Annotated in this window: 46 protein-coding genes and 7 pseudogenes (1 of these 53 running past the window's edge); 32 read left to right on the top strand and 21 right to left on the bottom strand. The window is 71.9% G+C overall.

The features are described 5' to 3' along the window. Window positions 1-138 precede the first annotated feature (138 nt). The 7 genes and pseudogenes from ACZ60Q_RS24860 to ACZ60Q_RS24830 all read left to right on the top strand — a co-directional run bounded on the left by ACZ60Q_RS24860 (window position 139) and on the right by ACZ60Q_RS24830 (window position 7,101). Window positions 139-1,476 (top strand): hemolysin family protein, encoded by a 1,338-nt coding sequence (locus ACZ60Q_RS24860; protein WP_469638620.1) that lies wholly within the window; start codon window positions 139-141, stop codon window positions 1,474-1,476. Further along, entirely contained in the window at window positions 1,473-2,492 is a 1,020-nt protein-coding gene (locus tag ACZ60Q_RS24855) for a hemolysin family protein (RefSeq protein ID WP_469638617.1), read from the top strand. Before ACZ60Q_RS24860 ends, ACZ60Q_RS24855 begins: the two co-directional genes overlap by 4 nt. A 77-nt stretch (window positions 2,493-2,569) precedes the next feature. Then, on the top strand, window positions 2,570-3,457 hold the full coding sequence (locus tag ACZ60Q_RS24850; protein WP_469638615.1) for an SGNH/GDSL hydrolase family protein: 888 nt from the start codon (window positions 2,570-2,572) through the stop codon (window positions 3,455-3,457). An 88-nt stretch (window positions 3,458-3,545) separates the two neighbouring features. Next, window positions 3,546-4,988 carry an adenylosuccinate lyase gene (purB, locus tag ACZ60Q_RS24845; protein WP_469638612.1) on the top strand — a complete coding sequence of 481 codons (1,443 nt, stop codon included), beginning with the start codon at window positions 3,546-3,548 and terminating at the stop codon, window positions 4,986-4,988. 19 nt (window positions 4,989-5,007) lie between these two features. After that, window positions 5,008-5,547: pseudogene (gene mug, locus ACZ60Q_RS24840) on the top strand (G/U mismatch-specific DNA glycosylase); the annotation flags it as partial. Between the two features lie 199 nt (window positions 5,548-5,746). Beyond that, a pseudogene (locus ACZ60Q_RS24835) lies at window positions 5,747-5,842 on the top strand (DNA-binding response regulator); the annotation flags it as partial. A 101-nt stretch (window positions 5,843-5,943) separates the two neighbouring features. After that, window positions 5,944-7,101 (top strand): ROK family transcriptional regulator, encoded by a 1,158-nt coding sequence (locus tag ACZ60Q_RS24830; protein WP_469638609.1) that lies wholly within the window; start codon window positions 5,944-5,946, stop codon window positions 7,099-7,101. A 181-nt stretch (window positions 7,102-7,282) separates the two neighbouring features. On the opposite strand, the gene ACZ60Q_RS24825 is transcribed toward ACZ60Q_RS24830, so the two are convergent. Beyond that, window positions 7,283-8,053, bottom strand: a complete 771-nt coding sequence (locus ACZ60Q_RS24825) for a GntR family transcriptional regulator (protein WP_469638606.1) — start codon at window positions 8,051-8,053, stop codon at window positions 7,283-7,285. A 283-nt stretch (window positions 8,054-8,336) separates the two neighbouring features. Beyond that, window positions 8,337-9,221: an RNA polymerase sigma factor SigJ gene (sigJ, locus tag ACZ60Q_RS24820; RefSeq protein ID WP_469638604.1), complete on the bottom strand. Its 885-nt coding sequence runs from the start codon at window positions 9,219-9,221 to the stop codon at window positions 8,337-8,339. Between the two features lie 122 nt (window positions 9,222-9,343). Here sigJ and ACZ60Q_RS24815 point away from each other — a divergent pair, with 122 nt between their 5' ends. Then, window positions 9,344-10,174: an alpha/beta fold hydrolase gene (locus ACZ60Q_RS24815; protein WP_469638601.1), complete on the top strand. Its 831-nt coding sequence runs from the start codon at window positions 9,344-9,346 to the stop codon at window positions 10,172-10,174. Window positions 10,175-10,249: 75 nt separating this feature from the next. Here ACZ60Q_RS24815 and ACZ60Q_RS24810 read toward each other — a convergent pair. Continuing rightward, window positions 10,250-11,092: pseudogene (locus ACZ60Q_RS24810) on the bottom strand (DMT family transporter); the annotation flags it as partial. Between the two features lie 47 nt (window positions 11,093-11,139). Between ACZ60Q_RS24810 and pdxR the strand changes: the two are divergent. The 5 genes from pdxR to ACZ60Q_RS24785 all read left to right on the top strand — a co-directional run bounded on the left by pdxR (window position 11,140) and on the right by ACZ60Q_RS24785 (window position 20,217). Continuing rightward, complete coding sequence (gene pdxR / locus ACZ60Q_RS24805) at window positions 11,140-12,597, top strand: MocR-like pyridoxine biosynthesis transcription factor PdxR (RefSeq protein ID WP_469638598.1); 1,458 nt, start codon at window positions 11,140-11,142, stop codon at window positions 12,595-12,597. A 128-nt stretch (window positions 12,598-12,725) separates the two neighbouring features. Continuing rightward, on the top strand, window positions 12,726-14,309 hold the full coding sequence (locus tag ACZ60Q_RS24800; protein WP_469638595.1) for an alkaline phosphatase D family protein: 1,584 nt from the start codon (window positions 12,726-12,728) through the stop codon (window positions 14,307-14,309). A gap of 135 nt (window positions 14,310-14,444) precedes the next feature. Next, window positions 14,445-15,824, top strand: coding sequence for an SWIM zinc finger family protein (locus ACZ60Q_RS24795; RefSeq protein WP_469638592.1), 1,380 nt, complete (start codon window positions 14,445-14,447; stop codon window positions 15,822-15,824). Further along, the gene (locus ACZ60Q_RS24790) at window positions 15,821-18,679 is read left to right on the top strand and encodes a DUF7825 domain-containing protein (RefSeq protein ID WP_469638590.1); all 2,859 of its coding nucleotides are present in this window, start codon (window positions 15,821-15,823) and stop codon (window positions 18,677-18,679) included. The genes ACZ60Q_RS24795 and ACZ60Q_RS24790 overlap by 4 nt, the downstream gene beginning before the upstream one ends. 101 nt (window positions 18,680-18,780) lie before the next feature. After that, the gene (locus ACZ60Q_RS24785; RefSeq protein WP_469638890.1) at window positions 18,781-20,217 is read left to right on the top strand and encodes a GNAT family N-acetyltransferase; all 1,437 of its coding nucleotides are present in this window, start codon (window positions 18,781-18,783) and stop codon (window positions 20,215-20,217) included. On the opposite strand, the gene ACZ60Q_RS24780 is transcribed toward ACZ60Q_RS24785, so the two are convergent. Continuing rightward, complete coding sequence (locus ACZ60Q_RS24780) at window positions 20,135-21,364, bottom strand: trans-sulfuration enzyme family protein (RefSeq protein WP_469638587.1); 1,230 nt, start codon at window positions 21,362-21,364, stop codon at window positions 20,135-20,137. The genes ACZ60Q_RS24785 and ACZ60Q_RS24780 overlap by 83 nt on opposite strands. 59 nt (window positions 21,365-21,423) lie before the next feature. Here ACZ60Q_RS24780 and ACZ60Q_RS24775 point away from each other — a divergent pair, with 59 nt between their 5' ends. The 3 genes from ACZ60Q_RS24775 to ACZ60Q_RS24765 all read left to right on the top strand — a co-directional run bounded on the left by ACZ60Q_RS24775 (window position 21,424) and on the right by ACZ60Q_RS24765 (window position 24,644). Continuing rightward, entirely contained in the window at window positions 21,424-21,903 is a 480-nt protein-coding gene (locus ACZ60Q_RS24775) for an Lrp/AsnC family transcriptional regulator (RefSeq protein WP_469638584.1), read from the top strand. Between the two features lie 124 nt (window positions 21,904-22,027). Next, complete coding sequence (locus tag ACZ60Q_RS24770; protein WP_469638581.1) at window positions 22,028-23,716, top strand: DUF885 domain-containing protein; 1,689 nt, start codon at window positions 22,028-22,030, stop codon at window positions 23,714-23,716. Between the two features lie 46 nt (window positions 23,717-23,762). Continuing rightward, a complete protein-coding gene (locus ACZ60Q_RS24765) occupies window positions 23,763-24,644 on the top strand; it encodes an ATP-grasp domain-containing protein (protein WP_469638578.1) in 882 nt (293 codons plus the stop codon). A 20-nt stretch (window positions 24,645-24,664) separates the two neighbouring features. Here the strand turns inward: ACZ60Q_RS24765 and ACZ60Q_RS24760 are convergent. The 4 genes and pseudogenes from ACZ60Q_RS24760 to ACZ60Q_RS24745 all read right to left on the bottom strand — a co-directional run. After that, window positions 24,665-24,835: pseudogene (locus tag ACZ60Q_RS24760) on the bottom strand (rhodanese-like domain-containing protein); the annotation flags it as partial. Between the two features lie 90 nt (window positions 24,836-24,925). Next, window positions 24,926-28,000 (bottom strand): AAA family ATPase, encoded by a 3,075-nt coding sequence (locus tag ACZ60Q_RS24755; RefSeq protein ID WP_469638574.1) that lies wholly within the window; start codon window positions 27,998-28,000, stop codon window positions 24,926-24,928. After that, entirely contained in the window at window positions 27,997-29,166 is a 1,170-nt protein-coding gene (locus ACZ60Q_RS24750; RefSeq protein WP_469638570.1) for an exonuclease SbcCD subunit D, read from the bottom strand. Before ACZ60Q_RS24750 ends, ACZ60Q_RS24755 begins: the two co-directional genes overlap by 4 nt. Before the next feature lie 276 nt (window positions 29,167-29,442). Continuing rightward, window positions 29,443-30,069 carry a YigZ family protein gene (locus tag ACZ60Q_RS24745; protein WP_469638567.1) on the bottom strand — a complete coding sequence of 209 codons (627 nt, stop codon included), beginning with the start codon at window positions 30,067-30,069 and terminating at the stop codon, window positions 29,443-29,445. Between the two features lie 75 nt (window positions 30,070-30,144). On the opposite strand from ACZ60Q_RS24745, the gene ACZ60Q_RS24740 reads away from it, so the two are divergent. Beyond that, on the top strand, window positions 30,145-30,576 hold the full coding sequence (locus tag ACZ60Q_RS24740) for a CoA-binding protein (RefSeq protein ID WP_469638563.1): 432 nt from the start codon (window positions 30,145-30,147) through the stop codon (window positions 30,574-30,576). Between the two features lie 58 nt (window positions 30,577-30,634). After that, window positions 30,635-31,429, top strand: a complete 795-nt coding sequence (locus tag ACZ60Q_RS24735; RefSeq protein WP_469638887.1) for an AAC(3) family N-acetyltransferase — start codon at window positions 30,635-30,637, stop codon at window positions 31,427-31,429. Between the two features lie 98 nt (window positions 31,430-31,527). On the opposite strand, the gene ACZ60Q_RS24730 is transcribed toward ACZ60Q_RS24735, so the two are convergent. The 3 genes and pseudogenes from ACZ60Q_RS24730 to ACZ60Q_RS24720 form a co-directional block, all read right to left on the bottom strand. Then, complete coding sequence (locus ACZ60Q_RS24730) at window positions 31,528-32,082, bottom strand: YbaK/EbsC family protein (RefSeq protein ID WP_469638561.1); 555 nt, start codon at window positions 32,080-32,082, stop codon at window positions 31,528-31,530. A gap of 44 nt (window positions 32,083-32,126) precedes the next feature. Next, window positions 32,127-32,699 carry a helix-turn-helix domain-containing protein gene (locus ACZ60Q_RS24725; RefSeq protein WP_469638558.1) on the bottom strand — a complete coding sequence of 191 codons (573 nt, stop codon included), beginning with the start codon at window positions 32,697-32,699 and terminating at the stop codon, window positions 32,127-32,129. Window positions 32,700-32,856: 157 nt separating this feature from the next. Further along, window positions 32,857-33,210 (bottom strand): annotated as a pseudogene (locus tag ACZ60Q_RS24720) (DapH/DapD/GlmU-related protein); the annotation flags it as partial. Between the two features lie 27 nt (window positions 33,211-33,237). Between ACZ60Q_RS24720 and ACZ60Q_RS24715 the strand changes: the two are divergent. Continuing rightward, window positions 33,238-34,812: a recombinase family protein gene (locus ACZ60Q_RS24715; RefSeq protein ID WP_469638555.1), complete on the top strand. Its 1,575-nt coding sequence runs from the start codon at window positions 33,238-33,240 to the stop codon at window positions 34,810-34,812. A gap of 1,192 nt (window positions 34,813-36,004) precedes the next feature. Beyond that, window positions 36,005-36,592 carry a recombinase family protein gene (locus ACZ60Q_RS24710; protein WP_469638553.1) on the top strand — a complete coding sequence of 196 codons (588 nt, stop codon included), beginning with the start codon at window positions 36,005-36,007 and terminating at the stop codon, window positions 36,590-36,592. Between the two features lie 100 nt (window positions 36,593-36,692). On the opposite strand, the pseudogene ACZ60Q_RS24705 reads toward ACZ60Q_RS24710, so the two are convergent. Beyond that, a pseudogene (locus ACZ60Q_RS24705) lies at window positions 36,693-37,094 on the bottom strand (LbetaH domain-containing protein); the annotation flags it as partial. Between the two features lie 177 nt (window positions 37,095-37,271). Here ACZ60Q_RS24705 and ACZ60Q_RS24700 point away from each other — a divergent pair. Further along, entirely contained in the window at window positions 37,272-37,802 is a 531-nt protein-coding gene (locus ACZ60Q_RS24700) for a gamma carbonic anhydrase family protein (RefSeq protein WP_164617718.1), read from the top strand. Window positions 37,803-37,888: 86 nt separating this feature from the next. Here the strand turns inward: ACZ60Q_RS24700 and ACZ60Q_RS24695 are convergent, their stop codons facing one another. After that, a complete protein-coding gene (locus ACZ60Q_RS24695; protein ID WP_469638883.1) occupies window positions 37,889-38,326 on the bottom strand; it encodes a DUF4442 domain-containing protein in 438 nt (145 codons plus the stop codon). 121 nt (window positions 38,327-38,447) lie between these two features. Between ACZ60Q_RS24695 and ACZ60Q_RS24690 the strand changes: the two genes are divergently transcribed. Further along, window positions 38,448-39,530 (top strand): DUF8017 domain-containing protein, encoded by a 1,083-nt coding sequence (locus ACZ60Q_RS24690; protein ID WP_469638547.1) that lies wholly within the window; start codon window positions 38,448-38,450, stop codon window positions 39,528-39,530. 31 nt (window positions 39,531-39,561) lie between these two features. Here the strand turns inward: ACZ60Q_RS24690 and ACZ60Q_RS24685 are convergent, their stop codons facing one another. The 4 genes and pseudogenes from ACZ60Q_RS24685 to ACZ60Q_RS24670 all read right to left on the bottom strand — a co-directional run. Then, complete coding sequence (locus ACZ60Q_RS24685) at window positions 39,562-40,407, bottom strand: spermidine synthase (RefSeq protein ID WP_469638544.1); 846 nt, start codon at window positions 40,405-40,407, stop codon at window positions 39,562-39,564. An 82-nt stretch (window positions 40,408-40,489) separates the two neighbouring features. Beyond that, window positions 40,490-41,665 (bottom strand): elongation factor Tu, encoded by a 1,176-nt coding sequence (gene tuf / locus ACZ60Q_RS24680; RefSeq protein ID WP_469638541.1) that lies wholly within the window; start codon window positions 41,663-41,665, stop codon window positions 40,490-40,492. 95 nt (window positions 41,666-41,760) lie between these two features. Next, window positions 41,761-41,910, bottom strand: a complete 150-nt coding sequence (locus tag ACZ60Q_RS24675) for a hypothetical protein (protein ID WP_469638538.1) — start codon at window positions 41,908-41,910, stop codon at window positions 41,761-41,763. Between the two features lie 75 nt (window positions 41,911-41,985). Then, window positions 41,986-42,213: pseudogene (locus tag ACZ60Q_RS24670) on the bottom strand (DNA alkylation repair protein); the annotation flags it as partial. Between the two features lie 106 nt (window positions 42,214-42,319). Between ACZ60Q_RS24670 and ACZ60Q_RS24665 the strand changes: the two are divergent. Together ACZ60Q_RS24665 and ACZ60Q_RS24660 are read left to right on the top strand one after the other, a co-directional pair. Further along, on the top strand, window positions 42,320-43,042 hold the full coding sequence (locus ACZ60Q_RS24665; protein WP_469638535.1) for a TVP38/TMEM64 family protein: 723 nt from the start codon (window positions 42,320-42,322) through the stop codon (window positions 43,040-43,042). A 190-nt stretch (window positions 43,043-43,232) separates the two neighbouring features. Further along, on the top strand, window positions 43,233-44,114 hold the full coding sequence (locus ACZ60Q_RS24660; RefSeq protein WP_469638532.1) for an undecaprenyl-diphosphate phosphatase: 882 nt from the start codon (window positions 43,233-43,235) through the stop codon (window positions 44,112-44,114). Between the two features lie 165 nt (window positions 44,115-44,279). Here ACZ60Q_RS24660 and ACZ60Q_RS24655 read toward each other — a convergent pair whose 3' ends face one another. Together ACZ60Q_RS24655 and ACZ60Q_RS24650 are read right to left on the bottom strand one after the other, a co-directional pair. After that, complete coding sequence (locus ACZ60Q_RS24655; RefSeq protein ID WP_469638529.1) at window positions 44,280-44,852, bottom strand: P-loop nucleotide/nucleoside kinase family protein; 573 nt, start codon at window positions 44,850-44,852, stop codon at window positions 44,280-44,282. Window positions 44,853-44,912: 60 nt separating this feature from the next. Beyond that, entirely contained in the window at window positions 44,913-45,062 is a 150-nt protein-coding gene (locus ACZ60Q_RS24650; RefSeq protein ID WP_469638525.1) for a hypothetical protein, read from the bottom strand. A 142-nt stretch (window positions 45,063-45,204) separates the two neighbouring features. Between ACZ60Q_RS24650 and ACZ60Q_RS24645 the strand changes: the two genes are divergently transcribed. From ACZ60Q_RS24645 to ACZ60Q_RS24630, 4 genes are read left to right on the top strand one after another with little or no spacing between them, the layout of a single operon-like run. Then, window positions 45,205-45,945, top strand: coding sequence for a class I SAM-dependent methyltransferase (locus ACZ60Q_RS24645; protein WP_469638521.1), 741 nt, complete (start codon window positions 45,205-45,207; stop codon window positions 45,943-45,945). Then, complete coding sequence (locus tag ACZ60Q_RS24640) at window positions 45,942-47,102, top strand: pyridoxal-phosphate dependent enzyme (RefSeq protein WP_469638514.1); 1,161 nt, start codon at window positions 45,942-45,944, stop codon at window positions 47,100-47,102. The genes ACZ60Q_RS24645 and ACZ60Q_RS24640 overlap by 4 nt, the downstream gene beginning before the upstream one ends. Further along, window positions 47,099-48,322 carry an ATP-grasp domain-containing protein gene (locus ACZ60Q_RS24635; protein ID WP_469638511.1) on the top strand — a complete coding sequence of 408 codons (1,224 nt, stop codon included), beginning with the start codon at window positions 47,099-47,101 and terminating at the stop codon, window positions 48,320-48,322. Before ACZ60Q_RS24640 ends, ACZ60Q_RS24635 begins: the two co-directional genes overlap by 4 nt. 10 nt (window positions 48,323-48,332) lie before the next feature. Further along, on the top strand, window positions 48,333-49,640 hold the full coding sequence (locus ACZ60Q_RS24630) for an MFS transporter (RefSeq protein WP_469638508.1): 1,308 nt from the start codon (window positions 48,333-48,335) through the stop codon (window positions 49,638-49,640). A gap of 46 nt (window positions 49,641-49,686) precedes the next feature. Here the strand turns inward: ACZ60Q_RS24630 and ACZ60Q_RS24625 are convergent, their stop codons facing one another. Then, the gene (locus tag ACZ60Q_RS24625; RefSeq protein WP_469638880.1) at window positions 49,687-50,310 is read right to left on the bottom strand and encodes a sigma-70 family RNA polymerase sigma factor; all 624 of its coding nucleotides are present in this window, start codon (window positions 50,308-50,310) and stop codon (window positions 49,687-49,689) included. Between the two features lie 297 nt (window positions 50,311-50,607). Further along, the gene (locus ACZ60Q_RS24620) at window positions 50,608-51,279 is read right to left on the bottom strand and encodes a hypothetical protein (protein ID WP_469638506.1); all 672 of its coding nucleotides are present in this window, start codon (window positions 51,277-51,279) and stop codon (window positions 50,608-50,610) included. A 237-nt stretch (window positions 51,280-51,516) separates the two neighbouring features. On the opposite strand from ACZ60Q_RS24620, the gene ACZ60Q_RS24615 reads away from it, so the two are divergent. From ACZ60Q_RS24615 to lnt, 4 genes are all read left to right on the top strand, one after another. After that, complete coding sequence (locus ACZ60Q_RS24615; protein WP_469638504.1) at window positions 51,517-52,584, top strand: ferric reductase-like transmembrane domain-containing protein; 1,068 nt, start codon at window positions 51,517-51,519, stop codon at window positions 52,582-52,584. A 103-nt stretch (window positions 52,585-52,687) separates the two neighbouring features. Further along, on the top strand, window positions 52,688-53,557 hold the full coding sequence (locus ACZ60Q_RS24610) for a universal stress protein (RefSeq protein WP_469638501.1): 870 nt from the start codon (window positions 52,688-52,690) through the stop codon (window positions 53,555-53,557). A gap of 136 nt (window positions 53,558-53,693) precedes the next feature. Next, entirely contained in the window at window positions 53,694-54,206 is a 513-nt protein-coding gene (locus ACZ60Q_RS24605) for a nuclear transport factor 2 family protein (protein ID WP_469638498.1), read from the top strand. A 181-nt stretch (window positions 54,207-54,387) separates the two neighbouring features. Then, window positions 54,388-56,098, top strand: partial view of an apolipoprotein N-acyltransferase gene (gene lnt / locus ACZ60Q_RS24600; protein ID WP_469638495.1) — the 5' portion only. It continues 77 nt past the right edge of the window; only the first 1,711 of its 1,788 coding nucleotides appear in the window; the start codon lies at window positions 54,388-54,390; its stop codon lies off the right edge, out of view.

Raw genomic sequence — 56,098 nt, 5'->3', positions numbered from 1 at the left:
CCCTACGATGACATGTCCTCCGCCGCCCCCTGCCGCACGGTGTGCGCGTCCCTCCATGGGCGAGCCTCCCCGTAGCCGACACCGCCGACACCGCGCGGTCCCCCCGCCCCTGCCCGATCATGGGACGGAGGTGAACCGATGATCGAAGTGCTTCTGCTGCTCGTCGCCCTGCTGCTCAGCGTCGCCTGCGGCGCGTTCGTCGCGGCGGAGTTCTCCCTGACCACGGTGGAGCGCGGCGAGCTCGAACGGGCTGTCGAGCGGGGCGACCGTGGCGCCGCGAGCGCGCTCAAGGCCGTCCGAAGCCTCACCTTCCAGCTCTCGGGGGCCCAGCTCGGCATCACCGTCACCAACCTGGTGATCGGCATGCTCTCCGAACCGTCCATCGCCAAGCTCATCCGCGGCCCCGCCGAGGCGGCGGGGCTGCCTCCCGCCGCCGCGTCCACCCTGGCGCTCGTCCTCGGTACGGCGCTGTCCACGATGGTCCTGATGGTGGTCGGCGAACTGGTCCCGAAGAACTGGGCGATCTCCTCCCCACTGGCCGTGGCCAAGGCGGTGGCCACACCGCAACGGGGGTTCACCGCGTTGTTCCGGCCCTTCATCAGCCACCTCAACAACACGGCCAACAGGATCGTGCGCCGCTTCGGTCTGGAACCGACCGAAGAGCTGGCCTCCGCCCGCAGTCCGCAGGAGCTGGTGGCGCTGGCCCGGCACTCCGCGAAGGAAGGCGCGCTGGAGGCGGACACGGCCGAACTGTTCGTCCGCACGCTGAACCTCTCGGGGCTGACCGCGGAGAACGTGATGACACCGCGGGTCCAGGTGACCGCGCTGGAACTGCACGCGACGGCCGAGGACGTCGCCAATGCCACCCGGGCGACCGGTCTGTCCCGCTTCCCCGTCTACCGGGGCAGCCTGGACACCGTGGTCGGCGTGGCCCACATCAAGGACGTGCTGGCGATCCCCGCCGACCGGCGGGCCCGCACCCGGATCTCGGAACTGCTGCGCGAACCCCTGCTCGTACCGGAGACGCTCACCGTGGACCGGCTGCTGGACCGGTTGTCCGGAAGGCTCGCCATGGCCGTGGTGATCGACGAGTACGGCGGGACGGCCGGGGTCGCGACGCTGGAGGACATCGTGGAGGAAGTCGTCGGCGAGGTCCGGGACGAGCACGATCCGCACGAGACGCCGGACCTCGCCGCCGCCGGTGAGGACGCCGACGGGCGGACCCTGTGGTCGGCCGACGGGGCGGCGCGCACCGACCAGCTCCGCAGGATCGGCCTGCGGGTGCCCGACGGGCCCTACGAGACCCTCGCGGGGCTGATCGCCGCCGAGATCGGACGGATCCCGACGGTGGACGACAGCGTCGAGCTGGAGGGATGGCGGATCGACGTGGTCGACGCCTCGGGCCGCCGTGCCGCGCGGGCCCTGCTGCACGCCCCGCCGCCGGGGTCCGAGGACCGGACGGGGGACGGGCGGTGATCGTTCTCCAGCTCTTCATCGGCCTGCTGACCCTGGTGGCCAACGCCTTCTTCGTGGGCGCGGAGTTCGCCCTGATCTCCGTGCGCCGCAGCCAGATCGAACCGGAGGCCGAGGCCGGGAACCGGCGGGCCCGCAGTGTCGTCTGGGGCCTGGAGCACGTCTCCGCGCTGCTCGCCGCCGCCCAGCTCGGCATCACGCTCTGCACCCTGGTGCTGGGCATCGTCGCCGAACCGGCCATCGCGCATCTGCTGGAACCGGCCTTCGACGCGGTGGGGGTGCCGCACGGGCTGGTCCACCCGCTGTCGTTCGTCATCGCGCTGGGCGTGGCGACCTATCTGCACATGCTCCTGGGCGAGATGGTGCCGAAGAACATCGCGCTGGCCGAACCGGCGCGGAGCGCCCTGCTGCTGGGCCCCCCGCTGGTGGCGATGGCCCGCGCCCTGCGGCCGGTGATCTTCACGATCAACGCGTTCGCCAACACCCTGCTCAAGCTGTTGCGGGTGGAGACGAGGGACGAGGTCTCCGCGACGTTCTCGGACGACGAACTGGCCCGGCTGGTCCAGGACGCCGGGGACGCCGGGCTGGTCGACGACCGCTCCGCGCAGCGCCTCCGCCACGCCCTGGAGCTGGGCCGTCGGCCGGTACGGGACGTGGTCATGCCCGTCGACCGGGTGCTGTACGCGAGGGTCGGCACCACTCCGGAGGAGTTGGAGCGGCTCTCGTCCGAGTCCGGGTTCTCCCGCTTCCCGGTGATGGACACCGAGCAGCGCATCCTCGGCTACCTCCATGTGAAGGACGCCCTGGACGCGACGCCCCGGGACGTTCCCTTCCCGGTGACGGCGATGCGGCCGATCGCCCGTGTCCGGGCGGCGACTCCACTGGACGACGTGCTCACCGCCCTGCGGCGCAGCCGGACCCATCTGGCGGCCGTTCTCGACGAGGACGACCGGCTGGCCGGCTTGGTCACGATGGAGGACGTGCTCCGCGAACTCGTCGGACGGCAGCAGTCCCGCTGATCCGCCGGCGCACCGACCTGCGGCCGGGCCCGCTCGGCCGGCCGGGCCTCGGGCCGTCGCGGTACGATCACCGGGCCATGGAAATGAATGCCTCCTACACCAGTCTCGTCGCGGTCGGCGACTCGTTCACCGAGGGCATGTCGGACCTGCTCGCCGACGGCACGTACCGGGGCTGGGCCGACGTCCTCGCCTCCCGGCTGGCGGCCGGGGTCCCCGGCGACCGTCCGCCCGGTCTCCGTCCGCCCGGTTTCCGGTACGCCAACCTCGCCGTACGCGGGAAGCTCATCGGCCAGATCGTCGACGAGCAGGTGGACGCGGCGGCCGCGCTCCAGGCCGATGTGGTGACGCTCGTCGGCGGACTCAACGACACGTTGCGCCCGAAGTGCGACATGGGCATGGTCAAGGGGCGGCTGGAAGAGGCCGTGGGGCGCCTGGCACCCTCCTGCGGGCAACTCGTCCTGATGCGCAGCCCTGCCCGCGACGGACCGGTGCTGGAGCGGTTCCGGCCCCGCATGGAGGAGTTGTTCACCCTGATCGACGACCTGGCCGCCCGCCACGGGGCCGCGGTGGTCGATCTCTACAGCGCACCGTCGCTCAGCGACCCCCGTATGTGGGACGTGGACCGGCTGCACCTGACCGCCGAGGGCCACCGGCGTGTCGCCGAGGCGGTCTGGCAGACGCTGGGGCTTCCGGCTGAGCTCGACTGGTGGACGCCGGTCCCCGCGACCGCGCCGCCGCGTTGGGCATCGCGGCGGACCGAGGACATCCGCTTCGCCCGCAGGCACCTGGCCCCGTGGATCGGGCGGCGACTGACCGGTCGCTCCTCCGGCGACGGACGCTTCGGAGCGCAGTTCGACGCCGCGACGGGCAAGGCCTTCTGGATCACGCCCGTGGACGCCGAGCAGCCCGGTCCGGTGACGGGATGGCATCGGGACGTCTCCCCCGGCTCCCCCGACTCACGCTGAGCGCCGCCGAAGCCGACCGGGCTTCGTAGCAAACCACAGACAAGGGCGCGTCGCCGACCTGCATGAACCGCCAGTAGAATCCCTTTACGTGACTGCTGTGTCTGCGAAGCCTCGCATCCCCAATGTCCTGGCCGGCCGCTACGCCTCTGCGGAGCTGGCCGTCCTCTGGTCCCCCGAGCAGAAGGTGAAGCTGGAGCGTCAGCTGTGGCTGGCGGTGCTGCGCGCCCAGAAGGACCTCGGGATCGAGGTGCCCGATGCGGCGCCGGCCGACTACGAGCGCGTGCTGGACCAGGTGGACCTGGCCTCGATCGCCGAGCGCGAGAAGATCACCCGACATGATGTGAAGGCCCGGATCGAGGAGTTCAACGCCCTCGCCGGTCATGAGCAGGTCCACAAGGGCATGACCTCCCGGGACCTGACGGAGAACGTCGAGCAGCTTCAGATCCGTCTTTCGCTGGAGCTGATGCGCGACCGCACCGTGGCCGTACTGGCCCGGCTCGGCAAGCTCGCCGCGGAGTACCGTGAGCTCGTCATCGCCGGACGCTCGCACAATGTCGCCGCGCAGGCGACGACGCTGGGCAAGCGCTTCGCGACCGCGGCCGACGAGATGCTGGTCGCCCACGGCCGCCTGGAGGACCTCCTCTCCCGCTACCCGCTGCGGGGCATCAAGGGCCCGGTCGGCACGGCGCAGGACATGCTGGACCTGCTCGGCGGTGACGCGGGTAAGCTCGCCGACCTGGAGCAGCGCGTCGCCGGACATCTCGGCTTCGCCGAGGCGTTCACCTCTGTCGGTCAGGTCTACCCCCGATCGCTCGACTACGACGTGGTCACCGCTCTGGTGCAGCTCGCCGCGGCGCCCTCCTCGGTGGCGAAGACCATCCGGCTGATGGCCGGCCACGAGCTGGTGACCGAGGGCTTCAAGCCCGGCCAGGTCGGCTCGTCCGCGATGCCGCACAAGATGAACACGCGCTCCTGCGAGCGGGTGAACGGCCTGATGGTGATCCTGCGCGGCTACGCCTCGATGACCGGCGAGCTGGCGGGTGACCAGTGGAACGAGGGCGATGTGTCCTGTTCCGTGGTCCGCCGGGTGGCGCTCCCGGACGCGTTCTTCGCGTTCGACGGCCTCCTGGAGACCTTCCTGACGGTGCTGGACGAGTTCGGCGCGTTCCCCGCGGTCGTGGCGCGCGAGCTGGACCGCTACCTTCCGTTCCTGGCCACCACCAAGGTCCTGATGGGCGCCGTACGGGCCGGAGTGGGCCGCGAGGTGGCGCACGAGGCGATCAAGGAGAACGCGGTCGCCTCCGCCCTCGCGATGCGGGAGCAGGGCGCCGAGCGCAACGAGCTGCTCGACAAGCTCGCCGCGGACGAGCGGATCCCGCTGGACCGCGCGCAGTTGGACGACCTGATGGCCGACAAGCTCTCGTTCACGGGCGCCGCCGGCGACCAGGTTTCGTCGCTGGTCGCCCGGATCGAGGAGATCACCAAGCAACACCCCGAGGCCGCGGGCTACACCCCCGGCTCGATCCTCTGACCGGCACCGCCCTCACCGGATGACCCCCGAAGAGCTGAGCGCCGCCCGTGACCGCATCGTCCCCGATGTGGCCGCGGGCGGTCTGCGTGTGCTCTTCTGCGGCATCAACCCGAGCCTGATGACCGCGGCGACGGGCCACCATTTCGCGCACCCCGGGAACCGGTTCTGGCCGGTCCTGCACCGCTCGGGTTTCACGCCCCGGCAACTGCGTCCTTCGGAGCAGGCCGAGTTGCCCGGTCTCGGACTCGGCATCACCAACGTGGTGGCGCGGGCCACAGCCCGGGCGGACGAGCTGGGCGCGGACGAGTTCCGGGAGGGTGGGGCCACTCTGACGGCGAAGGTCGAACTGCTCGCTCCCCAGTGGCTCGCGGTGGTCGGCGTCACCGCCTACCGGACGGCCTTCGGGGAGCCCCGCGCCCGGATCGGTCCCCAGGACCGCACGGTCGGCGGCGCCCATGTGTGGGCTCTTCCCAACCCCAGCGGCCTCAACGCCCGCTGGACGGTCCAGAGTATGGCCGAGGAGTACGCCCGCCTCCGGGACGCCGTCCTCACCCGGCCCCCGGCGAGCAGCGCCATCGGCGCGAGGTGGATCCCCCCGCCGAAGGCGGCACGCAGCGCACCTGGATGCCCCAGGCCAAGCACGTACTCCCCCAGCAGGAGTTGACCGACCAGGAACGTCGTGAAGCTGGTCACCAGCCCGACGATCAGCACCGACCCACCGATCGCGGTCATCTTCGCCGCACAGAGGGCCGAGGGCGAGCCCTGTCAGCTCGGTCCTGGCGAAGTCCCGGGCCGGAGATCGTACCCAGGCGGTCATCGCCGCACACGAGTCCGGTTTCGTCGCTCCGGGATGACCGAGGTTGCGGCTCGATACCGGCTTCCCTCGCTGGTCGCAGGGCTCTCGGCCAGCGAGTACGATCCCGGCAGACATGCGCACGAGCTGGGAGGACATACCGTGGGCCGGCTGACCGGTGGGGACCCGTCGCTGCTGCGACGGATCAATTCCGCGGTAGTGCTGCACTCCTTGAGAGGGGCCGGCGCGCTGACGCTGACGGACCTGACACGGATCACGGGGCTGTCCCGGCCGACGGTCGAAGGGGTCGTCGAGGGGCTGTTCGAAGCGGGTCTCGTGGTCGAGGCGCCGCCCGACGCGGGTGCGGCACGGCGCCAGGGGCGCCCTGCGCGGAGGTTCCGTTTCCGGGCCGAGGCGGGGCATCTTCTCGGGGTGGAGATCGGTCCGCACCGGGTGTCGGCGCTCATCTCGGGGCTCGACGGCCGGATCATCGGGGCGGGCTCCCGCGCTGTGTCGGAGACCGCCGGAGCGGACGACCGGCTCGACCAGGTACGGGCCGTCATCGCGGACGTACTGCGACGCACCGGGGTGGCCCGGAGCAATCTGCGTGCGGTCGGTGTGGGCAGTCCCGGGATCGTGGAGGCCGACGGCACCGTGCGGCTGGGTACGGCGTTGCCGGACTGGACCGGCCTCGCGCTCGGGGAGCGGCTCCGCCGTTCGTTCCGCTGCCCGGTGCTCGTCGAGAACGACGCCAACGCCGCCGCGGTGGCCGAGCACTGGAAGGGCGCGGCCATCGAGTCCGACGACGTGGTCTTCGTGCTGGCGGGGCTGAGCCCCGGGGCGGGTTCCTTGATCGGCGGGCGGCTGCACCGGGGGTTCGGCGGGGCCGCCGGGGAGATCGGCGCTCTGCACCTGCTGGGCAGGGACGTGGCGCCGGAGCATCTGCTGTCGACGACGGACACGCCGTTGGACCCGTTGGACGAGCTTGCGGTGGCCGCGGTGTTCGCCAAGGCCCGGGAGGGCGATGCGGGGGCTCAGGCGGCGGTCGAGCGGTTCCTCCAGCGGCTGGTGCACGATGTGGCGGCGCTGGTGCTGGCGCTCGACCCGGAGCTGGTCGTGGTCGGTGGCTGGGCCGCCGGGCTGGATGGGGTCCTGGAACCCCTGCGCAGAGAGCTGGCCCGCTACTGCCTGCGCCCGCCCCGGGTGACCCTGTCGCTGCTCGGAGAGGCCGCCGTAGCGACAGGGGCGTTGCGGCTCGCCCTGGACCACGTCGAGGAGCAGTTGTTCGCCGTCGAGGGAACCGTGACGGCCCGCCGCTGACCGAGGGTGAGGGCCGGGGCACCGACTACGTGCGCGTGGGCGGATCAACTGACCACGTGCGTGGGCGGATCACGGGCGCTGTCCCCGGAGCCGGTCGGGCGGCAAACGCGCGCGCCCGCCGATTCCCGGGGACTGGAGTCCCTGAGATGCGGCGGGCGTGGGGCCGAGCGGGTCGGAGGCGTCAGGAGGCCTGGCGCTCCGGCTGTTCGTCGTGGCTGATCTCCAGCGCCCCGGAGTCCCCGAAGGTGAGCCGGCAGGTGTCCGCGCGGTAGGTGGCGACGGATACGGCCGCCGTACCGGCCGCGGTGCAGTAGCGGGTGGTGACGACGAGGACGGGGGCGCCGGGGAGCCGGTCCAGTTCCTTGGCGTCGTCCGCGCGCGCCGAGCCGAGCTCCACGGAGCGGTCCTGGCCCTGCAGGCCGAGCCGGTGCAGCTCGCGCAGCACGCTCCGGGCGCGGACCGCGCCGGACGGGGCCTCGATGGCGGAGAGGTCGGGCACCGAGGAGGCGGGGATGTAGAGGAGTTCCGCCGCCACCGCCTGCCCCTGGGTGTCGCGGATACGGCGTACCACATGCACCGGTTCGGCGGGGTTCGTTCCGAGCATGGAGGCCACCGCCGCCGGGGCCTTGTCGATGGTGCTGTCGACCGGCTGCCAGGCCTCGCCGCTGACGGCGCCCGGCCGCTCGTGCTGGGCGGTGGAGACGGCGATGCCCACGCGCGGCGGGGCGACGGTCGTCCCGACACCACGGCGGCGCTGTAGTCTGCCTTCGAGTTCGAGCTGCTCCAGCGCCTGCCGGAGCGTGGCTCGCGCGACACCGAACCGTGCCGCGAGGTCCCGCTCGTTGGGCAGGATCTCCCCCACCGCAAAGTCCGAGTCGAGTGCCTGACTGAGCACGGTTCTGAGGTGCCAGTACTTCGGCTCCTGTACCGATTCCAGCTGCGTGGTCCCCACCCTGTCCTCCGCAAATCGCCCAGCGTCTTTTTCGCGACGTTATTTATTAAAGGTTCTTGTCTTAACTGGAGACCCTAGGACGGCATACCCCCTTGGTCAAGACCAATACTCATTCCGTAACGGAACTAACGGGGCTCTGGCGCAGAGCGTTCACACGACGTTCTTCGTGCCGTGAGACGAGCGCAGCACGGAGCCCTGCCATCACGCCGATGACAGGGCTCCGACCAGGCCTGCGGCGGACGCGTGAGGCGCTGGGGACCGAGGCGGCCAGTGGTGCTTTTGGCTAGAGGACGGGCAGCCCGGAAAGCTTGTCCGGATTACGAATGATATAGGCGCATTGAATGACACGTTGGCTGACTTCGATCTGGAAGACGGTGTCGGCCTTCCCTCCGACGAAGTAGACGGCGGCGGGCCCTCCGTTGAGCTCCATGACGCGGATCTCCCCGTCCGGGGCCAGCTCCCCGGCCACCGCGAAGAGGAAGCGGCCGACCTTGTCGGCGGTCTCGATGATCCGCCGCGGCGCCTTCGCCTTGCCACCGCTGTCGCTGACCAGCCGGACGTCCGGGGCCAGCAGCACGAGCAGCTGCTCGATGCCGCCCCCGGAGGCCGCGGCCAGGAAGCGTTCGGTGAGATCACGGCGCTCGGCCGGGTCCACGTCGTAGCGCGGCTTGCGCTCCTCCACATGCCGCCTGGCACGGCCGGCGAGCTGTCGGGCGGCTTCCTCGGTGCGGTCCAGGGCGGTGGCGATCTCGGCGTACGGGAACCCGAAGGCCTCCCGGAGCACGAACACCGCACGCTCCAGCGGCGAGAGCGATTCGAGGACGACCAGCACGGCGAGCGATACGGAGTCGGCGAGGACGGCGCGCTCCGCGGTGTCAGGCATGGCGGGGCCGAATTCCGTCACCATCGGCTCCGGCAGCCAGGGCCCCGTATAGGACTCCCGGCGTGACCGCAGATGCCGGAGCCGGTCGATGGCCAGCCGGGTGGTGATCCGCACCAGGAAGGCCCGCGGCTCCCGAATGTCCTCGTGCGCCGCCGCCGACCACCTCAGCCACGCCTCCTGGACCACGTCCTCGGCGTCGGCGACGCGGCCGAGCATGCGATAGGCGACACCGGTGAGAACGGGCCGGTGTTCTTCGAAGAGCTCGGTCGCGACGTCGACGGTCATCGAACCATCCCAGCCCACCGGCCATCCGCTGTCCAGCGGGAATCGCCGCAACCCTTGAACTGCGAGCTACCCGAGGGTAATTGTTGTTGACGAAGTGTCTACCCGCACCAGGGAGCAGCAGCATGACCACCACGGCATCCTTCACCGTCGCAACGGCCGACGGCCCCCGACCGGTCTCGGTCGCGTACGAACGGACCGGCTCGGGCGAACCGTTGCTGCTCCTGCACGGCGTCGGGCATCATCTGCGGGCCTGGGACCCGGTGACACGGATCCTGGCCGCCGAGCGCGAGGTGATAGCCGTGGACCTGCCCGGCTTCGGCACCTCGCCCGCGCTGCCGGACGGAGTTCCCTACGATCTCGCGACCGTCGGCCGGGTGCTCGGAGCCTTCTGCGCCGAACTCGGCCTGGACCGCCCCCATGTGGCCGGGAACTCGCTCGGCGGCCTGCTCGCCCTGGAACTGGGGCGCACCGAGCTGGTGCGGTCGGTGACCGCGCTGTCCCCGGCGGGCTTCTGGACCGAGGCGGAACGGCGCTACGCCTTCGCCACCCTGCGGACAATGCGCCGGAGCGCGCTGGCCCTGCCGGTGTGGCTGATCGAGCGCCTGTCGCGCAGCGCGGCCGGCCGGGCTGCCCTCACCGGCACCATCTACGCCCGGCCCGGCAGGCGTTCACCGGAGGCGGTCGTCGCCGAGACGCTCGCCCTGCGCGGAGCGACCGGCTTCCACCGGACGCTGGAGTCCGGCAGGGGCCTGCACTTCGGCGACGATGTGAAGGGCGTCCCCATCTCCGTCGCCTGGGGCACCCGCGACCGGATACTGCTCCGCAGGCAGGGGGTCCGCGCCAAGCGGGTGATCCCCGACGCCCGGCTCGTGCGGCTGCCCGGCTGCGGGCACGTCCCGATGAGCGACGACCCGGCGCTCGTGACCCGCGTCATCCTGGACACCAGCCGCTGAGCCGGCCCGTCGGGGCATAGGCGCCCCGACGGCCCCGCGCCGGCCGAGGACGCCGGAACCGTACGCCACACCGGCGCCGACCAGCAGGCTCCCCACACCCTGCGCGAGACCGTATGTCCCGACTCCGACGAGAGGCGCGGTCAGGGCGGCGGAGACCGGGATCAGGCCGGAGAAGAGCGTGGCGCGTTCGGCTCCGATGCGCTGTATCCCGCTGTACCAGCAGACGAATCCGATCACGGTGACGACGACGGCCTGCCACAGCAGGGCCGTCGCCTCGCCGCCCGTCGGGACGCGCAGGAACGACCCGCCGTCCATCAGCAGACCGAGCAGCGCCGACTCGACGGCCGCGACGCCACAGACCGTCGCGGTGAGCAGCTTCGGGCCGAGCGGGCGCAGCACGGAGACGGCGAGGACCGCGAAGCCGACCTCGCCCGCGAGCGCGCCCACCGAGAACAGCACGCCCGCCAGGTCGGTGCGGCCCCAGCCCTGAACGGTGAACGCCCCGACGGCGACGAGTCCGGCCGCGTACAGCGTGACGCGGGACGGCCGGCGGCCGTCCAACAGCGGGACGAGCACGCCGACCACGATCGGCGCACAGCCCACGAAGACGCCCGGAACAGCTGGTTCCGCAGACTGTTCGGCCGCCAGGACCGCCAGGTTGAATCCGACCATGCCCACGGCGGCGAGCAACCCGATCCGCCCCCACTGGCGGCGGGTGAGACCGCGCAGCCGCGCAGTCGTGGAGTCGGGATCACGCCGCAGGAACGGGATGAGCAGGAGTGCGGCGAGACCGTAGCGGAGGGCCTGGCCACCCGCGAACGGGTAGTCGCCGAGGACACTGTTGGCCGTGAAGGATGCCCCCACCAGCACGCACGCGAGGGCCGCGAGGAGGGCCCCGCGCAGAGAGGTTGCGTTCATGGGGTCGACGCTAGGGTCGGCGGCGGACCGGATTAAGGTCCACTCGTATGACGTTTTCGGGGACCAGTTCGCATCGTCCGTCGGCGGAACCCCGCTCTCCGGCGTGGGAGTTGCTGCTGCCCGCCGCCGCCGCGCCGGCGCGCGGACGGGGGCGCGCACTCCGGTCCGCGCTGCGGGAAGCGGTCCGCTCCGGCCGCCTCGCGGCCGGCACGAGGCTGCCCTCCAGCCGTGAGCTCGCCGCCGATCTGGGGGTGTCGCGCGGGCTGGTCACCGAGGCGTACGAGCAGCTCACCGCGGAGAGTTATCTGCGCAGCGGGCAGGGCGCGGGTACCTGGGTGAGCGAGGGCGTACGGGCGGCGCAGCGTCCCGTACGCGACCGCGCGCCGTGCGCGGTGGGCGCGCTGGTGGACTTCCGGCCCGGCACCCCCGATCTGTCCCTCTTCCCGCGCAGCGCGTGGAGCGCCGCCCAGCGGACGGTGTTCGGCCGGCTGCCGCACGGCTCGCTGGGCTACCCCGATCCGCGCGGGCTGCCGGAACTGCGTGAGGCCCTGGCCGGACTGCTCGTCCGGCGCCGGGGCGTGGTGGCCGATCCGGAGCGGCTTGTGGTCTGCTCGGGTGTGGCCCAGGCGACGACCCTGCTCGGCTTCGTGCTCCGGGACGAGGGCGTGACCTCGGTCGGGGTGGAGGATCCGGGCAGTCCGGAACACGCCTCGCTGTTCGCGGCGACCGGTCTGGGCACGGTCCCGCTGCCCCTCGACGGCGACGGCCTCGCCCTCGCCCCCTTGGGGCGCTCCGGCGTACGCGCGGTGGTGACCACGCCCGCGCACCAGTTCCCCACCGGAATCGGATACTCCGCGCAGCGCCGCGGCGAACTGCTCGACTGGGCGCGGAACGCGGACGCCGTGATCATGGAGGATGATTACGACGGAGACTTCCGCTACGACCGGGCACCGGTGGGCGCCTTGCAGGGGCTGGACCCCGAGCGGGTCGTGTACTCCGGTTCCGTGAGCAAGTCGCTGGCTCCCGGCCTGCGGCTCGGCTGGCTGATCGCCCCCGCCGCGCTCACCGAGCGGATCATCGCCCGCAAACGAACGATGGATCTGGGCAACCCGGTGATCGACCAGGCCGTCCTGGCGGACTTCATCGTGCGCGGCGGCTACGACCGGCAGTTGCGGCGCTGCCAGCGGGCCTACCGGGAACGCCGGGACGCCCTGGTGTCCGCGCTCGACGAGCACTTCCCCGGCGCGACGGTCAGTGGCATCGCGGCGGGCCTGCACATCATCGCCCGGCTGCCCGCGCGGTACGGTCCCGAGGACGTCTTCCTGGAGCGGGCGGCCGAAGCGGGCATCGCCCTGCGGCCGCTGCGCGACTGCGGAACGGCCGACTCCGAGGACGGCACCCTGCCCCTCGTCCTGGGCTACGCCCATCTCGCCCCCGGCGACATCGCTCGGGGGGTCGCCGCGCTGGCGGCCACGTGGCGTTCCGGCCGGTCCGTCCCCGGCTGACAAGCGCCGTTCACCCGGGGTTGGGGCTCCGGCCGCCGCGAGGCACTAGGCATGGGCGAAGACCGGCGCCGGTCCACGGCCTTCTCGCGAACGGCGCACCGCCCGTCCACCTCCCTGGAGGCGCTTCCATGTCCTACCGTCCGCGGATTCCCTCGCCCGGCCGCCGCGCTGTCCTGCGCGGCTCGCTGATCGCACCGGCGGCCCTCGCCCTCTCCCCCACGGCCGCTTCGGCGGCGCCCGCGCTGCACCTGGCGGGGCGGCCCGAAGCGTCCTGGGGTGTGCAGGTGGGCAGCGTCACCGCCTCCTCCGCGCTCCTGTGGGTGCGCTCGGACCGGCCGGCCCGGATGCTGGTGGAGACCTCGGCGACCGAGTCGTTCCGGCGGGTCCGCAGGTGGTATGGGCCGTCGATCGGTCCCGGAACGGACTTCACCGGCACCACACCGCTGTACGGCCTGCCCGCGGGCGAGCAGGTGCACTACCGGGTGACGCTCGCCGATCCGGCCGATCCCCGCCGTACCGGCAAACCGGTGTACGGGACGTTCCGTACCGCTCCGGAGCGGCGACGCTCCGGGGTGCGTTTCCTGTGGTCCGGCGACATCGCGGGGCAGGGCTGGGGCATCAATCCGGACATCGGCGGCTACCGCGTGTACGAGGAGATGCGCCGCCTGGACCCGGACTTCTTCCTGTGCAGCGGCGACAGCATCTACGCGGACGGTCCGCTGGAGGCGAGCGTAACGCTGCCGGACGGCCGGATCTGGCGCAATGTCATGACCGAGGAGAAGGCGAAGGTCGCCGAGACGCTGGACGAGTACCGGGGGAACTTCCGCTACAACCTGCTCGACCGGAACGTCCGCCGCTTCAACGCGCAGGTGCCGTCCGTCGTGCAGTGGGACGACCACGAGGTGCGCAACAACTGGTATCCGGGCCAGATCCTCGACGACGCGCGCTACACCGAGAAGAACGTGGACATCCTCGCGGCGCGCTCGGTGCGCGCCTTCCACGAGTACGTGCCGCTCGCGCCCTCGTACGGTTCCGGGCGGCCTTCTCGGATGTACCGGGTCGTGCGCCATGGGCCGCTGCTCGACGTGTTCGTGCTCGATATGCGTTCGCACCGCAACGCCAACTCCCCGGGCCGGCAGGCGGACGACACGACGGGCATCCTCGGCGCCGAGCAGGCGCGGTGGCTGAAGCGCTCGCTGGCCGCCTCCCGGGCGGAGTGGAAGGTGATCGCCGCCGACATGCCGCTCGGCCTCGTGGTCCCGGACGGCGCGACGGACTTCGAGGCGGTGGCGCAGGGTGATCACGGGGCCCCGCTCGGGCGGGAACTCCAGATCGCCGAGCTCCTCCGGTTCGTCAAGCACCGCAGGATCACCGGCACCGTGTGGCTGACGGCCGACGTGCACTACACCTCGGCCCAGCACTACGCGCCGGAGCGGGCGGCGTTCAAGGACTTCGCCCCGTTCTGGGAGTTCGTGTCGGGCCCGCTGGCGGCGGGCGGCTTCCCGGCCAACGCGCTGGACACCACCTTCGGCCCGGACCGGGTCTTCGTCCGGGCACCCGACCGGGCCAATGTCTCGCCGATGGAGTCCCCGCAGTATTTCGGCGAGGTGCAGATCGACGGCGACAGTGCGGAGCTGACGGTGCGGCTGCGGGCCGAGGGCGGGTCGGTGCTGTTCACCAAGGTGCTCCGGCCGGGCCGCGTCGGGCAGTGAACGGCTGCTTCGGCGGGGCCGTTGGACAGAACAACTTGAGGACAGCCCAGCAGGACGTCAGTCAGTGGTAGAGCCACGACCACCGGAACCCACGTACCACTATCAATGTCAGTGGTGGGTCCTACGCTTTTTCTCATGACCCGATCCGTTCAGGCCTTGGCCTACGCACGCCCGTCCGCCCTGGAGTCCTGGCAGGCGGGGCCGTCCCTCGGTCTGGAGACCGCGGGGGGCCTCACCCCGCGCGGGGCACAGGCGCACCCGCGGTTCTTCGCGGGTTTCCTCTCCGCTCCGCGGACAGCGGCACGCGGGCTGCTGGCGGTGGCGGACGTCGCCGCCGCCCGCTACTACCAGCGTTCGCTGTCCGCCTCCCTGGATCCGGTGGTGACGGGCAACGGCGACCGGCTGCGCTTCGAGTCGTTCTCCGGTTGCTGTGGGGTGTACGCACGCCTCGACGTGCTCCAGGAAGGTCTGGACGGCCGGGAGACCGGCCACGGAACGACGAACGTGGACGTGAACGCTCCGCTGCGGGAGGCACTTTCGCGGATCACGGCGGATGATCTGCTGCATCTGCGGGTGGGTCCCAAGGAGATGGCGGTGACCACGCTCGACGGCCCGGTGGTGGAGAAGAAGGTGCCGCTGCCCGACCGGTGGCTGCGCGGTTTCGCGGAGGCGCAGGTCGCCTCGGCCGGATTCGATCTGCGGGCCGAGCTGAGCGCGGCGCAGGCGGTGGCGTTCCTGCGCTCGCTGCCCCGCTCCCCGTCCTCGGGCCGTGCGGCACGTGGCGCCCGGTGGGTGGTGGCGTCGGGCGGGACCCTGCGCCCGACAACCCGCCCCGTCCCGGGCGCGGTGTGCCTGCCGGGCCCGGAGCGGCTGGTGGCGTTGCAGCGGGTGCTGCGCGACGCGACGGCCCTGCGGGTGTACGGGCCGGTGGCCGACGGCGCGGTGGCGGCGAGTGCCTGGGAGGTGGTGCTGCCGGGGATGCGGCTCACGCTGACGCTCTCCCCCGACTCCGCGCGGGGGTTCTCGGGCGAGGGCGGCGTCCTGGAGGCGCTGGCCACGGATGACGCGGCGGCCGATGCCGAGCTGGTGTCCGTGCTGCTCGCCTGGGAGCCCCGGATCGAACCGGCTTCGCTGGCCGAGCGGTCGGGGCTGTCCGTGGAGCGGGTGCGGGCCGCGCTCATCCGGCTCGGCACAGCGGGCCGCGTCGGCTACGACCTGGCGGACGCCGCGTACTTCCACCGGGAGTTGCCGTACGACGCGGACCGGGCGGAGCGGCACAATCCGCGTCTCGTGGCCGCCCGCGGGCTGGCCGGTGCGGGCGCGGTGTCCCTCGACGGTTCACGGGCGACGGTCGCCTCCGGGGACCGCCGCTACCAGGTGCGCGAGAGCGGTTCCGAGGTCAGTTGCACCTGCCAGTGGTGGGCGGACTACCGAGGGCGCCGAGGGCCCTGCAAACACGCACTCGCCGTGCGTATGGTCCGCCGCGGGGCGACGGTCGCCGGAGGCACGCGATGAACGAGCTGCTCATCGCCGTGCGTGCGGGGCTTCACCACGATGTGCCGCCGCTGGTGCTCGGTCTGGACCGGCCCGGACGCCGTGCCGCGCTCGCGGAGTTGAAGGAGCTGCGCAAGGAGGTGCGCGGCTGGGACTGGCAGCGGCGGGACAGGATCCGCAAGGCGCTGCTGGTGGCCGGCGCGGGCTGTCACACCGGGGCGGCGGGGTGCGCCGCCTGGATCGGGGGCCGTGATCTGCGCGACTGGACGCGCTCCCCGTATCCGTTGATCCTCGCCTCGCTGAAGGACCGCGATCCGGCCTGGCTGGGTGATCTCGCCCAGCGGCTGGCGGAGCGATCGGTTCTCTCCGAAGTGGAGTACGCCTTCGTCAGCGAGCTGGCGCGGGTCGCCCAGGTACCGGTTCCGGTCACGGACAACCTGGTGGCGGGCTGGACGGAGCTGGTCGGTGCGGCGCGCCGGCGCGGCCGGACCCGGCTTTCGCTGACCGACGTCCTGCGGGACGACCCGCACACCTCGGTGCTGGCGCCCCGGTTGTTCGAGATGCCGGAGCTGCCGCCGCAGGTCGACTGGTACGACGCGCCGGACTCGCAGGACCACTGGCCCGGCGCGCTGTGCGCACTTGCCGACGACGGGGTGCTGGACCGGCCGCATCTGGTGGAGCGGTGCGTGACCCGGCTGATGCGCGGCGGCAGCTCCATCGACCAGCGGTTCTTCCTGGCCGTTCTCCTGCGGCTGGGGACGACGGAGGAAGAGGAGCACCGGCGTCTGCGGGACTGGACGGCGATGGCGGCGGACGGGATCGCTCCGGTCGCCTCGCACGCCCAGCAGGTGCTCGGGCGGCTCGACGCGCGGGGCGTGTTGTCCACCCGGGAGCTGGCGGACGTGTCGGGCGCCGTGCTCTTCCGCCGGGAGAAGAAGCTGGTACGCGCCCAGCTGACCCTGCTGGGAAAGGTGCTGCGCCGGGACGCCTCGACGGCGGGCGAGCTTCTTCCGGCGGTCGCCGAGGCGTTCGCCCACGAGGGCATCGACGTCCAGGAGCGGGCCCTGAAGCTGGTCGAGCGGTATCTCCCCGCCGTCGCCGACCCGCGGGTACGGGAGCGGTTGGCCTCCGCCGCCGCGCAGTTGGGCCCCTTGCACCGGGAGACGGTCGCCGCCCTGTTCGGCGATCTCGTGGCGGAGGAAGCGGCCGAGGTGTACGAGGAGTTCCTGCCGGCCGCGCCGGTGCTGCGGCGTCAGGAGCCCGCGCCGGGGACGGTGGCCGAGCTCGTCGAGGAGGTGGCCGCCCGGGTGCGGGCGCATGCGTCGGACCACTGGATCCCGTCGTCGGCCGTCATGGACCCCTCGGGTGGGGTCACCGGCTTCGAGCGGGCGCTCGACGGCCTCGTCCGACTGGCACGGACCGACCGGGAGGCGCTGGTGGGGGCCCTGCGGGAGGCGCTGGCCGGTCTGCACTTCGTCGAGCACGGCCTGTCTCCGCACATGATCGATCCACGGTCCATCTCGACCTCGCACGGGCTCTGCGTCGTGGCGGCCTCACTGCTGGGCCTGGTGTCCGAGCGGGACAGGGTCGCGTGGCGGGCGAAGACGACCGTGAAGGGTGCGGACGCCTGTGCCCATGCCGCATTGAACGGGGTGCTGCTCGACCGGGTGTGGGAGGCCGCGGAGGCGATAGCGGTCGGGCGGGCGCCGTTCCTGCTGGCCACGCCGACCTGGCACACCGGGGCGATCGAGGCGGCCGAGCTCGTCGAACGGCTGCGGACCTACCGGGAGCTGGGCGCCCGTCCCGGCCCCGCCGACTTCGCCCAGGCCCTGCTGCGGGTCCGCCGCCGCGGCGGCCCCGAGGGGGCGGACGCCGCCGCTGCGGCCGAGGCGCTGGGCACCGGCGAGGGGGACCGGCTGGCCGCCTGGATCCGTGCCGATGAGCCGGTGGCCCCGGTGCTGCGGCATCCGGCGACCGCCGTCTCCCGCCCGTCGGCGCGCAATTGGTGGCAGCGGACGACGACCGGGGCCCGTCAGGTGCTCTTGGCGACCCGGGAGCGGCTGGTGATCCAGCACGAGTTCCCGGAGGCCTTCCACTGGCTGGGCCGGGCGCAACTCCCCCATGCACGGGAGTGCTACCACTGGGGGCCGGAGCGTTCGTCGCACTGGACGGCAACCCTGCCCGAGGACCCGGAGACGCTGGCCGCCTGGCTGATGTCGGACCTGCTGTTCGCCGCCGACCAGGGGCAGCGGGGAGCCGTCGGGTTCCTGCCGGTACTGGCGGAGAGTGCGGGCGAGGTGGGCGGAGCGACGCATCTCGCGCTGGCCTACGGTCTCGGCGCACGGCACCCGGAGGACCGGACGGCGGCGGTGGACGCCCTGCTCGTCCTGGCCGCGGGGGGCCGCCTGGACGGTGCGTCGCTCGGGCGGGAGCTGGCGATCCTGGTCGACCGCGACCTGGTGAAGGTGAACCGCACGGCCGAGGCGCTCGGCACGGCGGCCGCCACCGGCGCGTATCGGACGGTGCTGAACGTGCTGGCCGCGATGCTGCCCGGTCTCCTGGCGTACGACAGGACGCCCCGGGCGCTCGGCGATCTGCTGTCCGTGGCGGCCGAGTGCGCCGAACGCTGCGGTACGGGCGGGATCCCGTCGATAGCGGGGCTCGCGGCCACGGCGGGGCGCAAGGGCTCCTCCCAGACGGTCCGCCAGGCCGCCCGGCTGCTCGCGAGGTTCCCTGCCGTGGCGGAGGGTTCCGCCCCCGCAGCCCCCGCAGCCCCCGCAGCCCCCGCAGCCCCCGCAGCCCCCGCAGCCCCCGAGAGTACCGATGCCCTCGCGCCGGACCGGAAGGATCGAGGAACGGCCGATCTCGGAATCTGACCGAAAACGACGATAGACGACCAGATCGACACGTAACCCATCAGTCACAAGGCGTTCGTTATCAGGCAACACCGTTCGTTCACAGTGAGGATATGACTGATGTGACCTCCGCGAAGAGCGCCCGCCGTCCGCACCACTGGCGGCGGGACCTGATCGAACTGGCCGCCCTGTTCACCGCCGTGGCCGTGGCCGACGCCATCGCCAACCTGATCGGACACCAGCCGGACGGGCCCTACCTGCTCGTGGCGTCGGCGGTGGCGCTGGTGGCCACCGCGGCGTTCCACACCTGGTGGGCGCGACGGCACAGTCACGCTCCCCCGTCCGGTGAGGGGGGCTCCGCGCGGGGCGGAGCGGGCGCGGCGACGAACGGGGCGCGGGACCGGGCCGCGGGCGGGGGCAGTGGTACCGGCCGGATCGTCGGTGCCGAGGAGACCACGCTGTGGCGGATGCGGACGACCGTGCGCGACACCCCGGGCAGTCTGGCAGCGCTGTGCGTGGCCCTGGCCGGGCTCCGGGTGGACATCCTCACCCTGGGGACCCACCCGCTCGCACGGGGGACCGTCGACGAGTTCCTACTGCGGGCGCCGGCCTCGCTCCAGGCGCGGGAGCTGTCCCGGGAGATCGCGGCCGCCGGCGGCGCGTCCACGTGGATCGAGCGGGCGGACGCCCACGATCTGGTCGACATCCCGACCCGGGTGCTGTCGCTGGCCACCCGGACGGCACTCGACACGGCCGAGTTGCCGTTCGCCCTGCGGCAGTTGCTCGGCCGGTGCACCATCCACTCGCTGCCCGCCGTCTCCGTCACCGGTCGCCCGACCGGGGAGAGCGCCCCGGTCGAGGGCGGGCTGGAGGAGACGATGATGCGGCTGCGGGACCCGGCGGGCGGGGCGATCTGTGTCGAGCGGCCCCATCTGCCGTTCACACCGACCGAGTTCGCGCGGGCGCGTGCCCTGGTCGAGCTGGATGCCCGGCTCGGCCCGCGGGTGCCGCGCGACGAGGACGTCCTCACGCTGCCCGAGGGCAACGAGATCACCGTGCGCCGCGCGGGCGGCGCTGATCTCACCGCCGCCCGCGCCATGCACGACCGCTGCTCGCAGCGCACTCTGGGTCTGCGCTACCACGGTCCGGTCGCGGACGCGGACCGCTATCTCGACCATCTGCTGAGCCCCCGCTTCGGTCGCACCCTGGCGGTGTGGACGGCCTCCGGCAAGCTGGTGGCGCTGGGCCACCTCCTCCGGGACGGCGACGAGACCGAGGTCGCCCTCCTCGTCGAGGACGACTGGCAGCGCCGAGGCATCGGCTCCGAGTTGCTCGGCCGCCTGGTGGCTCTCGCCATGGAGGCGGGCTGCGACAGCGTGTACGCCGTGACGCAGTCCCACAACACCGGCATGGTGGCGGCGATGCGCGCGTTGGAGGTGCCCCTCGACTACCGGATCGAGGAGGGCACGCTCGTCATCACCGCCCGGCTGACGACCGACCGGCTGACGACTGAAGGGTCCGCCCGGCCGTCCGCGCCGACGGAAGGTGTCCGTCACTGAGTGCCTGGCACAGGTCCGCCCACAGGTCCTCGACGTCCTCCAGGCCGACCGACATCCGCAGCAGCCGGTCGCCGACACCGGACGCCCGCCGGTCCCCCTCCGCCACGATGCGGTGGCTGATGGAGGCCGGGTGCTGGATCAGCGAGTCCACGCTGCCGAGGCTGACGGCAGGCGTGATGAGCCGCACCTCGGAGATCACCCGGTGCGGGTCCCCGTACACCTCGAAGGAGATCATCGCGCCGCCGATCCGCGGGTAGTGCACCCGCGCGACGCGCGGGTCGGCGGTGAGCCTGCGGACGAGTTCGGCCGCGCTCGCCGAGGCCGCCCGTACGCGTACCGGAAGCGTGGAAAGGCCGCGCAGCAGGAGGTAGCCGGCCAGCGGGTGCAGCACTCCGCCGGTGGCGAACCGGACCTGGCGCAGCGTGGCGGCGAACTCCTCGTCGCAGGCGACGACGCCGCCCATGACGTCCCCGTGGCCGCCGAGGTACTTGGTGGCGCTGTGCAGGACGATCCGTGCGCCGTGTTCGACGGGGCGCTGCAGGACCGGGGTGGCGAAGGTGTTGTCGACCAGCAGCGGGACGGTTCCGCAGGCGTGGGCGACGGCCCGGATGTCGATCTCGGCCAGCGTCGGATTGGCCGGCGTCTCGACCATCACGAGCCCGGTGTCCGGGCGGATGGCGTCGGCGATGCCCGCCGGGTCGGTCCAGGTCACCTCGGTGCCCAACAGCCCGGCGCCGAGCAGATGGTCGCTGCAGCCGTAGAGCGGGCGGACCGCGACGACATGGCGCAGTCCCTGGCTCGCGCGGGCGAGCAGGACCGCGGTCAGCGCTGCCATCCCGCTGGCGAAGGCGACCGCGCTCTCGGCGCTTTCCAGCCGGGCGAGCGCCGTCTCGAAGCGGGCCGTGGTGGGGTTGTCCAGCCGGGCGTAGACGGGCGGCCCGTCGGGGCGGGCCCCGGTGGTGGCGAAGGCGTCGATCCGCATCGCCTCGCCGCGGGAGTCGTAGGAGGGGTAGGTGGTGGACAGGTCGATCGGCGGGGCGTGCAGGCCGAGGGAGGCGAGGTCGTCGCGTCCGGCGTGCACGGCTTCGGTGGCGAGAGCCCTGGACGGGGTGGGGGCAGGGGGCGTCGGCGAGACTTCGTTGTCCATATCGCCACTCTGAACAGTTACCGGTTCGTAGGCACAATGGCCCGTGCTACGTTCGCCGCATGTCCGGTTCTGTCGCTCTCGATACGGTGGATCTGCAGATTCTGCGGCTGTTGCAGAACGATGCGCGGACCACGTACCGGGAGCTCGCGGCCGAGGTCGGCGTGGCCGCTTCGACCTGCCTGGACCGGGTGGCCCGGCTGCGCCGCTCCGGGGTGATCCTCGGGGACCAACTGCGCCTCGACCCGGCGAAGCTCGGCCGGGGTCTTCAGGCGCTGCTCCTGGTGCAGGTCCGGCCGCACCGCCGGGAGCTCATCGGGCCGTTCGTCGACCGCGTCAGGTCCCTGCCGGAGTCGCGTGCGCTCTTCCATCTCACCGGCCCCGACGACTATCTGGTGCAGGTCGCGGTGGCCGACGCGGCTGATCTGCAGCGGCTGGTGCTGGACGAGTTCACCTCGCGCCGGGAGGTGGCCCGGGTGGACACCCGGCTGATCTTCCAGCAGTGGGACTGCGGGCCACTGCTGCCTCCGGCCGGGAGCTGAATACCGGAAACATGCCCGGGACGCGCCGGCGACGCCCGCCGGAAGCGCTGGACGTGATCGCCTTTCGGACGTCAGAAGGCCCCCGATGATGACGAGGAGGCCACCGTCGTACGAGGATGTCCGCATGTCAGACACTTCGAGCAGCGCGCTGCCCCGTCAGGTCGCCGACGCCTACGTCGACGCAATCATCGAACTCGACCCCATCACGGGCACCTATCTGGGTGTGTCCGAAAGCTCGCGCCGACTGCCCGACTTCTCACCGGCGGGTCAGGCCGCGGTCGCCGACCTCATCCGCGCGACGCTGCGGGAGCTGGACGCCGCCGAGCGGCGTCCCGGTGCGGACAGCGATGCCGAACGGCGCTGCGGACGCCTTCTGCGGGAACGCCTGACGGCGGAACTCGCTGTGCACAAGGCCGAGGAGGGCCTGCGGACGGTCTCCAACCTGCAGTCGCCGGCCCACAGCATCACCGAGGTCTTCACCCTCATGCCGACCGCGACGGACGAGGACTGGACGGCGGTCGTGGAGCGGTTGCGCGCGGTGCCCACCGCGCACGAGGGGTACCGCGCCTCGCTCGCGCTCGGCCTGGAGCGCAAGCTGTACGGCGGTCCCCGCGCGACCGCCACGTTCGTCGGGCAGCTCACGGAGTGGGGCGGAGAGGGCGAGGGCACGGCGTTCTTCGCGGAGTTCGTCGCCCCCGGCCCCTCGTCCCTGCGGGCGGAGCTGGACGAGGCCGCGCGGCTGGCGACGGAATCGGTGCTCTCCCTGCGTGACTGGGTGCGCGACGTGTACGCCCCGGGCGTCGAGGGAGCCCCGGACCCGGTCGGCCGGGAGCGCTACGCCCTCTGGTCGCGGCTGTACAACGGCACCGACCTGGATCTCGACGAGGCGTACGCGTACGGCTGGTCGGAGTACCACCGGCTGCTCGCCGAGATGAGGACCGAGGCCGGGAAGATCCTGCCCGGGGCCGGCCCCTGGGAGGCGCTCGCCCACCTCGACGTGCACGGCAAGCACATCGAGGGCGTGGACGAGGTCCGTGAGTGGCTGCAGGGTCTGATGGACGAGGCGATCGCGGCGCTGGACGGCACACACTTCGACCTCGCCGAGCGGGTACGGAAGGTGGAGTCCCGCATCGCGCCGCCCGGTGGGGCCGCCGCGCCCTACTACACCGGTCCCTCCGAGGACTTCTCCCGCCCCGGGCGCACCTGGCTGCCCACCATGGGCGAGACCCGTTTCCCGGTGTACGACCTGGTCTCGACCTGGTACCACGAGGGCGTTCCCGGCCACCACCTGCAGATCGCGCAGTGGACGCACGTCGCCGACAGCCTCTCCCGCTACCAGGCGTCGGTCGGCATGGTCAGCGCGAATGCCGAGGGCTGGGCACTGTACGCGGAGCGGCTGATGGACGAGCTGGGCTTCCTGCCCGACGCGGAACGGCGGCTCGGCTATCTGGACGCGCAGATGATGCGCGCCTGCCGGGTGATCGTCGACATCGGCATGCACCTGGAGCTGGAGATTCCGGCGGACTCCCCCTTCCACCCGGGCGAGCGTTGGACACCCGATCTGGCCCAGGAGTTCTTCGGCAGCCACAGCGGCCGTCCCGCCGACTTCGTGGAGAGCGAGCTGACCCGCTATCTGTCGATGCCGGGCCAGGCCATCGGCTACAAGCTCGGGGAGCGCGCCTGGCTGCTCGGCCGGGAGAACGCGCGCGCCGCGCACGGCGACGCGTTCGATCTGAAGGCCTGGCACATGGCGGCGCTCTCCCAGGGGTCGCTGGGCCTGGACGATCTGGTGGACGAGCTGTCGCGGCTCTGATCCGAGTGGTCCGCAGTCCCCGTCGGTGAAAGCGAGGCAGCCTGTCATGAGCGAGCGCAACGGATTCCTGTTCTGCGCCGACCCGTTGCGGTCCTCCCGGCCCGATCCGCAGTTCGCCGGCGAGGTCGCGGCGGCACGTGCGGCCGGCGGGCGGATCGAGCTGCTCGATCATGACGCGCTGCTCGCGGGAGACGCGGCCGGGGCGGTGGCCCGGGTCGCGCGGGACTCCGGACCGTACTGGTACCGGGGCTGGATGATCCCCTCCGCCCGGTACGCGGAGCTTCAGGCCGCGCTCGGCGCCCGGGGCTGCGCCCTGCTCACCGGCGCCGCCGGCTACCGGCGTGCGCATGAACTCCCCGGCTGGTATCAGGAGTTCGACGGGCTCACGCCGCGCAGCGTCTGGCGTGCCACGGCTCCGGGAGCTTCGCCGCCCACCGCCGACGAGCTGGCCGTGCTCGCGGCACCCCTGGGGCCCGGGCCCGGCATCGTGAAGGACTTCGTGAAGTCCCGCAAGCACGAGTGGCACGAGGCGTGTTACGTACCGGAGCTGGCGGACGCGGATCAACTGGCCGCCGTGGTAGGCCGGTTCGTCGAGCTACAGGGCACCTTCCTTTCGGGTGGCCTGGTGCTGCGCTCCTTCGAACCGTTCGTCGCGGGGGGCGAGGCGCGGGTGTGGTGGGTGGACGGGGAGGCGGTGCTCGTCACCGCCCACCCCGATACGCCCGGCCCGGTGTCCGTCCCCGAACTTCCGTCCCTGCGGGCGGCGGTGGGCCGCCTCGGGCTGCGCTGGGTCACCACCGACCTGGCGTTGCGCGAGGACGGGATATGGCGGGTGGTGGAGGTCGGCGACGGCCAGGTCAGCGGGCTACCCTCCGGGGCGGAGAGCGGTGGCCTGTTCGCCGTGCTGGCGGGCGTCGAACCACGCTGACCTCCGCCCCACCCCGGGTCTCAGCAGCCGCGGTCAGCGGCGTCGGCCGGCGCGGCGAGTGGGTTCGCTTGCCGCCGCTCGACGCCCCTTGAGGTCTCGAAGGCGAAACCCTCACGCACTCAGTACGCGAATCCGACGAGCATCTCTTCGACCTGGTAGCCCAGTTGGGCGAGAGCCAGGGCCGCTGAGGTCCGTCACCACCGGCGTCGTGTACTCCTCGCCGCTCCCCCGCCGGGCCATCGGCCGCTGATCCGGCGGAGCGTCCGCGTGGCCGTTGCCGGTCACAGGCGGTGGCGGACGGACGAGCCCTGACGCTCCTTCACCACCTCGAGCCGGACCGGGATCCGGCGGCGCAGGTCGGCCACATGGCTGACGATGCCCACGCTGCGGTCCCGCTCCCGCAGGGAGTCCAGCACGTCGAGCACCTCGTCCAGGGTCTGGTCATCCAGGCTGCCGAACCCCTCGTCGATGAAGAGGGTGTCCAGGCGTACGCCGCCGGCCTCCTCGGTCACGACGTCGGCGAGGCCCAGCGCGAGAGCCAGCGAGGCGAAGAACGTCTCCCCGCCGGACAGCGTCGCTGTGTCCCGTTCGCTGCCGGTCCAGGCGTCCACCACGTGCAGCCCGAGCCCTGCTCTGCGTCCCCCGGTGCGGGCGTCGGAGTGGACCAGGGTGTAGCGGCCGGAGGACATCCGCCGCAGCCGTGCGGTGGCGGCGGCCGCCACCTGTTCGAGGCGGGCGGCCAGGACGTACGCCTCCAGGCGCATTTTGCGCTCGTTGTCGGCGGAGGTGCCCGCCGCCAGACCCGCCAGCCGGGCGATCCGCTCGTACTCCTGGCGCACCGGGCCCAGCCGCCGCACCTCGTCAAAGGCCTCCTTGGAGAGCCGGGTCAGCTCCCCGCAGCGCTCGGCGGCGGCGGCGAGCGCGGCGGACGTCTCGCGCAACAGCCATTCCGCCGCCTCGAACTCGCCCTGTGCGGACGATGGTTGAGCGGGTGGCCGCTCGGCGGCCTCGCGGGCGTCGCGTTCGCCGCGGCGGTCGGCGACCGCCGCGGCCTCGGCCTGCCAGGCGTCGACGCGGCGCTGGAGGTCTCGTTGGGCGGCGGCGTCGAGGAGGGTCACCGCGGCGGCCTCCGGGGTGTCGAAGCCGGCCCGGAACGCCGCGTCGGAGAGCCGGCCGTCGGCCTCCTTGCGCCGCCGGTCCGCCTCCTGTTCGGCGCGTACCGCATCGGCGGCCTCCGCGAGCAACGCCACCCGGCGGATGAGGCGTTCCGCGTACGCGGCGACGGACCCGGACTCACCCCGGAACCCCGCGAGTTCGCCTTGCAGCACGGCCTGCTCGCGGTCGAGCGCCTCCCGCCGGGACATGCGGGCGGCGGCCCGGCGCTCGGCCTCCTGCCGGAGTTCGAGGCGCCCGAGGTGCTCGCGCTCCGCCGCGTCGAGAGCCTCGCGGGCGGCGTGCGTCCCGGCGGCGAGGCGGTGCGCCTCGGCATGTTCGGCGGCCAACCGGTCGACGGTGTCGCGTAGTTCACCGACGGACGGGCCGGGTTCCGCCTTCGTATCGCCCCCGACGGGCTCCGCCGCGACGGCCGCCGGAGGGTCGGGTACGGCTGCCGGGGCATCCGCGTCGCGGGCCTCCGCGTGTGCGGTGGCGTGGCGTTCGCGGACGAGCCCGAGGGCCTGCTCGGCGCGGGTGCGGATCTCCTCGGCCCGGCGGTGGGCGGTGAGTGCGGCCTCCTCGGTGGCCCGGTCGACGTGGCCGTCGCCCTCGGTGGCGGGGGCCGGGTGCTCGGCGGAACCGCAGACGGTGCAGGGCGCACCGTCGACGAGTCCGGCGGCCAGCTCCGCCGCGATGTCCCGCAGTCGGCGCTCCCGCAGCCCGAGCCAGGTCTCATGGGCGTCGAGGGCGCGTTCTCGGGCCTCGGCGAGCGTCTGCCGGGTGGCCCGGACCTCGGCGGCCAGCGCGTCGCGGCGGTGGGCGGCCTCCAGCCTGCGGCGGGCCGGGGCGAGGAGTCCGGCGCGTTGTTCGGCGCGGGTCGCGGCCTCCTGCGCCGTCGCGATGCGTTCCCTGAGTCCGGCGTGGACGGCGTCCCAGCCCGCCAGCCAGGCGTCCGCGTCCCGGACCGTCACGTCGTCGGCCCGGGACTCGCGCTCCACCCGGTCCCGTTCCTCGTCGATCGCCGTGCTGCGTGCCTCGGCCCGGCGGGCCGGCTCCAGGCCGCCCAGCTCCTGCCGGAACCGGCGCTCCAGTTCGGTGAGCTGGTCGGGGCCCGCGCCGGCGAGGTCGGACGGCAGCTGTGCCCTGGCACGGTCGAGGGCCTCGCCCGCCCGGCGGTGGGCGCGCTCCGCCTCCTCACGCAGGTCCAGTGCGGGGGCGACCCGGTCCGCCTTGCGGGCGCGTTCCAGCTGTTCCTGGCAGCGGTCGTGTTCGGGCCGTCGCTCCTCCAGGGCCGCGGCGCGTCGCACGGTCTCCTCGTACCGTTGCTGGAGGCGGGCGAGTTCACGCTCGGTGTCCAGGGCGTGGTGTGCCGCGCGCTGTCGCCCCTCGGCCCCGGTCACGACGCAGTGGGCGATGTCGAGCCGTTCGCGGGCGGTGGACCGGGCGATGGCGGCCCACTCCAGAACGGCTTCGGCGAGACCGGGTTCGCCGGGCCGGGCATCGATCGGCGTGGCCTCGGCCCCGACGGGGCCGGCCGCCTGGGCGATGCGCTGGGCGAGGGCGAGGGTCCGCTCGTCGGCGGCGGTGACCCTGGCCTCGGCGCCCCGGCGCAGTTCGGCGAGGCGTTCCTCGACGGCGGCGAAGCGGCGGGTGTCGAAGAGCCGGCCGAGCAGCTTGCCGCGGGCCTCGGCGTCCGCGCGCAGGAAGCGGGCGAAATCTCCCTGCGGCAACAGCACCACCTGACAGAACTGGTCCCTGCTCATGCCGATGAGCTGGGTCAGCTCCTCGCCGATCTCCTGGTGCGACCTGCTGAGCGCCTGCCAACCGCGCTCGGGGTCGTAACCGCGCAGCCGGCTCTGTGCCTTCTCCATGGTGAAGCCGTCGCCGCGCTTCTTCGGGCGGGGCTGGGCGGGGCTGCGGGTGACTTCGAGACGTCGGCCGCCGACGGTCAGTTCCAGCTGGACCTCGGTGGGCAGGTCCGCCGGGGCGTGGTCGCTGCGCAGGGAGGCACCGGAGCTCTGCCGGGCGCCGGGGACGGCTCCGTACAGGGCGAAGCAGACGGCGTCCAGGACGGAGGTCTTCCCCGCGCCGGTGGGTCCGTGGAGCAGGAAGAGGCCGGCGGAGGAGAGGACGTCGAAGTCGACTTCCTGGGTGGCGCCGAACGGGCCGAACGCGGTGATGCTGAGGCGGTGCAGTCTCACCGGGACACCTCGCGCACGGTCTCGTCCACCCGGACCTCGTCGAACGCGGCGCGCAGCACGGTGCGTTCGAGGTCGCTCGGGCCGCTGCCGCCGCGGACGTGGGCGACGAAGTCCTCGGCGATCTGGTGGTCGTCGCGGCCCTGGAGGCGCTGGGCGTAGGACGCCCCCGGGTCGTCCGGGGGCCGCTCGGGGTCGAAGACGAGGCTGAGGGTGCCCGGGAAGCGCCGGGCGAGGCGGGCCATGGGTTCGGCGGGGCGCACCGGGTCGGTGAGGGTGGCCTCGACCCAGGCGTGCTCGTGGCGGTCCAGGGCGGGGTCCTCCAGGAGGGTGTCGAGCCGGCCGCGGAGCCGGGCGAGGGGCCGCTCGACGGGGCAGTCGATCCGTTCCTCGGCCGCGATGTCCCCGTCGCCGGCGAGGTCGATGAGCCACATGGTCTTGCGGTGGTCGGCCTCGGAGAAGGAGTAGGCGAGCGGGGAACCGGAGTAGCGGACGCGGCTTGTGACCCGCTGGGAGCCATGGAGATGGCCGAGGGCCACGTAGCCGACGCCGTCGAAGACCCCGGCGGGAACTGCCGCGACCCCGCCGACGGTGATGTCGCGTTCGCTGTCGCTGGGCTCCCCGCCCGCCACGAAGGCGTGCGCGAGGACGACGGAGCGGGTGCCCCCGGGGCGGGTGGCGAGGTCGGCGCGGACCTTGTCCATGGCGGCGGCCAGGACCGCCTCGTGGCCGGCCCCGGCGGCCCGGAGGACGTCCTTGACCAGGGCCGGTTCCAGGTACGGCAGCCCGTAGAACGCCACGTCACCGTGGTCGTCGGAGAGCACGACGGGGGTGGCGCATTTCTCCGGGTCGGTCCGCAGGTGGATCCCGGCCCGTTCGAAGAGCCCGGCGCCGACGCCGAGGCGGCGGGCCGAGTCGTGGTTGCCGGAGATCATGACGGTGGGGACGCCGACGGCGGCGAGCCGGTGCAGCGCGCGGTCGAACAGCTCGACGGCGGTGAGCGGCGGGACCGCCCGGTCGTAGACGTCACCCGCGACGAGGACGACGTCCACCTCGCGTTCCCGGACGGTCGCCACGAGGTGGTCGAGGTAGGCGGCCTGGGCGTCGAGGAGCGAGACCCGGTGGAAGGACCGGCCCAGGTGCCAGTCCGAGGTGTGCAGGATCCTCACGCCATCACTCCAGCGGTTCCGGCCCGCGTCGTCATTCCGCCGGTTCCGGCCTGCACCATCACACCGCCGGTTCCGACCCGCTTCATCATTCCGCCGGTTCCGGCCTGCATCGTCGTCGTCCTCCACCCCGTGGGCCGCGCACCGGCGGCCCGTGATCCCGCTCGGCAACGACCACGCTAACGCCGCCGGGCCGCCGAACCCTCATCGATCATGATTTCGGTGTCCGTGGAATTCCCCTCACGCCGCCCTCACCCCACCCCGCCGTCCGGTCTCAGGTCACACGTCGCCGTACGCCTCGCCGCCCAGCTCCAGCACGGCGGTCCCCGCCGTCGCGTCGGCCAGCCAGGCGGTGAACGTCTCGACCTCGCCGTCCGGCAGCCCGATATCGATGGTGACGGACTCGGCGTACCGCACCTCGCGGACGTCTCGCCCGGTGGCCCGCAGGTCGTTCTCCAGCTTTCCGGCCCTTTGGTGGTCGACCCGGATCGTGGCGAGCCTGAAGCGCTGCCGGGTGAGGGTGCCGAGCGCGTCGAGGGCTTCGCCGACCACTCCCCCGTACGCCCGGATCAGCCCGCCCGCGCCGAGTTTGACCCCGCCGTAGTAGCGGGTGACGACCGCCACGGCGTACCGCACCTCCCGGCGCATGAGCATCTGGAGCATCGGGACACCCGCGGTGCCGCCGGGTTCGCCGTCGTCGCTCGCCTTCTGTACGGAGGCGTCGGCGCCGATCACGTACGCGAAGCAGTTGTGGGAGGCGGTCGGGTGCTCCTTGCGGACGCGGGCGACGAAGTCCTGGGCTTCCTGTTCGGTGGCGGCGGGGGCGAGGGAGCAGAGGAAACGGGATCGGTTGATCTCGCGTCCGTGCACACCCGCGCGGGCGACGGTCCGGTACTGCTCCTGCATCCGTCCACCCTATGCGCCGCCGGGAGGACGGGTGCCGGCGGGAATGAGCGGGCGAGGGTCGTCGGTTGTCCTGGCATGAACGCAGACGACATGTACGCGGCCCCCGCGACGATCAGGCGGATTCTCCAGGACACGGGCGACACCTGGGCGGTGGTGGGACTGTCCGGCAACCGTTCCCGGGCGGCCTTCGGTGTGGCGGAGGTCCTCCAACGGTTCGGCAAGCGGGTGGTGCCGGTGCACCCGAAGGCCGAGACGGTGCACGGGGAACAGGGGTACGCCTCGCTCGCCGACATCCCCTTCCCGGTCGACGTGGTGGACGTCTTCGTCAACAGCGAGTCGGCGGGCGGGGTCGCGGACGAGGCGGCGGCGGTGGGCGCGAAGGCGGTGTGGTTCCAGCTCGGCGTCGTGGACCCGAACGCCTTCGAGCGGACGCGCGCGGCGGGGCTCGACATGGTCATGGACCGATGCCCCGCGATCGAGATCCCGAAGTTGGCCGGGCACTCCTGAGCGACCGGGGTGTGGGAGGTGTTCCGGGGCGGGAAGGATCATCGCCGTGGAGGACGTGATGGACGGGGCCCGGACGACGGCCGCTCTGACCACGCTGGGCGTACGGCCCGGCGACGTGCTCCTCGTGCACGCCTCGCTGCGGTCGCTGGGACCGGTGGGCGACGATGCGCGGGGCGTGCTGAAAGCCCTGCGCCGGGCCGTGGGGCCGGAGGGGACCGTGGTGGTCCCCTCCTTCACCCCGGAGAACTCCGATACCTCCCCGCACTACCTGGAGCGGGTTCGGGGCCTGGGTGCCGGGGGCGTGGAGGCCGTGCGCGCCTCGATGGAGCCGTACGATCCGGCGCGCACCCCCGCGCCGTCGATGGGCGCGCTGGCCGAGACCGTGCGGACGGCGGCGGGGGCCGGGCGCAGCGCGCATCCGCAGACCTCGTTCGCCGCGCTCGGCCCGGACGCGGCGCGCCTTCTCACCGGGCACCGGGCCGACTGCCATCTCGGGGAGGACTCGCCGCTGGCCCGGCTGTACGAGGAGGACGCCAGGATCCTGCTGCTCGGCACCGGCTATGCCACGTGTACGGCGTTCCACCTGGGCGAGTACCGGGTGCCCGCGCCACCGCGCCGGAGCTACCGGTGCGTGGTCGCGTCGCGGGGGGTGCGCCGGTGGTGGGAGTACGAGGATGTCGCCCTGGACGACGGGGACTTCACCGCCCTGGGCGTGGCGTTCGAGAAGGCCGCCGCCGAGGGTGACGTACGGACCGGGCGCGTGGGCATGACGGTGTGCAGGCTCGTCCGGCTGCGGGCGGCCGTCGACTTCGCCGCGGTCTGGCTCGCGGAGCACCGGCGGCCCGGCGGCTGAGAGGGAAGGCGCCGACCGATCCGCACGCCGCGTCGACCCGCCCCTCTTCCGACCCGGGGCCCGACCTCGTCCGGCCCCGGGCCCCGGACCTCTTCCGGTCAGACGCCGAGGCCCTCGACGAGGACGGCGCCCGGGAGGGCGGCGAGCGCCTTTCCGGGGACGATGAGCTTGCCGCGTCGAGTGCCGCTGCCGATCAGGACCCATTCCTCGTCCACCACGGCGGGGTCCAGGAGGAGGGGCCAGGCGGCGGGGAGGCCGATCGGGGTGATACCGCCGTACTCCATGCCGCTCTCGCCGACCGCCGTGTCCATCGACGCGAACGAGGCCTTGCGGGCGCCGAGGTGTCTGCGGACCGCGCCGTTGACGTCGACCCGGGTGCGGGAGAGCACCACGCAGGCGGCGAGGGTGACGTCCTGGCCGCGCTTGCCCGCCACGACGACGCAGTTGGCCGAGGTGTCCAGCAGTTCCATGCCGTAGTGCTCGGCGAAGACCGCGGTGTCCGCGACAGCCGGGTCACTGTCGACGTGGACGACCTGCTCGGCGGTGAACTCGCCCCATCCGGCGGTCAGGGCCGTGACGACGGGGGCGGGGAGCAGGTCGAGCCGTTCCGCGGCGGGAGCGGCGTCCTCGAAAGTACCGATGGGTGCGCGCATGGCTCTCACGCTAGCAGCGGCGGGGGCGGGGGCGGCCGGGCATCTCAGCGGACGGGCGGGATGGCGACGGCCATGGTGAACACGACCGGTTCGGCGCCCTCGTTGCGGTAGCCGTGCGGTACGTGCGCCTGGAAGGTGGCGGAGGTCCCGGCGGGGACGGGATGGGTGCGGCCGTCGACGACGAGGGTCAGTTCGCCCTCGGTCACATGGAGGAGTTCGACGGTGCCCTCGGGGTGCGGATCGGAGGTGGTGCCCTCCTCCGGCATCAGCCGGCAGGTCCACAGTTCGAGCGGGCCGCGGGCCTCGGCGCCGACGAGCAGCGTGGTGGAGCTGCCCGCCTCGGTGGACCACATGCGGACGGCCCGGCTCCTTGGGACCAGCCGGACCTCGGCGCCCTGCTCGTGGTCGAGGAGGGTGGTGATGCTGACGCCGAGCGCGTCGGCCAGTTTGACCGTGGTGCCGACACTCGGGTTCGTCCGTGCCTGCTCGATCTGGATGATCATCCCGCGGCTGACTCCGGCGCGGGCCGCGAGTGCGTCGAGGGTGAAGCCGCGCTCCCCCCGCCAGCGCTTGAGGTTGCGGGCCAGCGACTGGGTGAGCTGGTCGAGGTCGGACACGTACCGTCCCTGCGGTGGATGGCGGAATGCGGGTGGCGAAGTGCGGCGTGCTGAGTCGCGTACGGCGCATGCCGGGGTCAAGAATATTGCACTGCCCTACGGTGCACTCCCGCGTTCGTCGCGCTGTACGGCCGTGTACCGCCCCCTGTACCGCCCCCTACGGGGTTTCGGGTGCCTCGTCCAGCTCAGCGAGGGCCAGCAGCTGTTCGGGCGTGATGCCCTCGGGGATCGGCACGGGCGCCGGTGTGCGCAGGGGCGGCTGCCAGCCCTTCTCCGGGTTCCAGCTGCGGACGACGCGGGCGGGGGCCCCCGCGACCACCGCGTGGTCGGGGACCTCGCCCCGGACGACCGCGCCCGCGGCGACCACGACGTTCCGGCCGAGCCGGGCCCCGGGCAGGATCACCGCGCCGGTGCCGATCCAGCAGCCGGGCCCGATCTCCACCGGTTCCATCCGGGGCCACTGCTTGCCCACGGGCTCGTGCGGGTCGTCGTAGCTGTGGTTGGTCGACGTAAACCCCTGGGCTGTTACGATGCCCTCATGACCAGGAGGCCGAGAGTGATCATTGCCGTGCGACTGTCCATCGAGACCGACGCCACGACAAGCCCTGAGAGGCAACTAGAGGAATGTATGGCGTTCTGTGAGCGCCAAGGATGGGACGTTGTGGGGGTAGCCAAGGACCTTGACGTATCAGCTACTCGATATGCCCCCTGGGAACGACCTGAGCTTTCTAAGTGGCTGGACCGCGCTCCGGAATTCGATGCCATAGTCTTCTGGCGTCTTGACCGATTCGTAAGGAAGGTTGGAGACCTTCACGACATGATCAAGTGGGCCAAAGGCCACGGCGATAAGGGACTGGTATCTGCCACGGAGCCATTCGACTTGAACACCCCCATGGGTGAAGTCATGGCAACCATGATTGCCGCCTTTGCCAGGATGGAAGCCAGAGCCATTTCAGAGCGGGTGGTATCCATGAGACAACACCTGTTGACCACGGAGCGTTGGGCGGGGGGCCATCCCCCTTATGGATACCGGACCTATGAAAAGAATGGGGGTCGATACCTAGAGATCAGCCCGAAAGAGGCAGAGGTAATCCAGGAAGCGGCCAGAAGGATTGTCGCAGGGGACTCTATGAACTCACTCTGCAATGACTTCTCGGCACGCAGCATTCCTACCCCTGGGGCGCGATGGAAGAGGAAAGAGAGCTGGGGCGCACCCCTCTGGAAGCCCAAGGCACTCAAAGACATTCTTATGTCCCAAAGCCTCCTGGGGTGGAAGACCAGGAGTGAAGAAATTCCGGGAAAGAAGTACAGGAAAAAGGTTCTGGTCTACAACGAGCACGGGGAACGCGTGAAGGTTGCAGAGCCAATCCTGACTGAAGAAGCCTTCAAGGATCTACAGAACGCCCTCACGGCAGCATCCCTGAAGATGACCCCCAAGGATGACGTGAGGACTCCGTTTCTCGGCGTACTCAAGTGCGGTAGCTGCGGAAAGAACATGATGCAGCACACCACCAAGAAGAAGCGTAAGGACGGCACCTATTGGGAGTCCACAAAGATTCGCTGTTTTGCCCGGCCCGGTTCACCGGCCTGCAAGGGCTACTCCTTTGACCCAAACCAGATCACTCGGCCACTCATTAGCCTGCTTCATCTCGAACTGGGGGGATTGCCTGTCACCCGGAGAGTGTATGTCCGTGGCGATGGAACAGCCGAGAGGTTGAAAGAAGTGGAAGAGTCCATCGAGCAGCACATGGGATATCTGAAACCGGGGGGACTCTACAGCAAAGGCATACTCCGCAAGAAGGGCGAGTCTGCCCTAGCAGAGTTGAATGAACGGTACGAAGCTCTATCCACCCTTGGCGATAAAGGCCAAGACAGGTGGGAGTATCAAGAACTTGGCATGAACTTCTCTGAACGCTGGGGAGGAGCAAAAACCATGGAAGACGAATCCACCTGGACGACAATTACCGATGACCTGATCAAGGCAGGGGTTACATACGCTTGCCACCCCGACGACAAGGGAGGGATAGACGGAGACCCATTCAGTACGCATGGGCCCAAGTTGAATTTTCCCGAGGATCTAGAAGAACGTTTTGCCAAGCTGATAAAGCACTAGGAAAGAGAGGGTCCGGCTTCACGGCCGAAGCTCTCTGCCCCAGACAGATGAAAACAAAGGTTCGACGTGCACCCTCCGAGCTGCACCTAGGAGGGGACCATAAACCATCTCTAGCGTTGGCAAGCCACAACGGATACTCTGCACCCAGGAGGTATCACCATGCCAAGTAGGTACGTTCCCACAATGACCCCGGACCAAAGATCCTGGGTCATCCTGGACCTTGAATCCCTGGGCTACTGCACTCTGCCTGACGACAACGACCCATCTTCGCTGCTCCCCCTCGAATGGGGGGCACGGGCAGGGGCCGAGGGTTGGCTGAGGCAGTGCTATCAGAGCTGGCACCAATGGGAACAGGAAGGCAGGGAAACCCCTAACGGCTGGAGGCCGCTAAGGAGGACACAGAATCCCTTTGCTGCCGATAGGCACCGGCGGTAGACGAGTACTCCCGAAACACACAAAGGCCCCGGCTCTAGTGGCCGGGGCTTCTGCCTGTCCTTCAGAGAGGTTTCACTAGATGACTAGGATTACTCCCTAGCAAGTGGACTCCTGTTCAAGCAGGAGTCCTTTACTGTCACTCAGACTCTAGGGACTCTGTAGCTACTACTGAGAGAGTACTTAGTAGGTAGTTATATATAGATCAACCACCTATGAAATACGTAGGTGTCCTCTGCCGGAATCCCGGACACCAACCACCTGAACTGAGATGCAGATCACACGAGCCAAGGCAAGTGAAGCCCTTGGCGCCTTTCGGGAGGAGTCCAACGTGACCTCAGAGGCCCGGGAAGGCCCCTGGAGGGCTCTCTAACGACCTAGAGATGGGACCCGGCCCCCTTTAGTCATCCGGGCTACTAGAGGGCCACAGGGGCCATGGAGGGCCCTGGAACCCGTACACGATGAAAGGAAGGTCCCCCCGGCGGTCCCCATGAAGAACGATTCAGGCATTACCCCGGGGGGCCGCTACGCACCCTCCGACAACTATTTTTCATCGGCACCAGCGAACGGAGCGCAGAGCTAGGGCCCCGAGGAAGGCGCAGCAGGGGCCTACAACGGGGAGAGTGGACGTCTCGGAAACGATGGTTTACGAGACACCCGGGAAGCAGCCCCCCGAGGGCCCTGAGAGCTGTTCAAAACTCGTCTCACAACCACCTCTGAAGCCTTGATGTTCTGAGATGAGTTATGAGACACTTGAGACATGACAACGAACATGAGCACCCGGACCATTGGCCACCTCATCGGATACAAGCGAGTGAGTGGCAAGGCACAGGATGTGCAGCTTCAGACAGACGCCATGGAAGAGGCAGGCTGCACCAAGGTCTTTGAAGACAAGCTGTCCGGGAAGAACACGGAGCGCCCTGGCCTCCATGCCGCTCTGGAGTACATGAGAGAGGGAGACACGCTCTGCGTCTGGAAGCTTGACAGGTTGGGCAGGTCCACCAAGGACGTACTTACCATCGCTGAGGAACTACACAGTCGTGGAATCGCTCTGCGGATTCTCACCGGAACTCTGGCCGGTAGCTACTCCCCCAAGGGGGAAGGCAAATTCTTCTTCACCATGATGGTTGCCTTTGCCGAGCTGGAACGAGACATGATCGTTGAGAGGACCCGGGCAGGACTGGACGCCGCCAAGGCCCAAGGGCGTACCGGAGGAAGGCCCAGTGTCATCACTGATGACCTGTTGACCCTGGCCAAGGCCAGGAAGGCCAAGGGAGAGTCTGTGAACGCCATAGCCAAGGCTCTAGGAGTGTCCAGGGCCACCCTGTACCGGCACCTGACTGACTAGGACTCCAGTACCACCCATCAGGCCCCTGACTCACTGTCGGGGGCCTCTCTCATCCTCCCATCACCCCAGGCCAGAGCATCCTAAGCGGTTGCTACATGAGCGAGGTGATGTAGACGTATGGGCCGCAGTACGTGTCCGGGCCGATCGTCACCGTGGTGTCCGCGATCACATGGCTGCCGCGCCCCAGCACCACGCCGTCGCCCAGGGTGAGGACGGTGTCGGGGCCGAGATCCAGGTCCGGCATCATCCCGGCCGTGAGCGTGACCTGTTCGCCGATGACGCAGTGCTCGCCGAGCTCGATCCACGGCTCCCCGAACACGGTCCCCTGCGGGAAGGCGAGCCGGGTCCCCGCGCCGATCGCGCCGAACCGCAGCCGCCCGGGGTGCTCGGCGGTGACCGCGCCGGCCCGTTGCGCCCAGGCCCAGCCGAGGTGGACCGCGCGGGAGGCGGCACGGCGCGGCCGGCGGGCGAGGAAGGAGAACATGTTTCGGTTCTTCGGCACGCGCTCACGGTAGTCGGCGGCGCGCTGGGCGATCCGTGCGATGACCTGTGATGTTCGCCCCACCGCACGGTGTGCGCCGGGAGTCGTCCCCTACCGTGTGAGTCGGCCCGATCCGGCGGATCCGACCGATTCGGCGGGAAGGCCCAGGAGCACCACACCGGCGCGAAGGAGCAGGCGATGGCGGAGCAGGCGTTGATCACGGGCATGGGCGGCAAGGAGCCGGACATCGACGTGGACGCGTTCGTGGCCCCGACCTCCGTGGTGATCGGCGAGGTGACTCTGGCCCCGGGCTCCAGCGTCTGGTATCAGGCCGTGCTGCGGGCCGACTGCGGCCCCATCACGCTCGGCCCTGACAGCAACATCCAGGACAACTGCAGCGTGCACACCGACCCCGGGTTCCCGCTCACCGTGGGCGCGCGGGTCTCGGTCGGCCACAACGCGGTGCTGCACGGCTGTGTGATCGAGGACGACGTGCTGGTGGGGATGGGCGCCACGGTGCTCAACGGCGCGCACATCGGGGCGGGTTCGCTGGTCGCGGCGCAGGCCCTCGTGCCGCAGGGGATGCGGGTGCCGCCGGGCTCGCTCGTCGCGGGGGTGCCCGCGAAGGTGAAGCGGCCGCTGACCGCCGAGGAGCTGGAGGGCATCCGCTTCAACGCGGCCGGGTACGTGGAGCTGGCCAAGGCCCACCGCGAGGCGCACGCGGGCTGACTCCCGGACCCCGGCCGTGCAACGCACCCGGGCCGCTGTCCCTCCCGTTCGGGGAGAGCCGGCGGCCCGGGTGCGTACGGCGGTTCTCAGCCCTTGGGGCGCAGGGTCCACACGACGGTCATCTCGCCGGTGACCGCGCCGTCGGCGCGCCGGATCTCGATGGCCACGGGGAATTCCGGCCGCTGTCCGGCGTCCAGCTCGGCGACGACGTCGGCTATGGGGCGGCCGAGGGTCGCGGTCGCCGTGACCTCGCCCTTGGCGAGCTTCTTGTAGCCGATCTCGGCCTTGACGGCGAGCGGCACGGCGCGCGACATCTGGTCCCCGAAGGCGGCGATGACGATCGCGCCGCTGGCGGACTCGGCGAGCGTGAACATCGCTCCGGCGTGGGGTCCACCGAGGTGGTTGTGGTAGTCCGCCTGGTCGGGCAGCCGGACGACGGCACGCTCCGGGGTCGTCTCCAGGAAGTCGAGGTTGAGGGTCCGGGCCATCGGAACCGTCGCGAGGAGCATCTCGCCCACGGTCATCTGTTCAGCGCTCATACCCGAAGGTTACTTACCAGTAGCATTGTTTGGCCATCCCCTTGTGACGGCTCTGGGACAGGGCGGCCGTAGAAGTGGCCGGGCGCCCCATCTATGGTTACTGGCCATGTGGCCAGGAACGCAGCCGCCCGGGGGCGAGCAGAACCCGCAGGACCAGAACCCGTACCAGCAGCCGGGGTACCAGCAGCCGAATCCCTATCAGCAGCCGGGATATCCGCCGCAGGGCCCGCCGGGGCAGCCCGCGGAGCCGGGGTACGGATACCCGCAGGGCCCGCCCGGCGGGCAGCCGGGGTACCAGCAGCCCAACCCCTACCAGCAGCCGACGGTGCCGCAGTACGCCGTCCCGGGTCCGCCCGGCGGGCCGAAGCCCGGCGACGACAAGAGGAAGACGACGGTCGTGGCGATCGTCGCGGCGACCGCCGTCGTGGTCACGGCGGGCGTCACCGGTTTCCTCGTGCTCGGCAAGGACGAGGGCGGCAAGACCGTCGCCGACAAGAAGTCCGCGTCGCCCAGCGCCAAACCGAGCGAAACGGACACCGGCTCCGCGCCTCCGGCGGAGAACCCGCGGGGCTCCGAAAGCGACCCCGAGCCGGTCGTTCCGGGCTGGAAGGTCGTCACCAACCCCAAGTGGGGCACGCAGTTCGACGTTCCCGGTGACTGGGAGGTCGCGAGCTCGGGAATGTTCTCCGGCTTCGAGGACGCGAAGAAGCCCGACGGTCCGCCCGTCGCCGGCTTCTCCGCACCCGCCTACTACAAGAGCAAGTGGTGCGTCGACGACTCCGACGGGGACGGCAGCAAGGAGGACACCGGGCTGGCCGGCGTCGGGACCAAGGGCGCCCAGGGCGCCAAGAACAGCGACGAGGCCGCGACGAACGAGGCCGCCAACTGGGTGTGGGCCGGCTACGCCCAGCTGGACCCCAAGACCAAGGTCAAGATCGGCAAGCCGAAGGCGTTCACCACCGAGTCGGGTCTCTCCGGCAGCGTCGTCCAGGCCACCGCACTGGAGCTGGCCAACAAGGAGAAGTGCGACAGCGACGGGAAGTCGATCGCCTTCTCCTTCAAGAACTCCAAGGGCGACTTCTCGACCTGGGTCCTCTACGCCGCCGCCGGCGTCAAGGACGAGCTTCCGGACACCACCATCCAGAAGATCCTGAGCACGGTCCGCCTCTCCGGTCAGCCCACCGGCTGACACCCGTCCCGTACCGCTACCGCCCGGAGCATCAGCCGACGCTGAAGGCCCCGTCGGGCGGTTCGGGCGAGGTGACGGCGTCCACGTCCGCCACCGGGCGGGCCCCGCCGATGAACCGGGTCAGCGCGAGGCCGTGGGTGACCCGTGCGGGAAAGGCGTCGGCGGCGCAGGCGCGGACGAGCGGGGCCACGTCGAGGGACGCGTACGAGGCGAGCAGGACGACGTTGCCGAAGCGCCGCCCCCGCAGTACGGCCGGCTCCCCGATCAGCGCGAGCTCCGGGAAGACCGCGGCGAAGTTCGCCAACTGGGAGCGGAGGAAGGCGAACGGCGCGCCGTCGGCCAGGTTGGCGGCGTAGATCCCGTCGCCGCGCAGCGCCCGTCCGGCGGCCCGCGCGTATTCGACGGACGTGAGGTGCGCCGGAACCCGGGAGCCGCCGAAGACGTCCGCGATCAGGAGGTCGGCGGAGGCGGGGGCCGCCGCCTCCAGCCGCTCCCGGGCATCGGCCGCGTGCAGGGAGATGCCGCTGTCCTCGGGCAACGGCAGGTGCTCCCGGACCAGTCGCAGCAGCTCACGGTCCGCCTCGACGACGTCCTGCCGCGATCCGGGGCGGGTCGCGGCCACATAGCGGGGCAGGGTCAGCGCCCCGCCGCCCAGGTGCAGGACGTCCAGGGGCGCGCCCGGCTCCGCCGCGCCGTCCACGACGTGGGCGAGCCGCGTCACGTACTCGAACTCCAGGTAGGACGGATCGTCCAGGTCGACGTAGGACTGGGGCGCGTCGTCGACCGTGAGCAGCCAGGCCCGGTCGCGGTCCACGTCGGGCAGCAGCCGGGCAGTGCCGCGGTCGACCTCGCGGATGACGGGTACGGTCTCGTTCACGTCTCCATTGTCGCCGGTGCGGGCAGGTCCTTCCGCAGCACTGTCCGCCACCCCGGCTCGGGGGTGGCGGACAGTCGGACCGTCAGAGCAGCGCGGTGACCGTGCCCGCGCCGACCGTGCGGCCGCCCTCGCGGATCGCGAAGCCGAGACCGGACTCCAGTGGCACGTCACGGCCCAGCTCCACGGTCATCGTGACCGTGTCGCCGGGGCGCGCGACCGCCGACCCGCCGAGGTCGACGTCGCCGACGACGTCCGCCGTACGGATGTAGAACTGCGGCCGGTAACCGGTGGTCACCGGGGTCGACCGGCCGCCCTCCTTCGTCGACAGAACGTACACCTGGGCGGTGAACCGGCGGCTCGGCACCACGCTGCCGGGCGCGGCCACGACATGGCCGCGGCGGACCCGGTCGCGCTCGACCCCGCGCAGCAGCAGCGCGACGTTGTCCCCGGCCTCGGCGGACTCCATCGGCTTGCCGAAGGTCTCCAGACCGGTGACGACCGTCTCGATGTCCGCGCCCAGCACGGCGACCCGGTCGCCGACGCGGACGGTGCCGCGCTCGACCGCGCCGGTGACGACCGTGCCCCGGCCGGTGATGGTCAGGACGTTCTCGACGGACAGCAGGAACGGCGCGTCGGTGTAGCGCACCGGAATCGGTACGTAGGTGTCGACGGCGTCCAGCAGCCCTTCGATCGCCGCCGTCCAGCGGGGATCGCCCTCCAGCGCCTTGAGCCCGGAGACCCGCACCACGGGGACGGTGTCGCCGCCGTACCCGTGCGCGGAGAGCAGCTCGCGGACCTCCAGCTCGACCAGGTCGGTCAGCTCGGGGTCGCCCGCGTCGGCCTTGTTGAGGGCGACGACGATGTGGTCGACACCCACTTGACGCGCCAGCAGCACGTGCTCGGCGGTCTGCGGCATGATCCCGTCGAGCGCGGAGACCACGAGGATCGCCCCGTCGAGCTGTGCCGCTCCGGTCACCATGTTCTTGATGTAGTCGGCGTGACCGGGCATGTCGACGTGCGCGTAGTGGCGGGTGTCGGTCTCGTACTCGACGTGCGCGATGTTGATGGTGATGCCGCGCTGGGCCTCCTCGGGGGCCCGGTCGATCCTGTCGAAGGGCACATAGGAGGTGGAGCTGTCGCCGCGCTCGCTGAGGACCTTGGTGATGGCGGCGGTGAGGGTGGTCTTGCCGTGGTCGACGTGGCCCATGGTGCCGATGTTGAGGTGCGGCTTGGTGCGCACGTAAGCCGTCTTGGACATGGCTCGTTCCTTTGAGAACTCGAAGCTGAGAAGAGAAGACCCCAGGGCCCCGCCGACCCTCCCCTTACGGGGTCCGCCGGACTGTCGGGGGAGGGTCAGCTTCGGGCGCCGCCGATGGGCGCTGCGGCAGCGGTGGACGCCACCGCTTCCGCGGAGAGCGCCGCCGCGAGGGCCGCGTCGTTCACAGCAGCCTTCGGCGCGTCCGCGACTGCGGACGGCGCTGCGAGGAAGGCGTACCGGAACATGTCCCTGATCATGGCCGGGCGGGGCCGAGGAGTCGAATGGTTTTCGCGGGAGGGATCGTGGTGTTCCCGGCGGTCTCAGAGGTTCTTGAGCGCCTCGCGCGCGAAGAGCGGCGACAGGCGGGCCCTGGCTCCCCCGACGAAGTCGCGTACGGCGGTCCGGGCGGCCCAGAGGCCGGGGTCGTCGATCCACCGGCCCTTCTCCCGGGCGAGCGCCGGGTCGGCGGCGGCCAGGGGTCCCGCGACCTGCGCGGCGAGCACGTCGATCGTGTCCCACCAGGGGGTAGTGGTCACGAGCCGCTCCAGGGCGGTGTCGGCGAGGGTGCCGTCCGGCGGGACGGGGGCGTCGGCGGCGGGGTACACGCGAGGCACATTACGGCGATCACACAGCGTTTTCGGTTACTCTCCCCGAATGTTCGACCCCGTTCCCGCCGCCCGGCCCGCCACCGGTACCGCCCTGCGACTCTCCCGGGCGCTGCTGTCGCCGTGGTCCCGGTTCTCGCTGCTCGTGGTCGTTCTGCTGGGGGCCGCGTCGACGATGCTGCTGTTCGAACCGCAGCGGCTGCTGGCGTCGGGCTGGCCGCCCCAGCTGACCGGGGGCACGGCCGCGATGCTCTTCGGGCTGGCGTACGGGGCGCTGACGGTGGCGTTCGTGCCGCGCCCGCTGCTCAACATCGCCGCGGGCGCGTTGTTCGGCGCGCAGGCGGGGCTGGCGGCGGCTCTGGCGGGCACGGTGCTGGGCGCGGGCGTGTCGTTCATGCTGGGCCGGGTGCTGGGCCAGGACGCGCTGCGGACCCTGCTGCGCGGGAGGCTGCTGACCGCTGCGGACGGGGTGCTGAGCCGGCACGGCTTCCGGTCCGTCCTGGCGCTGCGGCTCTTCCCCGGGATCCCGTTCGCCGCCGCCAACTACTGCGCTGCGACCTCCCGGATGAGCGCTCCGCCGTTCCTCCTGGCCACCGGGCTCGGGTCGATCCCGAACACGGCGGCGTACGTGATAGCCGGCAGCGAGGCCGCGTCGCCGACCTCGCCGGTCTTCCTGGCCGCCATGGGCTTCATCGTGCTGTCCGCTCTCGGCGGGGCGCTGGTCGCGTGGCGCAAGCGCCACCGGCTCGGCCGGGACACGCCGCAGGACTGAGCGGACGGCGGCACGGGGATGACCGGTGCGGTCGGCCTGACGTTTACTTTCAGGCGATACGCTGCCCGCGACCTCGACGTCCTTGACCGTGCTCCGTACTCCGTTTTCCGCACTCCGTATTCCGCACGCAGCCGACGGGCCCCGTCGTCCGTGGCCGATGCGCGATCACCTCCGGGATGGCCAAAGCCCCATGAGCTGGTTCGAATCATTCGTCCTGGGACTCGTTCAGGGACTGACCGAGTTCCTGCCGATCTCCTCCAGCGCCCATCTGCGGCTGACCGCCGCGTTCGCCGGCTGGCACGACCCGGGGGCCGCCTTCACCGCCATCAGTCAGATCGGCACGGAGGCGGCGGTGCTCATCTACTTCCGCGCGGACATCGCACGCATCCTGTCGGCCTGGTTCCGCTCACTGACGGACCGTTCGATGCGCGGTGACCACGACGCCCAGATGGGCTGGCTGGTCATCGTCGGCTCGATCCCGATCGGCGTGCTGGGCATCACGCTCAAGGACCAGATCGAGGGCCCTTTCCGCGATCTGCGGCTGATCGCGACGACGCTGATCGTCATGGGCATCGTGCTCGGAATCGCCGACCGGCTGGCCGCGCGCGACGAGTCGGGCGGCAAGCACCGCGTGGTGAAGGAGCGCAAGACGCTCAAGGATCTGGGGGTCAGGGACGGTCTGATCTTCGGGTTCTGCCAGGCGATGGCGCTGATCCCCGGGGTCTCCCGGTCGGGCGCGACGATCAGCGGTGGTCTGCTGATGGGCTACACCCGCGAATCGGCCGCCCGCTACTCGTTCCTGCTGGCGATCCCCGCGGTGCTCGCCTCGGGCGCCTACGAGCTGAAGGACGTGGGCGAGGGGCATATCTCCTGGGGCCCGACGATCTTCGCGACGCTGGTGGCGTTCGTCGTCGGATACGCCGTCATCGCGTGGTTCATGAAGTTCATCACGACCAAGAGCTTCATGCCGTTCGTCATCTACCGCGTCCTCCTCGGCATCGTCCTGTTCGTTCTGATCTGGGCCGGGGTGCTCAGCCCGCACGCGGGTGAGTCCGCGGGAACCACCCCGTAGGCGTTGTGCGCCCCGCCCGGGAGCAGCCGGGCGGGGCGATCCAGCAGCGCAGCAGCCAGCAGCGCGGATAGATGTCCCCACCGTACGGCGGGGGTCTGACAACGCCGTGGGCCCGCGGCCCGGCGGGCTCAGGCCTGCGGGGACGTCAGGCCGGTGGCGGAGACGTCAAGCTTGCGGAGGCGTCAGGCCGGTGGCGGACAGGACCGCGTCGACCGTCTCGTCCACGGTCAGCTCCGCGTTGTCGATCCAGATCTTCTCGTCGGCCAGTTCGGTGCGCATGACGTCGTCCAGCGGGGACCAGTCCGTCGTGAGCGTCTTGTCCCGGGCGAGGTTGCGCTCCATGGCCTTCGCGGCGCCCGGGGCCAGGACCACGCAGTGCAGCGGTGCGCCGGTGAGCGTGGCACGGTAGAAGTCGAGGTGGGCACGGCGTACGACGACGTCGTCGATGACCGGGAGGAAACCCGCGGCGACGAAACTGCCCGCCAGCAGGCAGGCGTTGCGGGCCCGGAGAAAGATCTGCCGGTCCGCCTCCTCGTCCCCGTCGGGCGAGGGCCACCGGCCGCCGGAGACGATGAGCTCCTGGAGGGCGTCCACCTCGATATGGGCGGAGGCGACGAAGCGGGCGGCGAGCGCCCCTGCCACCGTGCTCTTGCCGCTGCCGGGGATACCGATCAGCAGGACCGCGCCCGCCGCCGGTTCGGTGTCCACCGGCACTTCTGTCCACTCTGTCCACCCCATGGCCGTGCTCCCTCGTTCAGTACACGTCACGCACGTATCCGCGGTCCGAGGCTAGCTGCTTCACCTGTGGGCGGCGTAGGGATCGGCCCCCCCGTGGGTGACGACGAATTGGGCGGCCTCCAGGCCCTCGATGACGGGGCGGTGGTTGGTAGGCGGGTGCGGGGCGGTGGTCTCCGGCGTCGCCGGGAGATCGCGCGGGAACTTCTCCACCGGGGCGGCCGACTACTGGAGAGACGCCGGGTGCGGGAGCCCGTCCGGTGACGGAAGCGGCGGCCGTGACGTGACACGGCCGCCGGGGCGACGGCAGCAGGACACCCACGGGGCCCGCGGGCCCGGGAGGAGGCCGCGAGGCATGCACTGGTACGAGGACGACGCGCTCTGGTCCGATTTCGCCCCGACGATGTTCCCGGCGGCGCGGGCCGAGTCCGCCGCCGCCCTGGTCGCGTCCTCTCCCCTGCTGGACTTCCCACCGGGCACGAGAGTCCTGGATCTGTGCTGCGGGCCGGGTCTCTTCGTGGTGCCGCTGGCGGGGCGCGGCTACGAGGTGACGGGGGTCGATCTGTCGCCCGCGATGCTGGAGAGCGCCCGGGCCGCCTGCGACACGGCGGGCGCCGAGGTCCGGCTGGAGCGCGCCGACATGCTCACGTACCGGGAGCCGGGCGCCTTCGACGTGGTGCTGAACGTCTTCACGTCGTTCGGCTACTTCGACGAGGCCGAGGACAACCTCCAGGTGCTGCGCAACGCGTACGAGAGCCTCGCGCCGGGCGGGCAGCTCCTGGTCGACGTGATGGGCAAGGAGGTGCTGGCGGGCTGGATCGGGCGGCCGAAGGCGGTCGACCTGCCCGACGGCGCCTACGTCGTCCAGCGCGACACCGTCCTCGACAGCTGGCGGCGGCTGCGCACGGACTGGACGCTGGTGCGCGGCACGACGGCGCGGACGGCGTCCATCACCTCCTGGCTCTACTCGGCGGCCGAGCTGCACGCCCTCTTCGAGAGCGCGGGCTTCACCGACGTGGAGTGCTTCGGCGGGTTCGACGCGTCCGGCTACGACCAGCGCTCGGACCGGCTGATCGTGCGCGGGCGGCGCAAGTGAGGGCCGGGGCGGACGCCCGTCCGCGCACCGCGGGACCGGACACGGGTCCCCGTCCGACGACCGGGCCGGACACCCTCGCGCGCCCGGCCGCCGCGACGGTCCACGAGCACATCACCGACGCGGTGAAGACCCCGGACCTGATCCGGCTGACCGGCGACATCGTCCTCGCCCGCTTCGAGACGATGAAGGTGTACGCGGCGCTCGGCGCGGTCCGTTCGCTGCTGCGCCGGGGCCGGGTGGTGCCCGGGCAGACCCTGGTCGACAGCTCCAGCGGGATCTACGCGCTGGCGCTCGCCATGGCCTGCCACCGCTACGGGCTGCGCTGCCACATCGTCGCCTCCACCACCGTGGACGCCACCATGCGGGCGCAGTTGGAGATCCTCGGCGCGACGGTCGACGCGATGCCACCCTCGCAGAGCCTGCGCCTGGACCAGGAGCTGCGGGTGCGCCATGTGCGCCGGCTGCTGGCGGACCGGCCGGACTTCCACTGGATGCGGCAGTACCACGACGGGGTTCACCACGAGGGCTACCGGGAGTTCGCGGAGCTGCTCACCAGGGCGTTGCCCGAGGGTCCGCTGACCGTGGTCGGCGCGGTGGGCACCGGTGCGTCGACCGGTGGACTGGCCCATGCGCTGCGGGAGTCGGGGCGGCCGGTGCGGCTGGTGGGCATCCAGCCGTTCGGCAGCGTGACCTTCGGGAGCGAGCGGTTCGAGGACCCGGAGGCGATCATCGCGGGCATCGGCAGCTCGATACCGTTCGGGAACGTCCGCCACGAGCTGTACGACACCGTCCACTGGCTGGACTTCCGCCATGCGATGGCGGGGGCGGTCGGACTGCTGCGGGAACACGCGGTGTTCGCGGGCCTGTCCACCGGGGCGGCCCATCTGACGGCGTCCTGGGAGGCGGACCGCGATCCCGGGCGGCTACATCTGGTGCTGGGCGCCGACACCGGACACCGTTACGCGGAACGGGTGTTCACCCGGCACGCCGAAGCCCTGGACCCGGCCGGGCTGCGGCCCCGGACCATCGTTTCGCCGGAGGACCTGCGGCCGCCGTGGTCCGTGATGGAGTGGGCCGGGCGCGGCGCCCCGGAGGCCGCCAGGACCGTCGAGGGTTCGGTCCCCTCCCCCGTACCGACCGTGGAGCTGCTGCCATGACGATCGCCGCACTGGAGTCCCTGTCCTTCGGTCTGGGGCGGATGGCGGAGGCCGCCGCCGAAGCGGGGCACCGGCTGTGCCTGCTGACCGGCGACCGTTCGGTCTACCGGCACGAGCTGGCGGTCCTGCCGCCGGACACCCTGGACGTCGTGGACGTCGACACGATGGATCCGGAGGCAACCCGTCGCGCCCTGGCCGCCGTGACCGGCCTGGCCGGGCTGATCAACACGACGGACACCTGGAGCCTGCCGGCCGCCGAACTGGCCGCCGAGCTGGGGCTCCCGGGTGCGGATCCCGGCGCCGTACGGCTGCTGCGGGACAAGCGCCGGGTCCGGGAGACCCTGCACACGCACGGGCTGAGCCGGAGTACGGCCGTAACCGTCCCGCCGGGTCCCGAAGGCGCCGGGGAGGTGCTGCGGGCAGTGGGGCTGCCCGCGGTCCTGAAGGACTCGGCGGGCACCTCCTCCCGCTCCGTGTGGATCGTGCACGACGAGGAGGCCCTGCACCGGGCGCTGGCGGAGGCCGGAGAGGAGCGCCTGACCGGTTCCCTGTTCGCCGAGGCGTTCCTGGCCGGTCCGCTGTACAGCGCGGAGACCCTCAGCTGGGACGGGACCACCCGGCTGCTCGGGGTGCTGAGCCGCCAGACGTCCCGGGCGGCGGTGGTACGGGAGGAGGCGGCGGCGTTCCCGGTGGCGCTGCCCCAGGAGGAGCGGGCCGGGATCGAGGCGTGGGTGGGCCGGGTCCTCGCGGCGGCGGGGCACACCCGTGGCTTCGCCCATGTGGAGTTCGTCCTGACGGCCGACGGACCCGAGCTGGTCGAGATCAACCGCAGGATCGGCGGCGCGCTGGTCGGCGAGGTGCTGTGCCGGACGCTGCGGACCAACGTCTACACGGCCATGATGGACGAGGCACTCGGCCGCCGTCCGGCACTGCTGGACACCCCTCTCGACGCCGGAGGACCCGCGTACGGCTTCGTCCTGGTGTACGCGGAGCGGCCCGGGGTGCTGAAGGGCTGGCAAGGCCTCGACGAACTCGGGGCGTTCCCCGGGGCGGTGGAGTGGTTCCCGGTCCGCGAGCCCGGCGAGAGCGTGATCCACGTCGGCGACCAGCGGGGCTGTACGGGCATGGTGCTGGCCGAGGCGCGGACGGCGGAGCTGGCCCAGCACCGGGCGTGGAGCGCGGCCGTCCGGGTCCGACCGGTCGTCGCCGGGGCGCCGTGAGCCCGGGAAGGTGAGCCTCCGCCGGACGGACGGGGCTCCGGGGGCCGGCGCCGACCGTGGGCGGACGGGCCGGGCCCGGCGGCGTGCTGTCCCTGGGCAACCGGGCCGCCCACCGCTCACCGGCCCCCAGCGGTTCCTGCTGGGGGGCTCGTTCCTGATCACGCTGGGCAGCTTCGCCGTGCTGCCCTACATGTCGGTGCTGCTGCACCAGCGGCTCGGCCTCGGACTGGGCACGGTCGGCTTCGTGCTGGCCGTCGCCTCGCTGATCCAGTTCGCCGGGGGCGTGGTCGCGGGCCCGGTGACCGGGCGGATCGGGCTGCGGCGCGCGATGCTGCTGGCACTGGGACTGCGCACGGCGGGCTTCGCCGCGTTCGTCCCCGGGCTGACCAGTCCGGTGCTCGCGGTCGGGGCACTGCTGCTGGTGTCGGCGGGCGCGGCGCTGTACCTCCCGGCGAACAAGGCGTATCTGGTGGAGGGGGCGTCCGAGGCGCGGCGCCCCCGGCTGCTGTCGGCGAGCAGTTCGGCGTTCAACGCGGGGATGGCGCTGGGCCCTCCGGCTGCCGCGCCGCTCGTCATGGGCTCCCCCGGCGTGCTGTTCTCCGGCGTCACCGTGCTGTTCGCGCTCGTGGGGGCCGGGCACGCGCTGCTGCCGGCGGGCGCGGCGGACCGGCCCTCCGCCGGGTCCTCGGCCGGGTCCTCGGCCGCGCCCGCCGCCGGCGGGGCCCCGGAGGCCGGCGCATCGCGCTCCGGGCCTTCACCGTTCGTGGTGACCCTGCTGAGCGTGTACGCGTTCATGTTCTTCCAGCACTACCTGGCGCTGTACGCGGTCCCCCGGACGTCGGCGGCCTTCTACGGGGCCGTCCTGACGGGGTACGCGGCGCTTCTCGTCGTCGGGCAGCCGTTGCTGGCGGAACGGGTCGCCACACTGAGCTATCCGGCCGCGCTGCGGTGGGGATTCGGCGCGATGGCCGCGGGCATGGCGGCGATCGGGTCCGGGGGACACGCGGGTATCGCGGTGGGCGGGGCGCTGCTGTGTCTCGGGGAGATCGTGCTCTTCCTCAAGAACGACCTGGAGGCGCTGGCCCGTTCGTCGGCTGCCCCGGCGAGTGTGTTCGGGCGTCAGCGGCTGGCGGCGGGCATCGGCGCGTTCGCCAGTGGGGTGGTGGGCGGGCAGTTGTACGGGGCGGCGGAGTCGGTGGGTTCGGCGCGGGGGTTCTGGGCTGCGGTCTGCCTCCAGTGCCTGCTGCTGCCGGTGTTCCTGCTCCGCCGACGGCGCCCCGCCCGGGACCCCGAGGGGTCCCGGGCGGGCGCCGGCTAGGGTCTTTCCTTTGGATCGGGCCGGACGCGCGTCGGGGCCGCGGTGATCAGGCCGATGCGGGGAGCGGGCTGCGGTGAGTGTCCGCCGGCTCCGCGCGCCACTGCCCGGCGAGTTCGCGGCGGGCGCGGGCCACGCGGGAGCGCACCGTGCCGATCGGGCAGCCGGCGATGGCCGCCGCCTCCTCGTAGGACACACCCAGCAGTTGGGTGAGGACGAAGGCCTGACGGCGCGCCGGGTCCAGTCGGCGCAGGGCGTCCAGGACCGCGACGGACTCCTCGAACCCCGGCAGTTGACGGGGCTGGGCACGTTCCGCGGCGGTCTGCCAGTCCGCGGTGTCGGCGGTCCGGGGGCGTACGGCGGCGGCGCGGTGCCGGTCGATGACGACGCGTCGCGCGATCGACATCAGCCAGGTCCGGGCGCAGGAACGCCCCGCGAACCGGGCCAATCCGCTCATCGCCCGGAGGTAGGTCTCCTGAGCCAGGTCGTCGGCCCCCGGGACGTCTGAGCTGAGATAGGCGACGAACCTGCGGACGTCCTCGTAGGTCGCCCGGACGAAGCGGTCGGCGGCCTCCCGGTCCCCGCCGCCCGCGGCCAGCGCCCAGTCGGTGATCTGCCCGTCGTTCTGCCGGGCGGCCGGAATTCGGGGGTGGGGCGGACGGGTGGTGGACACCCGGATGACCGGCGGCCGGGAGGCGGACGGTGGTGCGGCGGCGGGCAGGGCGGCGGCCGGCCGTGCGGTGGTAGAAAGCACGGCGGCGGGCAGTGCGGCAGCGGGCAGTGCGGGAGCAGGAAGTGTCACAGCAGTCCTTCGCGTCCTTGCGGAGCCGCGGCAGTGGTCGCCCGGCTCCGGTGACCGGTCCCGAGCCCCGTCGGGGGCGGCCCGGAGCACCGGCATGCCTGTCACGGGTATGCGCGGAACGCACACCCGTACCGCCTCCGGCGACAGAGGCCGGAGGGCGGATGAAGGTCAGAGGAAGCGGGGGGAGACCGGTGGCCCACGCCGGGAGATGGCGTGCAGGGCGAGGAGGTCCCGGGGGCGGCGGGGCCGGCGGCGGACGCGTCGCCGGACGGGCGGCGCGGGCGCGGGCGGCATCGTGGACCACAGGCGCCAGGCCGTCCGCAGCGGGTCGCGGACGAACAGCACCAGGCAGCGGCCCAGCCGGGCGAGGGCGACCTCGCCGCGCCACAGCCACCAGCCGCAGATCAGCCCGGCCACCGCGTGAGCGGCGGCCATGCCGAGGGTGAACACCGCCCCGTCGAAGGCGGCCAGCAGCCCCATCAGGTCCGACGAGCCACCGATCGGGGCCTCGTGCGCCGAGTGGTTCATCGCGCCCGAGGCGCGGCGCCCGCCGCCCGAGTGGTGCGTGCCGAAGCCGGACGGCAGCCAGGATCCGGCGCAGGCGAAGAAGGTGTGCAGCACCAACTGGCCCAGGACATGGGCCGTCACGGTCACCGGAGCGCTCCGCTCCCGCGCGGCGAGCCACCACCCCGCCCCGCACACCGGCAGCAGCGCGGCGGCCTGGGCGAGCAGGGGCAGGGGCGCGCCGGACATCAGCGCGTGGCCGAGTCCGGACACGGCGACGCACACCACCGCGAACAGCGCGGTGCGTCCGAGTCGGAGTGCGGTTCCGGCTCCCATGGCAGCCATCGTGCCAGTCGCACCCACCCCGAGGAGAAGAGCACCAGATGCCGAAACAACGGGAGTTCACCTCGTTTGCCCCACCAGCAACATGGAGTGATCCATGTCACATTCGAGTACCGGGAACTTTTCCCTCCCCGCGTCCGACTGCTCCAACAACGCGTCTGCGTAAGCCTCGTGGCCCGGGGCCGCCGCATCCGCCCCCGCCACCCGATATCCCCGCCCCGAAGAGGCCGCATGACGAACCCACTCCCCACCCCTGAACCGGCAGCGGCCGCCGAGACGCCCGGAAGTACCGCGCCGGCCACCGAAGCCGGATCCGAAGCCGTGGCCACGGTCACCGAAAGCACCGCACCGGACGACGGCCAGGTCCCCGCCCCCCGGCGGCCCGGAGAGCCGAGACGGCCGACACTCCGCTCCGACCTGCGGGCCTCGTGGCCCGACGGCCTGGTGGCGCTCCTCATCACCGCGGCGATCTTCGCCCTGCTCTACATACGCATCCGCAACAAGACCTCGTCCACGGTCACCGTGATGCCGTTCATGGCCGACGCGGGCGGCTTCTGGATGTACTTCCTCAGCCAGGCGTTCGGCTGGTCCGCCCTGCTCTGGGCCTGGGGAACCGTCATCCTCGGGCTGATGCTGTCCGGCCCCCGGCCGGGCCGCCTGCCGTTGTCGGGCCCCCGACTGGAACGCCTGCACCGCACCACGAGCCTCAACACCATCGCCCTGATCGCGGCCCACGCCCTGCTGTTCGGGGCCGAACTGGTCCGGCACGACACCGCGTCCTGGAACTCCGCGGTCGCCACCGCCTTCGTGGAGGCCCTCGTCCCCGGCGGCTACGACTCGGGGACCGGTCGGATCGCCATCCCCGTCGGCCAGGCGGCCCTGTACCTCGCGATCCCCCTCGGACTGCTCTTCTACGTACGCCACCGCATCGGCCCCAAGACCTGGCGGGTACTGCACCGCTGCGTGATCCTCGTCTACGTCCTCAGCGTCTGGCACACCCTGCTGTACGGGACCAACGTCTGGTACGACGGCTGGTTCCGCACGAGTGTCTGGCTGCTCCAGCTCCCGATAGCCGCGCTGCTGCTCCTGCGCCTGATGCGGCCCGCCCGCCGCTCCGAGAAGCTGCCCGGCCGGCCCGGAGCGACCACAGGGGCCCGCACCGGGTGGGCCCTGCGGGTGGGCGGCAGGCTCGTCGTGGTGGCGGTCCTGGCGGCTCTGATCGCCGTCGTGGCAAGCGGCAGCGACGGCGGGCGCAGCAAACCCCCCAAGGACACCTCCTCCACCCACAACCACGACTGAGAGGCCGTCCACCACGGCGAGTCGGCGCCGTCCGCCACGATGGGCAGGAGCCGTCCGCCACCACAGGTGAGAGCCGTCCGCCCGGCGACGTACGCTCGGAGGCATGACCACCAACGATCTTCCCGTGATCGCCGCAGTCGACGGCTCCACGCACAGTCGGCAGGCGCTCGACTGGGCCACCCACGAAGCCGTGCGGCGGGGGCTGCCCCTGCTGATCGTCCACGTCCGCCCGCTCACCCGGCAGGTCGACGAGGAGAGCGGACGGCGCGAGGCGGAGACCCTCCTGGCCGAGTCCGTACGCCAAAGCGCGCTCATCGCTCCGGAGCTGCGGCCCTCGACGCTGGCCCCGCTGGACTTCCCGTCGGCGGCCCTGGTCACGCTCGGCCGGGACGCGTCGATGATCGTGGTCGGATCGCGCGGGCTCGGCGGCTTCCGCTCGCTGATGGTCGGTTCCAACAGTCTCGCCACCGCGTCGATGGCGAGCTGTCCCGTCGTCGTCGTGCGGGAGGACCGCCCGGAGGGGGACGACGACCGTCCCGGGGACACGGCGGCCTTCACCGACATCGTCGCGGGGGTGGCCGCCGACGAGAGCAGCGAAGCGGTCCTGGAGTTCGCCTTCGCCACCGCGGCTTCCCGGCCGGGCGCCCGACTGCGGATCGTGCACGGCTGGACGATGTTCTCCTCGATGCTCGCGGGCGGCCCCGTCCTGGACCGGCAGGAGGCGGCGGGCTCGGCCGCGCGGACCCTGGCCGAGCTGACTTCGGGGTGGAATGAGAAGTACCCGCAGGTGGAGATCGTCCGGGAGCCGGTCAACGGTTCGGCCTCGCGCACCCTGGTGACCGCGTCGGCGACGGCGGCCCTGACGGTGATCGGCCGTCGCAAGGGCGGCGAGTCGCTCGGCCTCGGGCTGTCCCCGGTGGCACAGACCGCCGTCACGCACGCGCTGGGACCGGTCGCCGTCGTGCCCTGCTGAGCCGGGACCCCGGTTCCCGGTGAGCCGCTCCCCCCTGCCCTGCTGAGCTGTTCGCCCGTGCCCTGCCCGGGCGCCTCGACTCTCCCGTCGGTGCGGGCCTCTTGGCCTGGCGGGCGGCTTGACGGAGACTTGGGCGATGACACAGCGTGTGGCGCTCGCGACCGTGATGGACCGGCTTGCCATCGATGCGGTGATCACCGGGTATGCGGTGGCCGTCGACGACGGGGCCTGGTCGGACTACGGCGCCCTGTTCACCCCGGAGGGCCGCGCGGACTACCGGGGCGCGGGGGGCGTGGAGGGCCCGGCCGACGAGATCGCCCGGTGGCTCGAGGAGACGATGCGCCTCTTCCCGGTGCGGCAGCACCTGATCGTCAACCGCCGGATCGATCTGGAGGACCTGGGCGGCTATACGGGAGACCGGGCCGAGGTGCGGGCCGACTACCTCAATCCGATGTGCCTGGCCCGGAAGACGGCGAGCGGTTCGGGCGCGGACGCGCCGGGCCGGGCGGATTCCGGACAGGCCGTGGGTGTCACGCCCGACTTCGTGACCGGCGGCCGCTACGCCTTCGAGCTGTGCCGCGCTGAACCGGGCTGGCTGATCCGTACGGTCACCGTTCATGAGAAGTGGCGCCGGACACCGGGCGCGTAGGACCCGTCGTCGCACCGCCGTCGCACCGCCGTCGCCGCCCGAGGGGTGTCCGGTCCGTCCGCCGTACCCCGCTCGGCCCGCGTCCTGTGTCCGGCGGGGATCACTGCCCCCACACTGGGTATCCACGGGTTGACGCGGTGACGGCGACCGCCCGCTCGCGCACGACCGAGGAGGGCACGGCATGCGAATCCGGGGCGGGCGTCTACCGGTCGGCCGGCACGCGGCCGGCACGTCCGGTGAAGGCTCTTCAGGTGCCGGCGGTTCCGGTGCCGGCGGTTCCGGTGCCGGCGGTTCCGGTGCCGGCGGTTTCGGTGAAAGCCCTTCAGGTGAAGGCACGTCCGGTGAAGGCGGTTCCGGTGACGGGCCGGGGGCCGGAGGCCGGGGCTCCGTCGGCGCGGGGAAACTCTCGTCCCCCTGGGCCCGTGGCGCGGCGGCGCTGCTCGCCGGGGCGCTGCCCGCGCTCGCCTTTCCCGCCCCCGGACTCTGGTGGTTCGCCTATGTGGCGCTGGTCCCCTGGCTGCTGCTGATCCGCACCGCGCACTCGCCCCGCAGAGCCGCGCTGGACGGCTGGATCGGTGGCATCGGCTTCGTCATCGCGGTGCACCACTGGCTGGTCCCGAGCCTCCACGTCTTCATCCTGCTGCTGGCCGCCCTGCTGGGGCTGCTCTGGGCTCCCTGGGGGCTGCTGGTGTCCCGGCTGCTCGGCGGGACCCCTTCCGCGTCGCGTGCCGTCGCCGCCGTGGTCGTCGTGCCCTCCGGGTGGCTGATGATCGAGCTGGTCCGGTCCTGGGAAGGGCTGGGCGGGCCCTGGGGGCTCCTCGGTGCGAGTCAGTGGGACGTCGCCCCCGCCCTGCGGGTCGCCTCGGTGGGCGGGGTGTGGCTGGTGAGTCTGCTGGTGCTCGCGGTGAACACCGGCGCGGCCCTGCTGGTCGCCGGCCGCGCGGCCCGTACGACCGCCGGGGTCCTGCTGGCGGTGTGCGCCCTGTCCGTCGCGGCGATGTGGGCCTGGGCGCCCCGGCCCACGAGCACCGGCACGGTCAGGATCGCCGTCGTGCAGCCGGGCGTCGTGGAGGGGCCGGGAAGCGTCGCGCGCCGCTTCGACCGGGGCGAGGAGCTGACCCGTTCGCTGCGGGGCCGGGGCGTGGACCTGGTGGTGTGGGGCGAGAGCAGTATCGGTGCGGGCGCCTGGGAGCGCCCGGAGACCGCGCGGCGGCTGGCGGACCTGTCCCGCCGGGTCGGCGCGGATCTGCTGGTCAATGTCGACGCCCGGCAGACGGACGGCTCGGGGCGGTCGGGGATCTTCAAGTCGGCGGTGCTCGTGGGCCCCGACGGGCCGACCGGGGACCGCTACGACAAGATGCGTCTGGTCCCGTTCGGCGAGTACGTCCCGGCCCGCTCCCTGCTGGGGTGGGCGACGTCCGTGGGCAAAGCGGCCGGTGAGGACCGGCTGCGTGGGGACCGCCAGGTGGTGATGACCCTGCCGGACGGGGCTCGGGGGCTGCGGATCGGCCCGCTGGTCTGCTTCGAGACGGCGTTCCCCGACATGAGCCGCGGGCTGGTGCGCGACGGTGCGCAGGTGATCGTCGCGCAGTCCGCCACCTCGACGTTCCAGCACAGCTGGGCCCCGGCCCAGCACGCCTCACTGGGGGCACTGCGGGCCGCCGAGAACGGCCGCCCGATGGTCCACGCGACGCTCACCGGGATCAGTGCGGCGTACGGGCCCCGGGGGGAGCGGGTGGGCCGTCCGCTCGGTACGGACGCGAGCGCGACAGAGGTGTTCGACCTGCCGCTGGCGCGCGGGAGCACGCTCTACAACCGGCTCGGCGACTGGCCGGTGTACGGGGCGCTGGCGGCACTGGCCGTGCTGTGCGCCGTCGAGGGGCTGCGGGCGC

The organism is Streptomyces sp. NPDC104313, from assembly GCF_055583985.1.
The sequence above is the reverse complement of the archived record's forward strand: the minus strand, read 5'-3'. Positions and strand labels throughout refer to the sequence as shown.

Bases quoted from the DNA above. Each gene is read 5' to 3' on its own strand.
- ACZ60Q_RS24860 (WP_469638620.1), top strand. From the start codon at position 139: ATGATCGAAGTGCTTCTGCTGCTCGTCGCCCTGCTGCTCAGCGTCGCC.
- ACZ60Q_RS24850 (WP_469638615.1), top strand. From the start codon at position 2,570: ATGGAAATGAATGCCTCCTACACCAGTCTCGTCGCGGTCGGCGACTCG.
- sigJ (WP_469638604.1), bottom strand. From the start codon at position 9,221: ATGACCGTCGACGTCGCGACCGAGCTCTTCGAAGAACACCGGCCCGTT.
- ACZ60Q_RS24815 (WP_469638601.1), top strand. From the start codon at position 9,344: ATGACCACCACGGCATCCTTCACCGTCGCAACGGCCGACGGCCCCCGA.
- pdxR (WP_469638598.1), top strand. From the start codon at position 11,140: ATGACGTTTTCGGGGACCAGTTCGCATCGTCCGTCGGCGGAACCCCGC.
- ACZ60Q_RS24800 (WP_469638595.1), top strand. From the start codon at position 12,726: ATGTCCTACCGTCCGCGGATTCCCTCGCCCGGCCGCCGCGCTGTCCTG.
- ACZ60Q_RS24795 (WP_469638592.1), top strand. From the start codon at position 14,445: ATGACCCGATCCGTTCAGGCCTTGGCCTACGCACGCCCGTCCGCCCTG.
- ACZ60Q_RS24790 (WP_469638590.1), top strand. From the start codon at position 15,821: ATGAACGAGCTGCTCATCGCCGTGCGTGCGGGGCTTCACCACGATGTG.
- ACZ60Q_RS24780 (WP_469638587.1), bottom strand. From the start codon at position 21,364: ATGGACAACGAAGTCTCGCCGACGCCCCCTGCCCCCACCCCGTCCAGG.
- ACZ60Q_RS24775 (WP_469638584.1), top strand. From the start codon at position 21,424: ATGTCCGGTTCTGTCGCTCTCGATACGGTGGATCTGCAGATTCTGCGG.
- ACZ60Q_RS24770 (WP_469638581.1), top strand. From the start codon at position 22,028: ATGTCAGACACTTCGAGCAGCGCGCTGCCCCGTCAGGTCGCCGACGCC.
- ACZ60Q_RS24765 (WP_469638578.1), top strand. From the start codon at position 23,763: ATGAGCGAGCGCAACGGATTCCTGTTCTGCGCCGACCCGTTGCGGTCC.
- ACZ60Q_RS24745 (WP_469638567.1), bottom strand. From the start codon at position 30,069: ATGCAGGAGCAGTACCGGACCGTCGCCCGCGCGGGTGTGCACGGACGC.
- ACZ60Q_RS24740 (WP_469638563.1), top strand. From the start codon at position 30,145: ATGAACGCAGACGACATGTACGCGGCCCCCGCGACGATCAGGCGGATT.
- ACZ60Q_RS24735 (WP_469638887.1), top strand. From the start codon at position 30,635: ATGGACGGGGCCCGGACGACGGCCGCTCTGACCACGCTGGGCGTACGG.
- ACZ60Q_RS24730 (WP_469638561.1), bottom strand. From the start codon at position 32,082: ATGCGCGCACCCATCGGTACTTTCGAGGACGCCGCTCCCGCCGCGGAA.
- ACZ60Q_RS24715 (WP_469638555.1), top strand. From the start codon at position 33,238: ATGACCAGGAGGCCGAGAGTGATCATTGCCGTGCGACTGTCCATCGAG.
- ACZ60Q_RS24710 (WP_469638553.1), top strand. From the start codon at position 36,005: ATGACAACGAACATGAGCACCCGGACCATTGGCCACCTCATCGGATAC.
- ACZ60Q_RS24700 (WP_164617718.1), top strand. From the start codon at position 37,272: ATGGCGGAGCAGGCGTTGATCACGGGCATGGGCGGCAAGGAGCCGGAC.
- ACZ60Q_RS24695 (WP_469638883.1), bottom strand. From the start codon at position 38,326: ATGACCGTGGGCGAGATGCTCCTCGCGACGGTTCCGATGGCCCGGACC.
- ACZ60Q_RS24690 (WP_469638547.1), top strand. From the start codon at position 38,448: ATGTGGCCAGGAACGCAGCCGCCCGGGGGCGAGCAGAACCCGCAGGAC.
- tuf (WP_469638541.1), bottom strand. From the start codon at position 41,665: ATGTCCAAGACGGCTTACGTGCGCACCAAGCCGCACCTCAACATCGGC.
- ACZ60Q_RS24675 (WP_469638538.1), bottom strand. From the start codon at position 41,910: ATGTTCCGGTACGCCTTCCTCGCAGCGCCGTCCGCAGTCGCGGACGCG.
- ACZ60Q_RS24665 (WP_469638535.1), top strand. From the start codon at position 42,320: ATGTTCGACCCCGTTCCCGCCGCCCGGCCCGCCACCGGTACCGCCCTG.
- ACZ60Q_RS24660 (WP_469638532.1), top strand. From the start codon at position 43,233: ATGAGCTGGTTCGAATCATTCGTCCTGGGACTCGTTCAGGGACTGACC.
- ACZ60Q_RS24655 (WP_469638529.1), bottom strand. From the start codon at position 44,852: ATGGGGTGGACAGAGTGGACAGAAGTGCCGGTGGACACCGAACCGGCG.
- ACZ60Q_RS24645 (WP_469638521.1), top strand. From the start codon at position 45,205: ATGCACTGGTACGAGGACGACGCGCTCTGGTCCGATTTCGCCCCGACG.
- ACZ60Q_RS24635 (WP_469638511.1), top strand. From the start codon at position 47,099: ATGACGATCGCCGCACTGGAGTCCCTGTCCTTCGGTCTGGGGCGGATG.
- ACZ60Q_RS24620 (WP_469638506.1), bottom strand. From the start codon at position 51,279: ATGGGAGCCGGAACCGCACTCCGACTCGGACGCACCGCGCTGTTCGCG.
- ACZ60Q_RS24615 (WP_469638504.1), top strand. From the start codon at position 51,517: ATGACGAACCCACTCCCCACCCCTGAACCGGCAGCGGCCGCCGAGACG.
- ACZ60Q_RS24610 (WP_469638501.1), top strand. From the start codon at position 52,688: ATGACCACCAACGATCTTCCCGTGATCGCCGCAGTCGACGGCTCCACG.
- ACZ60Q_RS24605 (WP_469638498.1), top strand. From the start codon at position 53,694: ATGACACAGCGTGTGGCGCTCGCGACCGTGATGGACCGGCTTGCCATC.